The 57,058-nt window shown below is 57.0% G+C and carries 56 protein-coding genes (2 of these 56 running past the window's edge); 15 read left to right on the forward strand and 41 right to left on the reverse strand.

The window, feature by feature from the left end; genetic code table 11:
- The 3 genes in view from C1N64_RS16885 to C1N64_RS16895 are tightly spaced (at most 45 nt apart) and all read left to right on the forward strand, a layout consistent with a single transcriptional unit that may run on beyond the window.
- A protein-coding gene (locus C1N64_RS16885; protein ID WP_033740647.1) for an ABC transporter substrate-binding protein crosses the window boundary here: on the forward strand, positions 1-771 show its 3' portion. Its footprint begins 255 nt before the window's first position; the window shows 771 of its 1,026 coding nt (coding positions 256-1,026); its start codon lies beyond the left edge, outside the window; it ends in the stop codon at positions 769-771.
- Between the two features lie 45 nt (positions 772-816).
- Complete coding sequence (locus C1N64_RS16890; protein ID WP_394515016.1) at positions 817-2,082, forward strand: ABC transporter permease; 1,266 nt, start codon at positions 817-819, stop codon at positions 2,080-2,082.
- 10 nt (positions 2,083-2,092) lie between these two features.
- Complete coding sequence (locus tag C1N64_RS16895; protein WP_205955607.1) at positions 2,093-2,917, forward strand: ABC transporter permease; 825 nt, start codon at positions 2,093-2,095, stop codon at positions 2,915-2,917.
- A 317-nt stretch (positions 2,918-3,234) separates the two neighbouring features.
- Here C1N64_RS16895 and yfcD read toward each other — a convergent pair whose 3' ends face one another.
- Together yfcD and yfcF are read right to left on the reverse strand one after the other, a co-directional pair.
- Positions 3,235-3,759, reverse strand: coding sequence for an NUDIX hydrolase YfcD (yfcD, locus tag C1N64_RS16900; protein WP_033740653.1), 525 nt, complete (start codon positions 3,757-3,759; stop codon positions 3,235-3,237).
- A gap of 110 nt (positions 3,760-3,869) precedes the next feature.
- Entirely contained in the window at positions 3,870-4,511 is a 642-nt protein-coding gene (gene yfcF, locus C1N64_RS16905) for a glutathione transferase (protein WP_006120042.1), read from the reverse strand.
- A 183-nt stretch (positions 4,512-4,694) separates the two neighbouring features.
- Between yfcF and C1N64_RS16910 the strand changes: the two genes are divergently transcribed.
- Positions 4,695-5,594 carry a TIGR01777 family oxidoreductase gene (locus C1N64_RS16910; protein ID WP_033740657.1) on the forward strand — a complete coding sequence of 300 codons (900 nt, stop codon included), beginning with the start codon at positions 4,695-4,697 and terminating at the stop codon, positions 5,592-5,594.
- 29 nt (positions 5,595-5,623) lie between these two features.
- Here the strand turns inward: C1N64_RS16910 and C1N64_RS16915 are convergent, their stop codons facing one another.
- Genes C1N64_RS16915 through dalD form a run of 3 tightly spaced genes read right to left on the reverse strand, consistent with a single transcriptional unit; the run spans position 5,624 to position 9,803 of the window.
- On the reverse strand, positions 5,624-6,904 hold the full coding sequence (locus C1N64_RS16915) for an MFS transporter (RefSeq protein WP_033740658.1): 1,281 nt from the start codon (positions 6,902-6,904) through the stop codon (positions 5,624-5,626).
- Between the two features lie 34 nt (positions 6,905-6,938).
- Entirely contained in the window at positions 6,939-8,402 is a 1,464-nt protein-coding gene (xylB, locus tag C1N64_RS16920; RefSeq protein ID WP_133745382.1) for a xylulokinase, read from the reverse strand.
- Positions 8,403-8,411: 9 nt separating this feature from the next.
- Positions 8,412-9,803: a D-arabinitol 4-dehydrogenase gene (gene dalD / locus C1N64_RS16925; RefSeq protein WP_039339704.1), complete on the reverse strand. Its 1,392-nt coding sequence runs from the start codon at positions 9,801-9,803 to the stop codon at positions 8,412-8,414.
- Positions 9,804-9,995: 192 nt separating this feature from the next.
- On the opposite strand from dalD, the gene C1N64_RS16930 reads away from it, so the two are divergent.
- The gene (locus tag C1N64_RS16930; RefSeq protein ID WP_006120048.1) at positions 9,996-10,970 is read left to right on the forward strand and encodes a sugar-binding transcriptional regulator; all 975 of its coding nucleotides are present in this window, start codon (positions 9,996-9,998) and stop codon (positions 10,968-10,970) included.
- Here the strand turns inward: C1N64_RS16930 and hisP are convergent.
- The 14 genes from hisP to pdxB form a co-directional block, all read right to left on the reverse strand.
- Positions 10,963-11,736, reverse strand: a complete 774-nt coding sequence (hisP, locus tag C1N64_RS16935) for a histidine ABC transporter ATP-binding protein HisP (RefSeq protein WP_033740666.1) — start codon at positions 11,734-11,736, stop codon at positions 10,963-10,965. The genes C1N64_RS16930 and hisP overlap by 8 nt on opposite strands.
- Before the next feature lie 8 nt (positions 11,737-11,744).
- Positions 11,745-12,461: an ABC transporter permease gene (locus C1N64_RS16940; protein ID WP_033740667.1), complete on the reverse strand. Its 717-nt coding sequence runs from the start codon at positions 12,459-12,461 to the stop codon at positions 11,745-11,747.
- The gene (locus C1N64_RS16945; RefSeq protein ID WP_033740669.1) at positions 12,458-13,144 is read right to left on the reverse strand and encodes a histidine ABC transporter permease HisQ; all 687 of its coding nucleotides are present in this window, start codon (positions 13,142-13,144) and stop codon (positions 12,458-12,460) included. Before C1N64_RS16945 ends, C1N64_RS16940 begins: the two co-directional genes overlap by 4 nt.
- Positions 13,145-13,311: 167 nt before the next feature.
- Entirely contained in the window at positions 13,312-14,094 is a 783-nt protein-coding gene (gene argT, locus C1N64_RS16950) for a lysine/arginine/ornithine ABC transporter substrate-binding protein ArgT (RefSeq protein WP_394515017.1), read from the reverse strand.
- A 267-nt stretch (positions 14,095-14,361) separates the two neighbouring features.
- Positions 14,362-14,931, reverse strand: a complete 570-nt coding sequence (locus tag C1N64_RS16955) for a UbiX family flavin prenyltransferase (RefSeq protein WP_006120055.1) — start codon at positions 14,929-14,931, stop codon at positions 14,362-14,364.
- Positions 14,932-15,032: 101 nt separating this feature from the next.
- Positions 15,033-16,550 (reverse strand): amidophosphoribosyltransferase, encoded by a 1,518-nt coding sequence (gene purF, locus C1N64_RS16960; RefSeq protein WP_033740671.1) that lies wholly within the window; start codon positions 16,548-16,550, stop codon positions 15,033-15,035.
- 37 nt (positions 16,551-16,587) lie between these two features.
- Positions 16,588-17,073 (reverse strand): colicin V production protein, encoded by a 486-nt coding sequence (gene cvpA / locus C1N64_RS16965; protein ID WP_026021019.1) that lies wholly within the window; start codon positions 17,071-17,073, stop codon positions 16,588-16,590.
- A gap of 252 nt (positions 17,074-17,325) precedes the next feature.
- On the reverse strand, positions 17,326-18,105 hold the full coding sequence (gene dedD, locus C1N64_RS16970) for a cell division protein DedD (RefSeq protein ID WP_033740672.1): 780 nt from the start codon (positions 18,103-18,105) through the stop codon (positions 17,326-17,328).
- Complete coding sequence (gene folC / locus C1N64_RS16975) at positions 18,095-19,363, reverse strand: bifunctional tetrahydrofolate synthase/dihydrofolate synthase (protein WP_054687432.1); 1,269 nt, start codon at positions 19,361-19,363, stop codon at positions 18,095-18,097. Before folC ends, dedD begins: the two co-directional genes overlap by 11 nt.
- A 91-nt stretch (positions 19,364-19,454) precedes the next feature.
- Positions 19,455-20,369: an acetyl-CoA carboxylase, carboxyltransferase subunit beta gene (accD, locus tag C1N64_RS16980; protein WP_033740674.1), complete on the reverse strand. Its 915-nt coding sequence runs from the start codon at positions 20,367-20,369 to the stop codon at positions 19,455-19,457.
- A 155-nt stretch (positions 20,370-20,524) separates the two neighbouring features.
- Positions 20,525-21,181, reverse strand: coding sequence for a DedA family protein (locus C1N64_RS16985; RefSeq protein ID WP_033740676.1), 657 nt, complete (start codon positions 21,179-21,181; stop codon positions 20,525-20,527).
- Positions 21,182-21,205: 24 nt separating this feature from the next.
- Positions 21,206-22,009, reverse strand: coding sequence for a tRNA pseudouridine(38-40) synthase TruA (gene truA, locus C1N64_RS16990; protein ID WP_006120062.1), 804 nt, complete (start codon positions 22,007-22,009; stop codon positions 21,206-21,208).
- Positions 22,009-23,019 (reverse strand): aspartate-semialdehyde dehydrogenase, encoded by a 1,011-nt coding sequence (locus C1N64_RS16995; RefSeq protein ID WP_039339710.1) that lies wholly within the window; start codon positions 23,017-23,019, stop codon positions 22,009-22,011. Before C1N64_RS16995 ends, truA begins: the two co-directional genes overlap by 1 nt.
- 107 nt (positions 23,020-23,126) lie before the next feature.
- Positions 23,127-24,260 carry a 4-phosphoerythronate dehydrogenase PdxB gene (pdxB, locus tag C1N64_RS17000; RefSeq protein ID WP_039339712.1) on the reverse strand — a complete coding sequence of 378 codons (1,134 nt, stop codon included), beginning with the start codon at positions 24,258-24,260 and terminating at the stop codon, positions 23,127-23,129.
- Between the two features lie 148 nt (positions 24,261-24,408).
- Between pdxB and C1N64_RS17005 the strand changes: the two genes are divergently transcribed.
- Positions 24,409-25,308, forward strand: coding sequence for a DMT family transporter (locus C1N64_RS17005; RefSeq protein ID WP_394515018.1), 900 nt, complete (start codon positions 24,409-24,411; stop codon positions 25,306-25,308).
- Here the strand turns inward: C1N64_RS17005 and C1N64_RS17010 are convergent.
- A complete protein-coding gene (locus C1N64_RS17010; RefSeq protein WP_033740683.1) occupies positions 25,289-26,677 on the reverse strand; it encodes a sensor histidine kinase in 1,389 nt (462 codons plus the stop codon). The genes C1N64_RS17005 and C1N64_RS17010 overlap by 20 nt on opposite strands.
- Positions 26,668-27,339 (reverse strand): transcriptional regulator TctD, encoded by a 672-nt coding sequence (gene tctD, locus C1N64_RS17015; RefSeq protein WP_033740685.1) that lies wholly within the window; start codon positions 27,337-27,339, stop codon positions 26,668-26,670. Before tctD ends, C1N64_RS17010 begins: the two co-directional genes overlap by 10 nt.
- 119 nt (positions 27,340-27,458) lie before the next feature.
- Here tctD and C1N64_RS17020 point away from each other — a divergent pair, with 119 nt between their 5' ends.
- The 4 genes from C1N64_RS17020 to flk all read left to right on the forward strand — a co-directional run bounded on the left by C1N64_RS17020 (position 27,459) and on the right by flk (position 31,551).
- Positions 27,459-28,439, forward strand: a complete 981-nt coding sequence (locus tag C1N64_RS17020) for a Bug family tripartite tricarboxylate transporter substrate binding protein (protein WP_394515019.1) — start codon at positions 27,459-27,461, stop codon at positions 28,437-28,439.
- Positions 28,440-28,451: 12 nt separating this feature from the next.
- Entirely contained in the window at positions 28,452-28,883 is a 432-nt protein-coding gene (locus tag C1N64_RS17025) for a tripartite tricarboxylate transporter TctB family protein (protein WP_033740687.1), read from the forward strand.
- A gap of 10 nt (positions 28,884-28,893) precedes the next feature.
- Positions 28,894-30,396, forward strand: a complete 1,503-nt coding sequence (locus C1N64_RS17030) for a tripartite tricarboxylate transporter permease (RefSeq protein ID WP_033740688.1) — start codon at positions 28,894-28,896, stop codon at positions 30,394-30,396.
- A 114-nt stretch (positions 30,397-30,510) separates the two neighbouring features.
- Entirely contained in the window at positions 30,511-31,551 is a 1,041-nt protein-coding gene (gene flk / locus C1N64_RS17035; protein ID WP_033740689.1) for a flagella biosynthesis regulator Flk, read from the forward strand.
- A 1-nt stretch (position 31,552) separates the two neighbouring features.
- Here the strand turns inward: flk and C1N64_RS17040 are convergent, their stop codons facing one another.
- Positions 31,553-31,996 carry a rhodanese-like domain-containing protein gene (locus tag C1N64_RS17040; protein WP_006120072.1) on the reverse strand — a complete coding sequence of 148 codons (444 nt, stop codon included), beginning with the start codon at positions 31,994-31,996 and terminating at the stop codon, positions 31,553-31,555.
- 88 nt (positions 31,997-32,084) lie between these two features.
- On the opposite strand from C1N64_RS17040, the gene C1N64_RS17045 reads away from it, so the two are divergent.
- On the forward strand, positions 32,085-33,524 hold the full coding sequence (locus C1N64_RS17045; RefSeq protein WP_394515020.1) for a MocR-like pyridoxine biosynthesis transcription factor PdxR: 1,440 nt from the start codon (positions 32,085-32,087) through the stop codon (positions 33,522-33,524).
- 85 nt (positions 33,525-33,609) lie between these two features.
- Here C1N64_RS17045 and fabB read toward each other — a convergent pair whose 3' ends face one another.
- Complete coding sequence (fabB, locus tag C1N64_RS17050; RefSeq protein ID WP_033740697.1) at positions 33,610-34,830, reverse strand: beta-ketoacyl-ACP synthase I; 1,221 nt, start codon at positions 34,828-34,830, stop codon at positions 33,610-33,612.
- 151 nt (positions 34,831-34,981) lie between these two features.
- Here fabB and mnmC point away from each other — a divergent pair, with 151 nt between their 5' ends.
- The gene (mnmC, locus tag C1N64_RS17055; protein WP_394515021.1) at positions 34,982-36,994 is read left to right on the forward strand and encodes a bifunctional tRNA (5-methylaminomethyl-2-thiouridine)(34)-methyltransferase MnmD/FAD-dependent 5-carboxymethylaminomethyl-2-thiouridine(34) oxidoreductase MnmC; all 2,013 of its coding nucleotides are present in this window, start codon (positions 34,982-34,984) and stop codon (positions 36,992-36,994) included.
- Between the two features lie 28 nt (positions 36,995-37,022).
- On the opposite strand, the gene C1N64_RS17060 is transcribed toward mnmC, so the two are convergent.
- The 6 genes from C1N64_RS17060 to prmB are packed head-to-tail and all read right to left on the reverse strand — an operon-like array spanning position 37,023 to position 41,601.
- The gene (locus C1N64_RS17060; RefSeq protein WP_394515022.1) at positions 37,023-37,307 is read right to left on the reverse strand and encodes a YfcL family protein; all 285 of its coding nucleotides are present in this window, start codon (positions 37,305-37,307) and stop codon (positions 37,023-37,025) included.
- Between the two features lie 32 nt (positions 37,308-37,339).
- The gene (locus C1N64_RS17065) at positions 37,340-37,882 is read right to left on the reverse strand and encodes an elongation factor P hydroxylase (protein WP_039339723.1); all 543 of its coding nucleotides are present in this window, start codon (positions 37,880-37,882) and stop codon (positions 37,340-37,342) included.
- A gap of 19 nt (positions 37,883-37,901) precedes the next feature.
- Positions 37,902-38,705 (reverse strand): sulfite exporter TauE/SafE family protein, encoded by an 804-nt coding sequence (locus C1N64_RS17070; RefSeq protein WP_054687418.1) that lies wholly within the window; start codon positions 38,703-38,705, stop codon positions 37,902-37,904.
- Between the two features lie 8 nt (positions 38,706-38,713).
- Positions 38,714-39,532 (reverse strand): penicillin-insensitive murein endopeptidase, encoded by an 819-nt coding sequence (gene mepA, locus C1N64_RS17075; RefSeq protein WP_172677645.1) that lies wholly within the window; start codon positions 39,530-39,532, stop codon positions 38,714-38,716.
- 4 nt (positions 39,533-39,536) lie between these two features.
- Positions 39,537-40,622, reverse strand: a complete 1,086-nt coding sequence (gene aroC / locus C1N64_RS17080; RefSeq protein WP_033740703.1) for a chorismate synthase — start codon at positions 40,620-40,622, stop codon at positions 39,537-39,539.
- Between the two features lie 46 nt (positions 40,623-40,668).
- Positions 40,669-41,601 (reverse strand): 50S ribosomal protein L3 N(5)-glutamine methyltransferase, encoded by a 933-nt coding sequence (gene prmB, locus C1N64_RS17085; protein ID WP_006120083.1) that lies wholly within the window; start codon positions 41,599-41,601, stop codon positions 40,669-40,671.
- Between the two features lie 160 nt (positions 41,602-41,761).
- Between prmB and smrB the strand changes: the two genes are divergently transcribed.
- Together smrB and C1N64_RS17095 are read left to right on the forward strand one after the other, a co-directional pair.
- Positions 41,762-42,310 (forward strand): endonuclease SmrB, encoded by a 549-nt coding sequence (gene smrB / locus C1N64_RS17090; protein ID WP_039339724.1) that lies wholly within the window; start codon positions 41,762-41,764, stop codon positions 42,308-42,310.
- 274 nt (positions 42,311-42,584) lie between these two features.
- The gene (locus tag C1N64_RS17095; protein ID WP_394515023.1) at positions 42,585-44,405 is read left to right on the forward strand and encodes a methyl-accepting chemotaxis protein; all 1,821 of its coding nucleotides are present in this window, start codon (positions 42,585-42,587) and stop codon (positions 44,403-44,405) included.
- Between the two features lie 71 nt (positions 44,406-44,476).
- On the opposite strand, the gene sixA is transcribed toward C1N64_RS17095, so the two are convergent.
- The 4 genes from sixA to C1N64_RS17115 all read right to left on the reverse strand — a co-directional run bounded on the left by sixA (position 44,477) and on the right by C1N64_RS17115 (position 49,050).
- Positions 44,477-44,959, reverse strand: coding sequence for a phosphohistidine phosphatase SixA (gene sixA / locus C1N64_RS17100; protein ID WP_394515024.1), 483 nt, complete (start codon positions 44,957-44,959; stop codon positions 44,477-44,479).
- A 201-nt stretch (positions 44,960-45,160) separates the two neighbouring features.
- Positions 45,161-47,281, reverse strand: a complete 2,121-nt coding sequence (gene fadJ, locus C1N64_RS17105) for a fatty acid oxidation complex subunit alpha FadJ (protein ID WP_394515025.1) — start codon at positions 47,279-47,281, stop codon at positions 45,161-45,163.
- Positions 47,281-48,591, reverse strand: coding sequence for an acetyl-CoA C-acyltransferase FadI (fadI, locus tag C1N64_RS17110; protein ID WP_283786078.1), 1,311 nt, complete (start codon positions 48,589-48,591; stop codon positions 47,281-47,283). Before fadI ends, fadJ begins: the two co-directional genes overlap by 1 nt.
- A gap of 162 nt (positions 48,592-48,753) precedes the next feature.
- On the reverse strand, positions 48,754-49,050 hold the full coding sequence (locus C1N64_RS17115; RefSeq protein ID WP_006120091.1) for a YfcZ/YiiS family protein: 297 nt from the start codon (positions 49,048-49,050) through the stop codon (positions 48,754-48,756).
- A gap of 358 nt (positions 49,051-49,408) precedes the next feature.
- Here C1N64_RS17115 and fadL point away from each other — a divergent pair, with 358 nt between their 5' ends.
- Positions 49,409-50,683 (forward strand): long-chain fatty acid transporter FadL, encoded by a 1,275-nt coding sequence (gene fadL / locus C1N64_RS17120; RefSeq protein WP_033740714.1) that lies wholly within the window; start codon positions 49,409-49,411, stop codon positions 50,681-50,683.
- A gap of 124 nt (positions 50,684-50,807) precedes the next feature.
- On the opposite strand, the gene mlaA is transcribed toward fadL, so the two are convergent.
- From mlaA to C1N64_RS17160, 8 genes are all read right to left on the reverse strand, one after another.
- Positions 50,808-51,572 (reverse strand): phospholipid-binding lipoprotein MlaA, encoded by a 765-nt coding sequence (mlaA, locus tag C1N64_RS17125; protein ID WP_033740717.1) that lies wholly within the window; start codon positions 51,570-51,572, stop codon positions 50,808-50,810.
- Between the two features lie 129 nt (positions 51,573-51,701).
- Entirely contained in the window at positions 51,702-52,913 is a 1,212-nt protein-coding gene (gene ccmI / locus C1N64_RS17130) for a c-type cytochrome biogenesis protein CcmI (RefSeq protein ID WP_367143814.1), read from the reverse strand.
- A gap of 14 nt (positions 52,914-52,927) precedes the next feature.
- On the reverse strand, positions 52,928-53,368 hold the full coding sequence (locus C1N64_RS17135; protein WP_394515026.1) for a cytochrome c-type biogenesis protein: 441 nt from the start codon (positions 53,366-53,368) through the stop codon (positions 52,928-52,930).
- The gene (locus C1N64_RS17140) at positions 53,365-53,919 is read right to left on the reverse strand and encodes a DsbE family thiol:disulfide interchange protein (RefSeq protein WP_006120096.1); all 555 of its coding nucleotides are present in this window, start codon (positions 53,917-53,919) and stop codon (positions 53,365-53,367) included. Before C1N64_RS17140 ends, C1N64_RS17135 begins: the two co-directional genes overlap by 4 nt.
- Positions 53,916-55,874 carry a heme lyase CcmF/NrfE family subunit gene (locus tag C1N64_RS17145; protein ID WP_367143813.1) on the reverse strand — a complete coding sequence of 653 codons (1,959 nt, stop codon included), beginning with the start codon at positions 55,872-55,874 and terminating at the stop codon, positions 53,916-53,918. The genes C1N64_RS17140 and C1N64_RS17145 overlap by 4 nt, the downstream gene beginning before the upstream one ends.
- The gene (ccmE, locus tag C1N64_RS17150) at positions 55,871-56,356 is read right to left on the reverse strand and encodes a cytochrome c maturation protein CcmE (RefSeq protein ID WP_367143812.1); all 486 of its coding nucleotides are present in this window, start codon (positions 56,354-56,356) and stop codon (positions 55,871-55,873) included. Before ccmE ends, C1N64_RS17145 begins: the two co-directional genes overlap by 4 nt.
- Positions 56,353-56,586 (reverse strand): heme exporter protein CcmD, encoded by a 234-nt coding sequence (ccmD, locus tag C1N64_RS17155; RefSeq protein WP_006120099.1) that lies wholly within the window; start codon positions 56,584-56,586, stop codon positions 56,353-56,355. The genes ccmE and ccmD overlap by 4 nt, the downstream gene beginning before the upstream one ends.
- A protein-coding gene (locus C1N64_RS17160; protein WP_033740732.1) for a heme ABC transporter permease crosses the window boundary here: on the reverse strand, positions 56,583-57,058 show its 3' portion. The gene runs 265 nt beyond the window's last position; 476 of the gene's 741 nt are visible here — the last part of the coding sequence; the start codon falls outside the window, past its right edge — the gene reads right to left on this strand; it ends in the stop codon at positions 56,583-56,585. Before C1N64_RS17160 ends, ccmD begins: the two co-directional genes overlap by 4 nt.

Raw genomic sequence — 57,058 nt, forward strand, 5'->3', positions numbered from 1 at the left:
CGCGGTTGTGAAGAAGGTCTGTTTGAAACCCTGGACTGGAGCAAAATTGGCAATAAAGCGGACTTTGCCAAAGGCAGCGTCAGCGAATGTGGCGCCGGTTTCTTCGTCTGGTCAACGGTACTGACCTACGATGGCAACAAACTGAAAACCGCCCCTACGAGTTGGGCCGATTTTTGGGATGTAGAAAAATTCCCGGGCAAACGTGCGCTGCGTAAGAGCGCAAAATATACCCTGGAAATCGCGCTGATGGCGGATGGCGTGAAGCGTGAAGATGTTTATAAGGTGCTGGCCACACCTGCGGGCGTGGATCGCGCCTTTAAGAAGCTTGATGTACTCAAGCCCCATATTCAGTGGTGGGAATCCGGGGCACAGCCGCTGCAGTGGCTGGTATCAGGCGACGTGACGCTGGCCTCGGCCTATAACGGCCGTATCGGCACCGCCCAGGCAGAAGGCCATAACTTTAAAATCGTCTGGGATGGCAACCTGTATGACTTCGATAACTGGGCGATTGTGAAAGGCTCAAAACATAAAGCGCTGGCAGAGAAATTCATCGCCTTCTCGCTGCAGCCTGAGAACCAAAAGGTCTATGCCGAAAATATTCCTTATGGCCCCGCCAATATCAAAGCAGGCAAACTGCTGGCGGCGGATCGTCTGGCTCAACTGCCAACAGCGCCCGAAAACATGGCCAAAGCCGTACAGGTTAACGCCACGTTCTGGCTGGAGCATGGTGAAGAACTGGAACAGCGTTTTAACGCCTGGGCCGCGAAATAACCTGCTGCCGGACGCGATCCGGCAGCCCCTTTTCAGGAGGTCGGCATGAGTCAAAACCCCGTGATGGATTCAGCGCCCGTCAGCCGTACGGAACGCGCGTTCAGTCTGCGCCACTCGTTCAACCGGGCAGGTTGGTTAAAAACACAACGCTCTCTGTTTTTAGTGGCCCCGTTACTGATTTTCGTCGTGGTGTGCTTTTTATTCCCTATCGGCTCTATCCTCAGCATGAGCGTGAGCAATCCTGAGCTTAATGACGCCCTACCCCAAACCAGCCAGGCCCTGGCGAAATGGGACGGTAAAGCGCTACCGGATGAGAGCCTGTATGCACTGCTTGCAAAAGAAGTCAGCGCGGCACGCGAACAGAGCCAGATTTCGGGGATTGCGAAGCGGTTAAGTTATGAAGATAACGCGTTTCGCCGCCTGATCCTGGCCGTACCGCGCCAGGCGCCCGAGGATGGCCTTAACGTCAAAGCCACCCTTATCGACAAACAGCCCCTGTGGGGCGAGTTATCCACCTGGCAAACCCTGAAGCGCGTAGCAAAGCCTTATACCAGCTATTACCTGCTGTCGGTGTTTGACCATAAAGTCGATACCAGAACGGGTGAAATCACCGCGCAGTCGCCGGATCAGGCGCTGTATGTCAACGTCCTGCTGCGCACCTTATGGATGGCCACCGTCGTGACGTTATTGTGCGTGGGGCTGGGTTATCCGCTGGCCTACTGGCTGGCGAAACAGCCTTCTAACCGGGCCAATCTGTTGATGATTATGGTGCTGCTGCCCTTCTGGACCTCACTGATTGTGCGGACGGCCAGCTGGATTGTGCTGTTACAGTCCGGCGGATTAATCAACCGCACGCTGATGGGCACCGGGCTTATCGACAGCCCGCTCACCCTGGTGTTTAACCGGGTGGGGGTTTACATCTCCATGACACATATATTGCTGCCTTTTATCGTGCTGCCGCTGTATGCCGTAATGAAAGGCATATCCCCCAGCTACGTCCGCGCAGCGGTGTCGCTGGGCGCGCATCCGTTTGTCGCCTTCTGGCGCGTCTATGTGCCGCAGACCTTTGCCGGGATCACCGCAGGTGCGTTGCTGGTGTTTATGATGGCGATTGGCTACTACGTGACGCCAGCCCTGCTGGGCGGCCCGGACGACCAGATGGTCAGCTACTTTGTCGCCTTCTTTACTAACAGCACGATGAACTGGGGCATGGCCGCCGCCCTGGGCAGCCAGTTACTGATCATTGTCACGTTACTGTATGTGGTCTATTCGCGCGTTACCCGCACTTCTTCTGAAGCCGCGGTGCGTTAAGGAGCAAATGATGAGACAACAAGGTTCCACGCTGCTGCGGATCTGGCGTTATCTGTTTAATTTTTACGGTGCCGCCGCCCTGCTGTTTTTAATAGTGCCGGTGCTGGTGATCGTGCCGTTGTCGTTTAACGCCAGTTCGTTTTTAAGCTATCCCCTCAGTGGCTTTTCATTGCGCTGGTACGACGCGTTTTTCCATTCTAACGAATGGCTGGGCGCGCTGATGAACAGCCTGCTGGTGGCTCCGCTGGCCACCCTGCTGGCCACCGTGCTGGGCGTACTGGCCGCGATGGGCCTGGTACGGGGCGACTTTCGCGGTAAAGCGCTGGTGATGGCAGTCATCATTTCACCGATGGTGGCACCGGTGGTGATCATCGCGGTGGGCATGTTCTTCTTCTTTGCCAAACTGTCCCTGCTAAACAGCTATCTCGGGCTGGTTCTGGCTCATGCGCTGCTGGGCGTCCCGTTTGTGGTGATCACGGTTGTGGCCGTCCTGAAAAGTTACGACACCAACCTGACGCGCGCCGCCGTCAGTCTCGGCGCCTCACCACTGCTGGCGTTTTGTAAAGTCACCCTGCCGCTGATTGCACCGGGCGTGTTTTCCGGGGCGTTATTTGCCTTCGCGACCTCCTTTGATGAAGTGGTCGTCACGCTGTTTCTTGCCAGCCCTACGCAGCGGACGCTACCGATTCAGATGTTTGCCGGTATCCGCGAGAACCTCGATCCCACCATTGCAGCGGCGGCCACCATTATGATTGCGGCCTCTCTGTTGCTCCTGATCGTGATGGAAGTGCTGCGCCGCCGTGGCGAAAAAATGCGTCAGGCGCAGCCGGTCTGATCCTCGTGACTTGCTTTGCGCACGCACCACACCGCCCTTTCTACTGAGAGGGCGATTTTTTATTGATCCCGGGCACAGGCGCGTGATGTCAGCCACGATCCCCACAATGGGTTAACGATCAAACGTCTTAATGCAATACCCGACTGAGACATCGTCAAGACAGACTGGCGCGGTGGCGGAAAAGCGAAAGCCGACGCCCGAGGAAGAATGACGCTGCCCGCCAGGAAAAGGCTGCCGTCAATCATCTTGTGGAACGCGTTGCCGCAAAAGAAGGAAGGATGCTTTGCGAACGGCAAGGCGTTCGCAAAGCAGAAAACTCAGTTGCTGTTTTCGTTATTGCGGCTCAGCCACAACGACAGCGCTTTGAGTGAATCATCGGTAAACTCGTCGCAACGGGCGGTGATTTCATCCGGCGTCATCCAGAAGATTTCATCGACCTCTTCTTCCTGCATCGCAAACGGGCCGTGAGAGACGCAACTGAACAATCCGCCCCAGACGCGGCAGTGCTCATCTTCGAAATAGAACTTGCCATGCTCCGCAAAGGGCACGTCGGCAATACCCAGCTCTTCTTCCGCTTCACGTCGGGCAGATTCCAGCATATCCTCACCGCTCTGCACCACGCCGCCTGCCGTCGCATCCAGTTTACCCGGCATAAAATCTTTGATTTCAGTACGGCGCTGAACCAGTATTTTCCCCATACCATCGTGAACCACGATATAGGTCGCGCGGTGACGTAAGCATTGTGCACGCATCTGCGCGCGCGTAGCCTGCGCAACGACTTCATTCTCTTCGCTTACGATATCGACCCACTCGATCTCGCCACCAGCAGTTTGATCCACCATCCGTAACCCTTTCCTGTTTAGCGTGTCTTCATGCACGCGCTGTTTGCCACATCTATATCATAGTGTGTCGTAAGGTAATCACTTATGACAACTTGAGCAAGCGCCGATCGCTAGCGATGTTTCCCGCTCTCCGTCAACCACAACTGCACCGATGCGCGCTGCCACTGAAACTCAGCATAATGCTGTAAACGGGCTGGCAGGGGATCACCGTGAAGCGCCAGTCGATTAAGCATGACAGCCAAATCGGTATCTGCAATCGACCACTCACCAAAAAGGTTTTGCTGCCCTTCCGGTAACAGCCGCTGTACGGCACTTATCAGCTTATCGGCCGCCTGAAGCGCAGCGGGCGAAAGCGGCGCAAAGCGCTCTGCGGCGAACAGCACTTCTGTGGGACGCTCCTGTCTGATCGGCAGCAAATCACTGCGTAGCCAGGCCTGAATCTCCCGGGCGCGCGCGCGTTTCTCGCGATCTTTAGGATAGAGCCGTTCAAATTCTGGCGCGGCAAAGCGCTCTTCAAGGTATTCACAAATGGCTGAGGACTCACTCAGCATAAACTCATCAACCTGTAACGTTGGCACACGGCAGGTCAGTGACAGGCTACGGTAGGTGTCGTCAAGCTGCTGGTTTTGGGATAAATCAATGCGCCTGACGCTAAAAGGGATCCCCTTTTCCGTCAGCGCAACGTAAACCGACATCACATAAGGACTGAAAAACGATGAATCTGACCACAGGGTAATGGAGGGGTAATTCATCTGCTACCTCGATATCGCTGACAGGGGTGCATCATGTTTACCGATTTTTATTTCTGAAAACAACCCGGTGCTGGTCCGATGTTTGCCGCCACCGCACGAAATTACGAAGCGGCTCACGCCAGCCGGGAACGACTCTTCTATGATGAAGTAAGCAAAAAATAAAAAATCAGACGGAGCCGCACTATGCATATCTTAATGACCGGTGGAACCGGGCTTATTGGCCGCCATCTTATTCCGCAGTTACAGGCGCGTGGTCACACGATCAGCGTGGTGACCCGCGATGTCGTAGCCGCACGGGAAACGCTGGGCGAAAATATCGCCTTCTGGTCTGGCCTCGCACAGCAGCATTCGCTGGATGGGGTGGATGCCGTGATCAACCTGGCCGGTGAACCGATTGCCGATAAACGCTGGACCGAGCCGCATAAGCAGCAACTGTGCGAGAGCCGCTGGCAAATCACAGAACGTATTGCCTCACTCATCAATGCCAGCACCACGCCGCCGCGCGTGTTGATTTCGGGGTCGGCGACCGGCTTTTACGGCAACAGTGGTGAAGTGGTCCTGACCGAAGAGGATCCCGGCCAGAATGAATTTACGCATACGCTCTGTGCCCGTTGGGAACAGCTGGCACTGACGGCACAAAGTGACCGGACGCGCGTCTGCCTGCTGCGCACCGGCGTGGTGCTGGCGCGTGAGGGCGGCGCCCTGAGCAAAATGAAACTGCCGTTCAGGCTCGGCGTCGGTGGCCCGCTCGGCAGCGGTAAACAGTATATGCCGTGGATCCACATCGATGACATGGTCAACGGCATCCTGTGGCTTCTGGATCATGACGACTGCCAGGGCCCGTATAACATGGTCGCGCCCTATGCGGTGCGCAACGAGCAGTTTGCCGCCACGCTGGGCGAGGTCATGCACCGCCCGGCTTTCATGCGCACGCCCGCCAGCGCCATTAAGCTGATGATGGGCGAATCCTCGGTGCTGGTGCTCGGTGGACAACATGTGCTGCCTAAACGGCTGGAGGCCGCAGGGTTTCGCTTCCGCTGGTATGACCTGCATGATGCCTTAAAGGACGTGGTTAAGGGGTAATGCCGGGGGAGCCTGTGGCTCCCCTTCTTCTATTGCGATGTTACTGCGGATCCTGACTTGCGCGCTGTACGTTGCGCGCCATGATGAGGCTGCGGCACACGGATAATAAACGTCAGCACCCCGGCAAACAGATACAAGCCGGTATAAGCCCACACCACCCCGACGATATCAAAAAACGGCAACAGCATAGAGGCGATGGCCGGCGCGACAAAATTGCTCATCCCCGCTGACAGGTTATAAACCGAGACCGCCGCGCCCTGATGATGCGGCTCCAGCGTGGGAAAGACGGCCGTCATCGGCACAAACGCCGCGACGAAAATCCCCAACATGACGGCCGGAATAAGGGCGACCATGAAGTTATGACCGGCATAAACGGGCAGATAGTAGAATGCCAGACTGGAGAGCGCCATGCCCAGACAGCCAAACCAGCGCACCTGACGGATCCAGCCAATCCGCTCGCCCATGATGCCCCAGAAAATATTGGTAAAGATGGTGACAAAGAAAAACACCGCCCAGATTTGTAACCACTCCGACAAGGTGAAACCCAGCCGATCCACAAACAGCAGCGGCATGATGATGGCAAAACCAAACAGCGACAGCGTATTAATAATGCGGATCAGGCAGGCGTAAAACACATGCTGATTAGTAAACAGGATGGTCACCGCCCGGGACATTTCCGTCATTTTCTCGCGCATCGGTAAGTTCACGCGTGAGCGGTCGACCGGCACATGGCGCAGGCTAAAAAACGCCAGTACGCCACCGCAGGCCACCCAGGCAATCGCCAGCCATAATGTCCCGGTTTCACCAAGAGAGGGAATAATCAGGCTGGGCAGATAGCTCCCTACCACACCAATCCCTACCGAATACATTGCCCAGAACCAGCCCGTCGCCGCCGCGAGGCGTTCACGCGGTAACACCTGGACCAGCAGCATCATAAAAGAATAGATAAACAGCGGATAAGCCAGGCCGCGAATGCCGTAGAACAGCAGCATAAGGGGATAATTACGCAGTCCCAGCCCCAGACTCATGAACAGGGCATGCATGACAATCCACAAGACAAAACCGATTAACATGGCGCGCTGAGGCGTAATCAGTTCCGCCACCACGCCGGAGGCCCAGGCGGCCAGCGCGACCGCTAAACCGTAACAGGTAAACACCAGCGCCGACTGGCCCGGCGTGAAGCCCATATCGGTGATATGGCGTGACAGAAATGCCATTTCGAAACCGTCTCCTGCCATAAAAATCGCAATGGCGACGAATCCCCAGATCAGCTGTTTGGGCAAGCCAAACCAGTACGCAGTTGCATGCATAACGATGGTCCTTCTCTGTTCGGTTACAGGTTAATCAGGCCAGTGAACGGGTCTGAACTTGTTGGTGATATAGCGCGCGGAATCGTGCCAGACGTTGTTGCAGCACCGCGCGAACTTCAGGGTCCGGCAGATAGCGCGCCTGCACGGACGGTTTACGGCACACGGTCGCTTCATCCCCGCCCGTCGCCAGCCAGGCCAGTCGCGCCGCGCCTAGCGCGCCGGACGCGCTGGCCGGATGCGTCACCACCGGAGAGTCCAGCACATCGGCAATCAGCTGCGCCCACAGGCCGCTGCGCGCGCCGCCACCGGTCAGGCTGAACTGCGTGATGTCCTGCCGTCCGTCGCCCAGAACGGCCAGACCATCGGCCAGGCCAAACGCGACACCTTCCAGCACCGCGTACCCCAGGAGGGCGCGCTGAGTTTCGTGGCGCAGGTCATAAAACGCGCCCGTGGCATCAGGGTCGTTATGCGGCGTGCGCTCGCCAGAGAGATAGGGCAGGAAAAGTGGGGCCCGCTGTTTCTGTGTTGGGCTCAGCTCAGCCACGTCCTCAAGCAGTTGATTTTCACTGACCGACAGCAGCTGACATACCCAGCGCAGGCAGCTTGCAGCACTGAGCATGACGCTCATCTGGTGCCAGCGACCAGGCAGCGCATGGCAGAACGCATGCACACCGGACTGCGGATCGGCCCGTAGCCGATCGTTGACCACAAAAATCACGCCGGAGGTCCCAAGGGAAATAAACGCATCGCCAGGGTGGATGGCACCGACGCCGACCGCTGACGTAGCGTTATCGCCACCGCCGCCGGCAACGATCACCGCTGTCGACAGGCCCCATTCGCGGGCAAGGTCAGGTCGCAACGTGCCGCTGACCGCATTGCCCTCCACGATTTCAGGCAGCTGCTCGCGACGCAGCCCTGTCGCGGCCAGTAGCGCGTCTGACCAGTCGCGCGTCGCCACGTCCAGCCATAATGTCCCGGCGGCATCGGAGGGATCCGTCACCCATCGTCCGGTTAACCGCCAGCGCAGGTAATCTTTCGGCAACAACACTTTGCTGATGCGGCTAAAGCAGGCGGGCTCGTGCTGCGCAACCCAGCGCAGTTTGGGTGCCGTAAAGCCCGGCATGATCATGTTGCCGCTGATTTGCATCATCTCGGGATGGTGCTGATGTAGCCAGTTACATTCCGCCGCGCTGCGCGTGTCGTTCCACAAAATACAGGGCCGCAAAATGTCGCCCTGTTCATCCAGCAGCACCGCACCGTGCATCTGGCCGGACAGGCCTATCGCCGTGACAGCCGACCAGGCCTGAGGCGCCTGCTGACGCAGACGCGCCATCACCTGTTGGCAGGCGTGCCACCAGTCATGCGGATGCTGCTCTGCCCAGTGCGGATGCGGCCGCTGCACCTGCAAGGTGGCGTGTTCAGATGCCACAATGTCGCCCTGCGCATTCAGAATCAGCGCTTTCAGCTCGGATGTGCCAATATCGATACCCAGGTACATGTCGTTCCCCTATGCCACAGCCAGTTTCTGTTCCGGCTGGGCCAGCCATGTCGTGAGCCCGGCCACGGTAGCGGTGAGGCGTGCATGAAAATCGGCGGAAGTCGCCAGCGCCCCAAACAGGGAAGGCTGCGTCATATAGGTCCGCAACGGATCGGGCTGGGTGAACCACTGCTGAATCACGTCGGGTTGCAGAACACCATCCTGATAGTCGTAAGGCAGTTCGCCCAGCGCCCAGCGCTGCAAAAACAGATAAAACAGGGCCGGTAACACCACGCTGGCCGCAGGTGGCGTTCCGCGCTGATAGCACGCCTGCAAAGTGGGCGTGACCATCGCCGGGATTTTCGACAGGCCATCCGCCGCCACACGCTGGTTGGTGTCTTTGATCCAGGGGTTACTGAAGCGCGACAGTACGACATCGCGGTATTCAGCCAGATTTAAAGGGCTGGGGGACAACGACGGGATGACATCCTGCGAGACATACTCCCGGGCCATCTGATGAATCGCTTTCTGCCGGGTACTTTCGTCGATGTAGCGCAAGCCGATCAGCGTGCCCGCCCAGGCAATCGCGCTATGGGTGGCGTTGAGGATGCGGATCTTGGCTTCTTCCCAGGGCAACACCGACTCCACCAGCTCAACGCCGACCTGCTCCAGCGCCGGACGCCCGGCAATAAAGTCATCCTCAATCACCCACTGGATAAAGGATTCCGCCATCACCGGCACCGCGTCATCTTTACCCGTGGCCGCCAGCACACGTCCGGCAATATCCGCCGTAGGACGCGGTGTGATCCTGTCCACCATGGTATTCGGCGAGGTGGTGTGAGTCCGCACCCAGTCAGCCAGCGCCTCGTTCCCTTGTGCGTTAAGAAACGCCAGAAAGCCCTGGCGGAAACGCTCACCGTTATGGCGCAGATTATCGCAGTTCAGCAAGGTAACGGGGCCGCCGCCGTTCGCGACGCGCGCCGCCAGGATCCGCGCCAGCGCACCGTAAAGGGTGCGCGCCTCGCCCTGCAGATCCGCGCGAATATCGGGCTGCTGTAGATCCAGCGCATGTTCCGTCGTCAGGTAGTAACCGGCTTCCGTCACGGTAAAAGAAAGGATCCGGGTGGCGGGATCGGCGCCCTGATGCACCAGGGCGCGAAGCGCGTTATCCCAGGGCAGAATCTTGCGAATCGAGGTAATCGTTTCATAGTCGCGTTCGCCCTGCGGCGTGACCGTTTCCAGCACATACTCGCCGTGCTGCGCAGCCAACTGGGTCAACAGCGGTGACGCATCCTCACGGATGTTCCCCAGCGCAATGTGCCACCGACTGTCCCCTTGCTGCATCAGCCGGTGCAGATACCATGCCTGATGAGCGCGATGAAAAGAGCCTGCCCCAATATGCATCCACACGGATGTTGTCATAGTCACCTCAATAAGCATTTGTCATAACAGAGGGCAATTGCCCGAACGCTGTATGTTAATCAGAGGTTACGAGTATTATCTGTGACAGATCTCACGATAAAAGCAATTGCCCAATATCTGAGCTTTTGCCCTGATAGGTTTTTGCCGGCTATACGCGATAAACTAGCGATTCGCTGAGAAGGGAATGCCGTGATGAACAAAGAAGAGAAAAAGCAGGAACTGGCTGCACGCGCCGCCTGGATGTATTACGTGGCCGGGTTAACACAGCAAGAGATTGCCCGGGCGCTGGGACTCTCCAGGCAGGTTGCCCAGCGCCTGATTTCAGGCGCACGCGAAATGGGTATGGTCAGCGTCAAGATTGACCATCCTGTCACGCACTGCCTGCGCCTGGCACACGCGGTGCAGGAAGCCTTTGGCCTGCAGCACTGTCGTGTAGTCCCTTCTGCCGGGCTGGATGACCACGCTATTCAGCAAATGCTGGCGGTCGAAGGCGCAGAGGTTATGTCGCAGTTTATCAACGATGACCAGCCGCAGGTGTTTGGTATCGGTTCGGGTAAAACTCTGCGGGCGATTATTGATGCCCTGCCCTGGGTGGAGCGGCCCCAGCACCAGTGCGTTTCCATGATTGGTGCTATTGCGCGAGACGACTCCGGCACCCGCTATGACGTGCCGCTCAAGCTGTCTGAAAAAATGCAGGGCAAGTATTTCTTTATCCCTGCGCCGCTGTATGCCGACAGTCCGGAAGATAAACAGATGTGGTGCCAGCATCAAGTCTATCAACGCGTGGTCAGTCGGGCCTTACAGGCCAGTATGACCTTTCTCGGCATCGGCGAAGTCACACCCGGCTGTCCGCTCCATGCTGAAGGGTTTATCACCGACAGCCAGGTTCAGGCACTCAACGCACGCGGCGTCGTTGGCGAAATGCTTGGCCACTTTTTCAATCAACAGGGTGAACGTGTGATGGGCGAGACCGATGCGCTGCTCACCAGCGTCACGCTGGAAAGCCGGACAACGCGTCCGATCATCGGTTTTGCAGGCGGCGAGCGCAAATTTGCCGCCATTCGGGCGGCATTAACAGGCGGCTGGATCTCGGGTCTGGTCACGGACGAATCTACCGCCACGCGCCTGTTAAGCGATGGCTCAACAGGCGCGGATCGGCTTACTTAAGAGAACCTTTCAGGAACTGCTGAAGGCGCGGGCTTTTGGGATTGCCGAACAACTCTGTCGGCGGCCCCTGCTCTTCAATCTTACCCTGATGCAGGAAAATCACATGGCTGGAAACGTGACGGGCAAACTCCATTTCATGCGTCACCACCACCATGGTTTTGCCCTCTTCGGCCAGCTTCTGCATGATGCGCAGCACTTCCCCGACCAGTTCCGGGTCAAGGGCAGAAGTTGGCTCATCAAACAACAGCACCTCGGGCTCCATCGCCAGCGCGCGGGCAATCGACACACGTTGCTGCTGGCCGCCTGACAGGTGCACCGGATACTTTGACTGCGCCCGCTCATCAATGCCGACTTTATTCAGATAGGTGACAGCGCGTTCGCGCGCCTGGGCTTTGCTCAGGCCCAGCACCTGAATCGGCGCTTCCATGACATTCTCCAGCACCGTCATGTGGCTCCACAAATTAAAGTGCTGAAACACCATCGTCAGGCGGGTGCGCAGCAGGCGCAACTGCTCTTTGTCGGCCACCTTTAGCTGACCGTCGGTATCACGGACCAGCGAAATGGCGGTGTTATTGACCGTAATGGTGCCTTCGCTCGGTTTTTCGAGGAAGTTAATACAGCGCAAAAAGGTACTTTTCCCTGAACCGGACGATCCAATAATACTGATGACATCGCCCGCATTAGCATGTAAAGACACGCCTTTTAATACTTCATGTTCACCGTAACGTTTATGCAGTTCGGTGACGCTTAATTTGTTATCAGCCATAGTCTTACTCAATGCGATGAAGAAGGTTTCACATGGGCCAGCCAGCGACGCTCCGCCAGGCGGAACAGGCTAATCAGTGTGTAGGAAATAATCAGGTACAGGACGGCCGCAATGCCAAACGCGGTAAAGGGCTGATACGTTGCCGCGTTGATGTCCCGGGCGATTTTGAGCAAATCAGGCACGGTTGCCGTAAAGGCCAGCGCGGTCGAGTGCAGCATCAATATCACCTCATTGCTGTAAACCGGCAAGGCGGTGCGCAGCGCAGAAGGCAAAATAATGCAGCGATACAGTTTAAACGTTGAGAAACCATACGCGCGCGCGGCTTCAATTTCCCCGTGAGGCACAGCACGAATCGCACCGGCGAAAATCTCCGTCGTATAGGCGCAGGTATTAAGGGTAAACGCCAGTAAGGTACAGTTCAGTCCGCTACGGAAAAACGCATTCAGCAACTCGGTGCCTTTCACGATCTCCAGCGTATACATGCCGGAATAGAATACCAGCAGTTGAACATACAGCGGCGTACCGCGAAAAACATAGGTAAAGAGCCAGACCGGCAGGCTGATAAAGCGATTCGGCGACACGCGTGCAATCGCCAGCAGTACCGCCATACAGCCGCCCAGCACCACCGAAACAATCAGCAGCCATAGCGTAATCGCCACGCCGGTGAAGCGGTAACCGTCAGTCCAGAGCAGTGATTTCCAGTACTCGTGGATAATCTCAATCATAGCTCTGCCCTCTTCACGCCAACCGTGTAGCGGCGATTGAGCCACCACAGCACGCCGTTAGACAGCGTGGTAAACACCAGATAGATCACACCCGCGACGATGGCGAAATAAAACGGCTGCCAGGTGCTCTTGCCCGCCAGCTGCGTGGCTTTAACCACATCTTCCAGCCCCAGCAGCGAGACCAGCGCGGTCGCTTTCAGGATCACCTGCCAGTTATTACCAATCCCGGGCAGCGCATAACGCATCATCGCCGGAAAGAGGATGCGACGGAAAACCTGGGAACCGGTAAAACCAAATGCGGTCGCGGCTTCGATTTGCCCTTTGGGCACGGCCATGAAGGCCCCGCGAAACGTCTCGGTAAAATAGGCCCCGTAGATGAAGCCCAGGGTGATAATGCCCGCGACCATAGGATCGATATCGAACTGCGCCAGACCCAGCGCATCGGTGATGTGGTTCAGCACTATCTGCAGACCGTAGAAGATCAGGAGCATCAGGACGAGATCGGGCACGCCACGAATCAGCGTCGTGTAGCCCTCAAAAATAAGCGACAGCAGGCGATGACGTGACAGCTTCGCGCCTGCGCCAATCAGCCCGAGAATCACCGCCAGCAGCACGGAACTCAGTGCCAGCTCCAGCGTGACCAACGTGCCTTTTAAAATGACATCAGAATAGCCATACAACATGGAAAAGATCCTGTCGTGGGGTGGAAACGGCGCTGAACCCGCCACGTGGGCGGGCAGCGTTGCTTCTGGTAAGGCATCAACCACAACGCAGAGGTTGCCGGGGCCAGTGCGGCCAGGGCAACCAGGCATTATCCGGTCAGGCGATTACCAGAGGCAAAGTCGACAGGTTAGTCACCGTACACGTTGAAATTAAAGTATTTCTTCGCAATTTTGTCGTACGTACCGTCTTTGCGCATGGATTCAAACGCTTTATCAATGGCCGCTTTCAGCTCGGTGTCATCTTTACGTAATCCTATACCGGTACCGACGCCAAAAATCTTGTCATCTTTCACGGCCGGACCGGCAAAAGCGTAGTCTTTACCGACAGGCTGCTTCAGGAAGCCTTCAGCCGCCTGTACTTCATCCTGGAATGCGGCATCAATACGGCCCGCAGTCAGATCCTGGTACACCAGATCCTGGTTCGCATAAGGCGTGACGGTCACACCTTTTGGACGCCAGTACTGGTTAGCATAGGTTTCCTGCGTGGTGCCTTGCAGCACACCGACGTTTTTGCCTTTCAGCGATTCAACCGTCGGCAGAATTTTCGAACCTTTAGGCGCGACTAAACGGGCGTTGGCCGCATAGAGTTTGTCAGAGAAAGCAATCTCTTCCTGACGTTTCGCGGTGATAGAGAGCGAGGAAATAATAGCGTCAATTTTTTTAGCTTTCAGCGACGGAATCAGCGCATCAAAGTCGCTTTCCACATAGGTACATTTGGTCTGAATACGTTTACAGATTTCGCTAGCCAGATCGATATCAAAACCGACTAACTGTCCTTGCGCGTTTTTTGACTCAAACGGCGGGTATGTTGGGTCAGTGCCGACACGAATCGAGGCCGGTACGGCTGCAAATACGCTGGCCACACTGGACAGGCCCAACATTAAAGAAAGAGCCAGAACACGCTTCTTCATAGATTACCCTCAGCAAATTATTGTTATGTGATGCATGATGTGTGTTTGCAACGAACACTGCCAGTAACCTGTGCACGTTTCGTGCCAGTTATGCAGGTCTGCCGCGCACCCAGCCCGCCGTTTTTGCCACATAAAGGCTGGGTTTGTGAAAGGAATATATCAGTGAAGTCACAGAGAAAAAGCGATGTTGTGAACTTTTAGTTCATCAAATGCAGGAACAGTGATCGCTCCCGCGCTTTTGCACTAAATAAGTGCACAAGCTGAACCTTATGCACCTTGCCAGCGCACAAACAAATCCTGAGGCAGTTCAATGTCGAACTGATCGATAACCCGGTTAATTGTTTGATCGACCAGTTCGTCAATGGTTGTCGGACGATGATAAAACGCCGGTACCGGCGGCATGATAATCGCCCCTAATTCAGCGGCGGTCGTCATCATCCGCAAGTGGCCAATATGCAGCGGCGTTTCACGTACGCAGAGTACCAGCTTGCGCTGCTCTTTAAGCACCACGTCCGCCGCGCGCGTCAGCAGGGAATCGCTGTAGCTGTGCACAATGCCCGACAGGGTTTTCATTGAACACGGTAAAATCACCATGCCCAGGGTTTTAAACGACCCGGAGGAAATGCTGGCGGCAATGTCGCGCACATCATGAACCACATCGGCCAGCGCCTGAACATCGCGCAGACTGTAGTCACTTTCCAGGCTCAGCGTCTGACGCGCCGCGTGACTGATGACCAGATGGGTTTCCACGTCGCTGACCTGCTGCAAGACCTGCAGTAACCGCACGCCGTAAATCACACCGCTTGCGCCGGAAATACCAATAATGAGTCGTTTCATCGTTCAACCTTGCAGTGGCAAAGTGCACCATAATAGCGCAGCGCGACAAAAAACACAGAGGGCGGGATAAGTCCCGCCCTCTTTTTTTGCATCAGGCCTGATTAGCCTTCGTTATGCAGTTCAAGATTTTCGACTTCGTTCTGCCGCGCAATGGCTTTCGCGTCGTCGTTACGCAGGGATTCCAGATATTCAAGGTAGCCCTGATCCACATCTTTAGTAACGTAAACCCCGTTAAAAACGGAGCACTCGAACTGAACGATATCGGGATTCTCTTCGCGTACGGCTTCGATGAGGTCATTGAGATCCTGGAAAATCAGCGCATCTGCTTTGATAATCTGACGAATCTCTTCGACTTCGCGGCCATGGGCAATCAGCTCAGTGGCGCTCGGCATATCAATGCCGTAGACGTTAGGGAAGCGCACTTCCGGAGCCGCAGAGGCGAGATAAACCTTTTTTGCCCCTGCTTCGCGTGCCATTTCAATAATCTGCTCAGACGTGGTGCCACGCACGATAGAGTCATCGATCAGCAAGACGTTTTTATCGCGGAATTCGGCGCGGTTAGCATTGAGTTTGCGGCGCACGGCGCTGCGGCGCAGCTGCTGACCCGGCATGATAAAGGTACGACCGACATAGCGGTTTTTCACAAATCCCTGGCGGTAAGGCTTATCAAGGATGCGGGCGATTTCCAGTGCCGTATCCATGGAAGTTTCCGGAATCGGAATCACCACATCGATATCCAGATCTTCCCATTCACGGGCAATTTTCTGGCCCAGCTTGGTGCCCATGCGGACGCGCGCGCTGTAGACCGAAATTTTGTCCAGGAAGGAGTCCGGTCGGGCAAAATAGACGTATTCGAACAGGCACGGATTGTTTTTGGGGTTCTCGGCACACTGACGGGTCGAAAGCTGGCCCTGCTCCGTGATGTACACCGCTTCACCCGGCGCGACGTCACGGATGAATTCAAAACCCAGTGTATCCAGCGCGACGCTTTCTGAGGCCACCATATACTCGGTACGGCCATCCGCAATGACGCGTTTGCCCAGCACCAGCGGACGAATCCCGTTAGGATCGCGGAAGGCGACCATGCCGTGGCCGATAATCATCGAGACCACCGCATACGCGCCGCGAACCTGCTGATGCACGGCGGCGATAGCGGCAAAAATGTTGTCGGCTTCCAGCGGATAGTGCTGAAAACGATCCAGTTCCTGCGCAAAGATATTCAGCAGGATCTCTGAGTCTGACGTGGTGTTCACATGACGGCGGCCTTTTTCGAACAGCTGCTTACGCAGTTCATGTGCGTTGGTCAGGTTACCGTTGTGTGCAAGAGAAATCCCGTACGGCGAGTTGACGTAGAACGGTTGCGCTTCAGAAGCGCTGGAGCTGCCCGCTGTAGGATAGCGTGCATGACCAATCCCCATGTTGCCTTGTAAACGCTGCATATGACGGGCTTCGAAAACATCGCTGACCAGGCCGTTGGCCTTACGCAGGCGAAAGCAGTTGAGCGCATCAATCGTACAAATGCCTGCGGCATCCTGCCCACGATGCTGGAGCACCGTTAACGCGTCATAGATCGACTGGTTTACCGGCATGAAACCGGTGATACCGACAATACCGCACATGTTGTCATTTCCTCATTAAGCCGTACGCCCGATGGTCTCACCGGGGCAAAAAACTCGACGTGCTTTTCAGGTAGTCAAAAAACCACCTGATTATAGAACTGAACTCGGGAATAAGTTGAGACTGCTGCCAGTCCGGGCTTTTTGAAAAACCCGTGAATGTATCCAGGAAGAACAGCAAAGCGGCTACAATAAGCACACCACGCAAGGCCCCGAAACAAACGCCTAATACCCGATCGGTTCCCGACAGGCCGGTTTTTTCTACCAGCGAGCCGATAACGTAGTTCACTATCGCCCCCACAATCAGGGTCGCAATGAACAGCACCGCAATGGCGATTCCGTTCCGAACCAGTTCGTCGTCAAAACCTGTAAACCAGACAGCAAGGTAGGCATAGTAATGACTGGCGACAAAAAACGCGCATCCCCAGGTAACAAGAGATAAGGCTTCGCGGACAAACCCTCGAACCAGGCTGACCAAAGCCGAAAAACCAACTACCGCAATAATGACGTAATCAATCCAGATCATGAACTCTTCCAGCGCCAGTGCCATTGCACCCCTGCATCCAGTTCGGGGCGCATTCTAACAGAAAAAGAAAACGTTTGCGTAGGGGTTTTCAGGTTCTGCATCCATAAAAAAGGCGAAGAAAAAAACGAACTTCGCCTGTGAGATTGTTATCCGGTTAACCCGTTGAAAAGCCAGGCTAACCGTTGCCCGCCCCGCTTAGCCAGAGCTGATTGTCGCTGCCTGTTATTCTTATCGGCAGCGCCAATCGCGGGTTTAACGCGCGCTGTAGGGTTTAACCACGCCGCTTAGACCCGAGACGTTTTTCAGCTCGCCCACTGCCGCCTGCATTTTCGCTTTAGACGCATCCGGTCCCACATAAATGCGGGTGATTTGTCCCTGCACCGGCGTTGACGGCACCGTATAGGCCCGGTAACCCGACAGGCGCAGCTTCGCGACAATCTCGTTGACCTTGCTGGCGTTCTTCAATGCGCCCAACTGGACAACATACGCCTGTCCCGAGGGTTGCGTCTCTTTCGGTTGCTCTGCCGGGGCCGCTTCCTCGGTGCGCGCTGCCTGCTCGGCCGGCCTGGTTTTTTCAACGGGCTTCGCTTGCTCAACCGGTTTGGTTTTCTCGACCGGTTTGCTCTGCGTCTGTTCTACCGGCTTCGGTTTAGCCTGCTCGGTATGTTTCGGTTTTGTCGTCTCAGCTGGTTTTTCTTTCGCTGTCGTCGAATGTACAGGCGGCGGTGATACGACACTCGGCGCACTGTTTTGCTCGGGCTGCGTGCTGCCCTCTTGCGCCTGTGAGTTGCCCCCGTCAGGATGACTTACCGCACTGCCCGCGCCGGCAGGCGGATGGGCTGGCAGCGACTGGGTGACCGGCGGCACCATTTCGCTGTCCTGCTGGTCGTCCGGTTTCGGGACCAGTGGAATCGCCGCAAACTCTTCTTTATAGTGTTTTTTCTTACCATCCAGCAGCCCCGGCAACACAATCACGCCGATGGCCACCAGAATAACGGTACCGACTAAACGGTTTTGAAACTTACTCGCCACGTCCTCTCTCCGTTTCAATCGATTCCATCACCTGCGCGACGGTCAGGAAAGAGCCGCATACCAGGATGATGTCCTGCGGTTCAGCCTGCTGCCGCGCCTGTTGCCAGGCCTGTTCGACATCTGCGAATGCCCGGGCAGACGTTACGTGTGCCATGAGTTGTTCTGCACTGGCACCGCGCGGGCCGGACAGCGGCGCGCAGTACCAGAAGTCGACCTGCGGGGCCAGCGCGGACAGCGTCCCGGCGATATCTTTATCATGCAGCATCCCGACCACGGCGTGAACGTGCCCCCGCGTCGGCAAGGCAGCCAGGCGCGATGCCAGGTAGCCTGCTGCGTGCGGGTTATGCGCCACATCCAGAATCACGCGAGGCGACTCACTGACGGTCTGAAAGCGCCCGGGTAGCACCGCCAGCGGCAGGCTGGCACGGATATGTGCGTCGCTGACGTTGAGCCCCGAGGCACGCAGCGCCACCAGCGCCGTTGCCGCATTCGGCAGGGGCACCTGCGGCAGCGGTAGATCGCTCAGTTCACCGTGCGCATCGCGCAGAGACCAGCTTTCTGCCTGCGCATGATAGTGCCAGTCACGGCCAAGCTGAATGAGCTGAGCGCCCTTTTCCCTGGCGACATCGGCAATCGTCACCGGCATAGCAGGCTCACCCACCACCGCAGGTTTACCCTGACGGAATATGCCCGCTTTTTCCCGACCAATGCTGTCGCGATCCGGGCCAAGCCAGTCGGTATGGTCCAGCGCAATACTGGTCACCACCGCGACATCGGCATCCACAATATTCGTTGCGTCCAGCCGCCCACCCAGCCCGACTTCCAGAATGACCACGTCAAGCTTCGCCTGCTGAAACAGGTTAAGCGCCGACAGCGTGCCGAATTCAAAATAGGTCAGGGAGATAGTACCGCGTCCCGCTTCAATATCAGCGAAACTGGCGCTGTGTTGCGCTTCACTCAGCTCCTGTCCCTGCACCCGGACACGCTCCGTGTAACGCACCAGATGCGGCGAGCTGTAAACGCCCACGCGATAGCCCGCGGCCATCAACAGGGTTTCAAGCGTCCGACAGGTAGTGCCTTTACCATTGGTACCGGCAACGGTGAAAACAAAAGGGGCAGGCTTCAGCAGGTCCAGACGTTGCGCCACCTGGCGAATACGGTCCAGGCCCAGTTCAATTGCCTGAGTGTGGAGGTGCTCAAGATAATAAAGCCACGTGGCCAAAGGCGACGTGGCTTGAGGGAGGTGAAGATTGTCCATATGTCCCGTTTTGCAAATTTATACCTGGTGAAAGCAACAAGGTATAGGGTGCATGGGTGGAAGGCGCGACCGGCGCGCCTTCTGTCTCCTGTCAGGCCTCGTTACTCTCCGGGTGGGACGTCGCAGGTGCGAACTCTTCACCATCGTGCAACGGTGCCGGCAGGTTCATCATTTTTGCCAGCAGACTTGCCAGTTTAAAGCGCATTTCCGGACGACGAATGATCATGTCAATCGCGCCTTTTTCAATCAGAAATTCACTTCGCTGGAAGCCCGGTGGCAGTTTTTCACGCACGGTCTGCTCAATAACGCGTGGACCCGCAAAGCCAATCAGCGCTTTCGGTTCGGCCACGTTCAGATCGCCCAGCATCGCGAAGCTGGCGGAAACACCGCCCATGGTTGGGTCAGTCAGCACCGAAATATACGGCAGACCGCGTTCCTGCATTTTCGCCAGCGCCGCAGAAGTTTTCGCCATCTGCATCAGTGACATTAACGCTTCCTGCATACGGGCACCGCCGCTGGCGGAGAAGCAGATAAGCGGACAGTTGTCTTCCAGCGCCTGCTCGACCGCGCGAACAAAACGCGCCCCGACAACAGAGCCCATTGAACCGCCCATAAACGCGAACTCAAAGGCCGCCGCGACAACCGGCATACCGTGCAGTTGGCCTTTCATGACGATCAGCGCATCTTTTTCATCTGTCGCTTTTTGTGCCGCAACCAGACGATCTTTGTACTTTTTGGAATCCCTGAACTTCAGCAGATCTTTGGGTTCCAGCTCACTGCCCAGTTCAACCAGCGTGCCCTGATCGAGCAGGCTCGCCAGACGCTCACGGGCGTGCATGCGCATGTGGTGGTCGCACTTCGGGCAGACCTCAAGATTACGCTCCAGCTCGGCACGGTAAAGTACCTGGCCACAGCTGTCGCATTTCGTCCACACTCCTTCCGGAATGTTGGCACGACGTGCAGGCGTAATATTGCTTTTATTAAGAATGCGTTCAATCCAGCTCATTGATGACCTTTCTGTTAAAAACTGACCTGGTCCAGTCGTCTTGATGCTGCTGAAAACCGCTTCAGCAGACGGTAAATGTCGCTCATTAAACCACAACCAGTTAAGACTGTGGATAAAAATCTGGTCTTACCCCTGAGCGGTAAGCCTGCTCAGGGTTAATTTTGCTGCTTAGCCTGGCGGCGATGACGCCAGATTTCGATAATCCCCGGCAGAACCGATACCACGATAATGCCCAGGATGAGCAGCTTAAGATTTTCCTGCACCACTGGCAAATCGCCAAACAGATAGCCTGCATAGGAAAACAGCAGCACCCATGCCAGCGCACCGGTAACGTTAAACAGGGCAAAATGCCGATAGGACATGTGGCCCATGCCGGCGACAAAAGGGGCAAAGGTACGCACAATCGGCACGAAACGGGCAAGAATAATGGTTTTTCCACCATGACGGGCATAAAACGCATGGGTTTTATCCAGATAGCTGCGGCGGAAAATTTTCGAGTTCGGGTTGCTGAACAGGCGTTCACCGAACAGTTTACCGATGGTGTAGTTCACCGCATCACCCAGGATCGCCGCGATAACCAGCAGCGCGACCATCAGGTGGACGTTCAGATCGTTACCGGGCAATGCCGCCAGTGCCCCCGCGACAAACAGCAGCGAGTCGCCTGGCAAAAACGGCGTGACCACTAAGCCGGTTTCGCAGAATAAAATCAGGAACAAAATGGCGTAAATCCAGATGCCATACTGCGCGACTAATTCGGCCAGATGCACATCAATGTGCAAAATAAAATCGACCACAAAATGGATGAACTCCATAACGATCCCTTTAGCTAAGGTTGATTAATCCGCGAGGAACAACGGCCCCATCGGCGGCTGAGGTAAAGCAAAGTGCGCGGGATAATCCACCGCCACCAGGTAAAGCCCTTCGGCTTTTGCCGTGGCCGCCGCCAGCGTGCGATCTTTGGCGGCCAGCAGTTCTGCCATCCAGGATTCTGGCTGATTACCACAGCCAATTTCCATCAGACTACCGACAATGTTGCGCACCATATGGTGCACAAAAGCGTTGGCTTTAATGTCCACAATGACATAGGGCCCGTGACGACTGACGTTCAGGTGCATCACGTTGCGCCATGGCGTACGCGACTGGCACTGTACGGCGCGAAACGAGGTGAAATCGTTCTCGCCCAGCAGGCTCTGCCCGGCGCGCTGCATCTTTTCCACATCCAGCGGATAGTAAAAGTGCGTCACGCCCTTGCCCAGGATAGCCGGACGTAAGCGCTGGTTGTAAATCAGGTAACGGTAACGCCGGGCTGTGGCGCTGAACCGTGCATGAAACTCGTCCGGCACGGCTTTCACCCAACGTACAGCGATATCGTCCGGCAGATTGGCATTGACACCCAATGTCCAGGCGGCATCCGCTCGCTGCGCCACGGTCTCAAAATGCACCACCTGTCCGGTGCCGTGCACGCCAGCATCGGTACGCCCGGCGCAAAATACGCTCACCGGATGGTCCGCGACCTTCGACAGCGCCCGCTCCAGCTTTTCCTGCACGCTGCGCACTTCCTGCTGCCGTTGCCAGCCGTAGTATCGGCTGCCGTCGTACTCAATGCCCAGTGCCAGCTTTCTTGTCTGACCTTCCGACATCAGTACATATACTCCTGCACCAGCTTCTCTGCGGTTTTCACCGCCATCAGCGCGCCACCGAAACGAACGTTGTCCGCCACGGACCAGAACTGCAACAGCTCCGGAATACCGTAGTCATTACGTACACTGCCGATACTCAGCGCATCGCTACCTGAGGCATCCGTTACCGGCGTGGGAACGTCCTCTTCGTCGCTCAGGCGAATATCGGCGGCCAAGGCCAGCTCTGCTCTGGCTTCGTCTGCCGACAGCGGGCGCAGATTTTCAATGTGGACGATCTGGGCATTGCCATAAAACACCGGTGCCTGAACGCTGCTGACCGCCACGGGCAAACCGTCGTCCTGCAACACTTTACGCACCTGATCAACCAGGCGACGCTCGCTCTCCACGCTGCCCTCTGCATCGGCCTGTTGTGGCAGCAGGTTAAAAGCCAGCTGACGACCAAAATGGTGGTCATCCGCCGGTACGCCGTTCAGCAGGCGGGCGCTCTCCCCGGCCAGCGCATCCACAGCCACTTTGCCGTGCGTGGAGACGGAGATCAGATTGGTGACCTGCAAACGGCCTAAACCGGCGGCATCGACCAGCGGTTTGATAGCCGTCAGCAGCTGGCTCACCAGATTATCGGCCACGCTGATGATATTGCGATTACGGTAATCGGCCAGCACCTGCGGATTCACATCCGGCACCACCAGCGGCACGTCCGGCGACAGGGCAAACAGCTCACTGCTGTCGATAACCAGGCAACCCGCACTCGCCGCCTCTTCCGCGTAACGGGCCGAGGCGTCACGACCGGCAACAAAGAAGGCCAGCTGCGCCTGTGACCAGTCAAACTCCGCGGCGTTTTCAACCCGCAGAGAGCGCCCTTCAAAACGTTTACTTTCACCGGCGCTGTTATCGCTTGCCAGCAAATACAATTCACCAACCGGGAACTGGCGTTGAGCCAGCAGTTCCAGTACAGCGTTCCCTACTGCGCCTGTTGCGCCAAGAAGCGCAATATTCCAGCCGTCAGACATGTTGGTTTACCTCAGACAATGACATAAAAACAGAAGGCGGTGATGTCACCGCCCAGGGATTCAGATTTATCCCTGCACCTGTGCCCGCGTTTTACGCAGGCTGACAATCAGGTGGAGGATAATACGGCGTTAAAGCCCAACTGAGTGAGCATTTCTGCGGTCGCGGCCTCATCGCAGTTCACCTGCAATGATGACCACTCGCGACGCTCTTCATACTGCTTGCGCAGGCGGTCAAATTCACCCGGTTTTGCCGCCACTTTTCGCAGGGGCGCATCATCGCGGCGCACATCATACACCAGATGCACCAGACGTTTCAGCGTTGGCTGATCGAGCGGCCCATTCAGGCTGATCTGGCTGAACTCTGGCGTAGGCAACAGGCTGCTCAGGGGCACCTGCTGCGGCTGACCAATAAAGTCGCACCAGGCTTCGAACACCTGGGTGGTGCCGCGCGCCTTGCCCTCAAGGGTGTAACCGGCAATGTGCGCCGTGGCGATATCAACCCGATCCAGCAACGCGAGGGAGAGATCCGGCTCCGGTTCCCAGACGTCCAGCACCACGCTCAGATCGTGACGCAGGTTCAGCACCTCAAGCAGTGCGGCATTGTCGACCACCGGGCCACGGCAGGCGTTAATCAAAATCGTCTTCGGTTTCAGGGCCATCAGCAGCGCGGCATCGGCCAGATGCCAGCTTTTATAGGGGCCGGATTTAAACAGCGGCGTGTGAAAGGTCAGAATATCGGCCTGTTGCACCAGCGCATCAAGCGAGAGAAACTCGCCGTCGTCACCCCGATCGGCGCGCGGGGGATCGCATAACAGGGTTTTTACGCCCCAGGCTTCCAGCCGCTTCTGCAGGCGTCCGCCCACATTTCCCACCCCCACGATGCCAACAGTACGATCGCGCAACTGGAAACCGTCCCGCTCTGCCAGCAGCAGCAAGGCAGAAAACACGTATTCAACCACCGCAATCGCGTTACAGCCGGGGGCCGCAGAGAAGGCGATGCCCGCCTGCTGCAGCCACGCTTCGTCAATATGATCCGTGCCCGCCGTGGCGGTGCCGACAAACTTAACGGGTTTGTCCTGCAACAACGCGGCGTTGACCTGGGTGACGGAACGCACCATCAGACCATCGGCATCCGCCAGTTCGGCTTCAGGAAGCGGTCGGCCAGGTACGGCGACTACATCGCCCGTACGACTAAAGAGTTCACGGGCATACGGCATATTTTCATCGACGAGAATTTTCACCACGGCTTTCCTGTCTGTGTATTGAAGGCCGCTATTCTGGCACAAAAGCCTGACATTCGCCTAACCACGCAGTGCAGGGGCGGGTAAGGCTGGCAGAAAGGGGCATCACAGGCGTACACTGCCGCGGGTCTGAGACGGGAGCCTTGTTATGGTCTTTTTATTTCCGCTGTTTGCGGTGTTGATTTGGTCGGTTAACGCTATCGTGAATAAATTATCGGCAGGTGCCATTGAGCCTGCCGCAATTTCGTTCTATCGCTGGCTGCTGGCATTGCTGGTGCTGACGCCTTTTGTCCTGCCGGGCGTGCTGCGGCAATGGCAGACGATCCGGCCGCATCTGGGACGACTGATGATTCTGGGCCTGCTGGGCATGGCGCTGTATCAGAGTCTGGCCTATTACGCCGCCCATAGCGTGAGTGCCCTGTTTATGGGCATTATCGCCGCGCTCATCCCGCTACTCACCGTGCTGCTCAGTGTCCTTATTCTGCGGATTGCCCCGACCGTGGGGATTCTGGCCGGCAGTCTGATCTCCTTCTGTGGCTTAATCTGGCTGGTCAGTGAAGGCAAGCCTGACCAGCTGCTGCATCACGGCATCGGTACGGGCGAAGCCCTGATGCTGGCGGCCTCAGCCTGCTATGCGCTTTACGGCGTGATGACAAAACGCTGGTCGATTCCCCTGCCCGTCTGGCAGAGTCTGTATGTGCAAATTGCCGCTGGCGTGATGCTGTTGCTGCCCGGTTTTCTGATGACACCGGATGTCTCGCTCACGCCACGGAATCTTCCCCTGGTGGCCTTTACCGGCCTGTTCGCCTCCATTCTGGCCCCGTGGCTGTGGATTCATGGCGTACAAAAGTTGGGGGCCAGCATCACCAGTATTTTTATGAATCTGACACCGCTCTTTACCGCCCTGATTGCGGTGCTGTTTTTGCATGAACATCTGCACAGCTATCACTGGATTGGCGGCGGTCTGACGCTGGCAGGCGTTCTGCTGGCACAGCGTCTGCGCAGGCCGTTAACGCGACGGGAATCGCTTAAGGCCGATCCGCATTAAACCGGATAGTGACACGCAGCCCACCGAGTGACGGGCTGCTATCCAGCGTGACGGTTGCGCCATGCCAGGCGCAAATATCGTGCACCAGCGCCAGCCCGATACCTGCTCCCGTCTGCATCGCGGCGTTATCCAGCCGGATAAATGGCCGTAACGCGCTTTGCTGCTCTTCCGGGCGAATGCCCGGCCCTGAATCCTCAATGTATAATCTGCCGCTCTCCAGGCGCGCCGTCACCGTACCCTGCACCGGCGTATAGGTAATAGCGTTATCCAGCAGGTTGGCGCACAGCTCGCCCAGCAGCAGCGCATCGCCTTTGACGTCGCCGTGCGCATCACCTTCGTAACCCAGGTCAATCTGTTTCGCACGCGCAGCCGCATAGCGGCTCAGGCACGCCTCGCGCACCACCGTCGCCAGATCCACTTTCACCATGGGTTTATCTTCGCCGTGTCGGGCTTTGATACGCGCCAGTTGCAGCAGCCGGTCGGTAAGCAGGATGGTGTCATCCAGCGTGTAGCGCATGCTCTGCAGGCTTTCCCGCCACTGTTCGGGCTGATGGCTGTCCAGCGCCGTGCCGATCTGGGTTTTCAGAATAGTGAGCGGCGTGCGAAGCTGATGAGCGGCGTCGGCGCTGAACCGATCCTGACGCGCCAGCAATCCCCGCAGCCGTTCCAGATAGCGGTTAAATGCCACGATAAGCGGCTGTAGCTCCGACCACGGCAGGGACGGCAGCGGCGTCAGTTCAGCACCATCGCGGCGCAGCACAATGCGGGACAGACGGCGTAAAGGCCGCAACACCCGGCGTAGCATCAGGCTTGCCAGCAACACGGCAATTAACACCAGCGCGCTCTGGCTGAGCAAAGCCGTGCGCATCAGCCCTTTCGCGAAAGCCTCACGGGAATGGATGGTTTCCGCGACCAGCACCAGCGCCATACCTTCCGCGCCCGTCTCGCTGACGGGCTGCCACAAGGCCGCCACCCGGATGCGCTGCTTTTGATAATAGCCGTCATAGAAATGGACCAGCGCGGGATAGGTCTCTGACATCGCGCTGGTGACGGGGATCGGGGGAAGCCCGTCATAGCCGGACAGCGTTTTCCCCTGAGGCGAAATCACCTGATAAAACAGGCGATCATTCATGTTGCGCTCAAAGCTGTCGAGCACCACCCAGGGCACGTCGACCTCCAGGTGTTGGTTACGCACCACCAGCCGTTCAGCGACTGTGCGCGCAGAGGCCAGCAGAGAGCGATCGTAGGCCTGATTCGCCGCCGCCAGTCCGCTCTGATAGTGCGTGTAAACAGAAAGCACCCACAGCAGGGAAAGCGGCAGCCCCAGCCAGGCCAGTAACTCGCCCCGTAGCGAGGTGATCAGTCGCATGCCAGGGTTTCCAGGCTGTAGCCCAGTCCGCGCAGCGTCACAATGCCCACGTTACTGCCCGCCAGCTTTTTGCGTACCCGGTGTACATACAGCTCGATGCTTTCCGGGCTGGCGTCATCCGCCAGGGTGAAGGTTTGTTCATACAAATGCTGCCGCGAGACCGGGCGGCCCCGACGCTGCATCAGCGTGGTCAGTACGCTGGATTCACGCGGTGTCAGCGCCAGCGGTTTCTCTGCCAGCAAAAAGTAGCCTTCACCGTTCAGCACCAACTGGCCCAGGGTCTGGTGCCGGGCCGAGTGTCCCTGCGCACGACGCAGCAACGCACGCAGGCGCGCATCCAGCTCATCCAGTTCGAAGGGTTTGGTCAGATAGTCATCCGCGCCGGTATTCAGGCCGCGCACGCGGTCGTCCAGCGTTGTGCGTGCGGTCAGCAGCAACACCGGGACATTTTGTCCACGCCGACGTAACCGGGTTAACACCTCAATGCCGTCCAGACGCGGCAGGGAAACATCCAGTACGACCAGCGCATAATCTTCACTTTGCAGGCTGTGATCCGCCGAAACGCCGTCCGCGACCCAGTCCACAGCAAACCCTTTTTGCGTTAACGCCTTCTGTAACCATCGCGCCAGCTCGGCCGTGTCTTCCACCAGTAAGAGACGCATATCACATCCTTTCACTAAACCTGATGGCTGAAAGGTAAATGAAAGGTTACCGATTTAACAATTCAATAACGCCGAATTGTCGGTAGTAATCACACTCTGAAAGAAAGATGGAGCGCACGATGAAAAAAATAATCCACACCGCCCTCGCCTCTGCCCTGTTGGCTCTCATATTGCCGTCGCCAGGTAATGCCGCTGCCCCCGACAGGACCGAATGCATTGCCCCCGCCAAACCGGGTGGCGGTTTCGATCTGACCTGTAAGCTGATTCAGGTTTCACTCATGGAAACCAAACAGATCGAAAAACCGATGCGCATTACCTACATGCCTGGCGGCGTGGGTGCTGTGGCCTATAACGCTATTGTGGCTCAGCGCCCGGCTGAAGCAGGCACTGTGGTCGCCTTTTCGGGCGGCTCACTGCTGAATCTGTCGCAGGGAAAATTTGGTCGTTACTCGGTCGATGATGTGAAGTGGTTAGCGGCCATCGGCACAGATTACGGCATGATCGCCGTGCGGGAAGACGCGCCGTGGAAAAATCTGGGCGAATTAATGGCGGCCATGAAGGCAGATCCGACCAAAGTGGTGGTCGGTGCGGGTGCCTCCATCGGCAGTCAGGACTGGATGAAAACCGCGCTGGTGGCGAAAGAAGCCGGTATCGATCCGCGTAAAATGCGCTATGTCGCCTTTGAAGGCGGGGGCGAAGTCGTCACCGCGTTGTTGGGCAATCATATTCAGGTGATGTCGGGCGATCTCAGCGAAATGGTGCCGCACCTGCAAGGCAGTAAACTGCGCGTCCTGGCGGTGATGGCCGACAAGCGTCTGCCCGATCAGCTGGCGACGATTCCGACGGCGAAAGAGCAAGGGTTTAACGTGGAATGGCCCATTATTCGTGGTTTCTATCTGGGGCCGAAGGTCAGCGACGCGGATTACCAGTGGTGGCAGAACGCGTTCGAAAAAATGGTGCAAACGCCCGAATTCAGGCAACAGCGCGAACTGCGTGGCCTGTTTGAGTTCAATCTCTTTGGCGCAGAACTGGATAAATACGTGAAGAATCAGGTGGCCGCTTACCGTGAGCAGGCGAAATCCTTTGGTCTGGCTAAGTAACCGGAGCGCATCATGAGCGATCGTATTTTTGCCACGCTGTGGCTGGTGTTATGTCTGGCAGGGTTAGTTGTCGCCTGGCAAATCCAGAGTGAATACAGTTATGAACCCGTCGGCCCGCGGCCTTTTCCGCTGGCGCTGCTCACCCTGATGGCGCTGTGTGCCGTCATGCTGCTACTGAGAAAGCCCGATGCCATCCAGTGGCCCGCACCGCAGACGATGAAACGTCTGGTGGCGCTGGCCGTCATGCTGTTCGTGTATGGCTGGCTGTTTGAACGTCTGGGGTTCCCGCTATCCACCGCGCTCCTGACCTTCGGCATCGGCATGCTGTTTGGCGCGCGCTGGTGGGCCGCCGTCCTGTCCGGCGCGGTTATGGGGTGGGCGCTGTTTTACGCCTTTGACCATCTGCTGGATGTCACCCTGCCGGCTGGCAGCCTGATGAGCTAAGGAGAAAAAAATGGATATCTGGTCTTTTCTCATGCAGGGTTTTGCCGTTGCCATGACACCGCAAAACCTGCTGATTGCCTTAACTGGCTGCTTTATCGGAACGATTGTTGGCCTGCTGCCCGGTCTGGGTCCGATCAACGGCGTGGCCATTCTGATGCCGCTGGCCTTTGCGCTGCACCTGCCTGCGGAGTCTGCCCTGATTTTACTGGCAACGGTGTATCTGGGCTGTGAATACGGCGGACGCATCTCGTCGATACTGCTCAATGTGCCGGGCGACGCTGGCGCGATTATGACCGCGCTGGATGGCTACCCCATGGCACAGCAGGGAAAAGCGGGCGTAGCGCTGTCTGTCTCTGCCGTGAGTTCGTTTGTCGGCTCCACCATTGCGATTATCGGCATCATCCTGTTCGCCCCGCTGCTGGCGCGCTGGTCGCTGGCGTTTGGCCCGGCGGAGTATTTTGCGCTGATGGTGTTTGCCATTGCCTGCCTGGGCAGCATGATGAGCCAGAATCCGCTCAAGTCATTTCTGTCCGCCCTGATTGGCTTAAGCATGGCGACCGTTGGCGTGGATGCCAACACCGGCGTTTACCGCTTTACCTTTGACAGCGTTCACCTCTCCGACGGCATTCAGTTTGTCGTGGTGGTCATTGGCCTGTTCTCGGTGAGCGAAATTTTGCTGATGCTGGAATCCACCCATACGGGACAAAAGGTGGTGCGCGCCAGTGGCCGCATGATGTTCAACATGAAAGAAGCTGCCCAGTCGACCGGGGCGACGCTGCGATCATCGTTTATTGGTTTCTTTGTCGGTGTCTTGCCCGGAGCCGGTGCCACCATCGCCAGCGCAATCGCCTACATGACAGAGAAAAAAATCAGCGGCAGCGACCAGTTTGGTAAGGGCGATATTCGTGGTGTTGCTGCGCCGGAAGCCGCCAACAACGCTTCGGCGTGCGGATCGTTTATTCCGATGCTGACGCTGGGCATTCCGGGCTCTGGCACCACCGCGGTGATGGTCGGCGCGTTGACGTTATATAACATCACGCCCGGTCCGGCGATGTTTACCGAACAGCCGGATATCGTCTGGGGGCTCATTGCGGCGCTGTTAATTGGCAACGTGATGCTGCTGATTATGAACATCCCGATGATCAACGTGTTCGCGCGTATGCTGACCATTCCGCTGTGGTTTCTGGTACCGGCCATTGCCGCCATTTCTGCGGTTGGCGTTTACGCCGTACACAGCACCACCTTTGACCTGCTGTTGATGGTCGGGCTTGGTGTTTTTGGCTATATCCTGCGAAAAATGGACTTTCCGATGTCACCGCTGATCTTAGGTTTCGTGTTGGGCGAAATGCTGGAGCAGAACCTGCGCCGTGCGCTGTCTATCAGCAATGGTGAAATGGCGATTTTGTGGGAGAGCCCGATTGCCAAAGTGCTGCTGATCCTGGCCGTGGCGGTATTGATTGTTCCGTTTGTATGGAAACGTCTGCGCCGTAAAGCCACGCCTGCGCATCAGTAAGTAAATCTTTGGTTGAAACACATCAGCCCCGTGGATTTCCAGGGGGCTTTTGTTATCATAGTGTATTCTGTTTCCGGCGCACCCCACGCTAGTCTGTTTTCCAAGGAATCCGCCATGCAACCTGTCAGCGGCCCCGGTGTGCCGGTCGGCGATCGTTCATCTGTTAATCCCCAAACTGACACTTCACGTCCGGGCAGCGTTGCCGGTGAACAACCGCTGTCGCCTGCCCAGCGTACGACGCTTGAGCGTTTGATTGTGCGCATCATGTCCCTCAGCACGTTAAAAGCGCCGGAGCTCTGGGCTGGGCTGCGCCATGAAGTGGGTGTGAAGAGTGAAGCGGAACTGCAGTCGCGCCACTTCCCGGCTGCCGAGCAGTTTCTCAACGCCCGCCTGGCGCAGGTGCAAAATGGTCATGCCACACGTCAGCTGATGACGCAACTGACCGAATTGCTGCCGAAAGGAAACAATCGTCAGGCTGTCAGTGATTTTATCCGTCAGCAGTTTGGTCAGACGGTGCTGAGTGCCCTGACGCAGGACCAGCTGCGTCAGGTGTTAACCATGCTGCAAAATGGTCAGATGGCAATCCCCCAGCCGCAACAGAGTCGCACCAGCGATCGCTCTCTGCTGCCCGCCGAACACCAGGCGCTGAATCAGCAGATCGTCCGCCTGGCGGCCGCCACCGGCGAATCCAGCGGCAAAATCTGGACGGCGGCGCTGAAGCTGGTGAACCTGACCAGTGGCGATCCGATTCCTTCACGCCATTACCCGTTACTGACTCAGTATCTCCAGGTGCGTCAGACGCTGAGCCAGCACAGCGCGCCAACGCTGCAGCTGATTGAAAGCTCACTGAAACATCCTCTGGACAAGCGTGAGCAGCAGATGCTGGAGGATTACAGCCAGCAACGGTTCCAGGCTACCCCGCAGACGGTGTTGACGCCGACCCAGACGCAGGACCTGCTTAACTTCCTGTTTTCACGGCGCGCAGAGCGAGCCCATGAGCAGGCGCTGGCCGACAGTGAGTTGAATCCGCACCCCATCTGGGCACCGATTTCCGCCTCGCTGCCGCCCGCGCTGAAACCGCTGGCTGAGCGCCCCTTACTGGCCGCGGTCGTCGGGCTGATCGTACTGGCCTTTCTGCTCTGGCTGGTGCTGTAAGTCAGCAACCACAGGATGCCGCAGCCGTTGTCTGCGGCCATTCGCCCGCCTCATCGCCCCATGCCATGGGGTGACCATCCCGCTTCCAGAAATCCAGCCCGCCAGTCAGCTCTTTTACCTGAAAGCCCAACAAGGCTAACTGATGCGCCGCTTTGGTTGAGCCATTGCAGCCAATCCCATCGCAGTAGGTGACGTACACTTTATTACGATCCAGGCGGGCCGTGCTGGCTTCGTTCATTTCCCGGTGCGGGAAAGAGATCGCGCCACAGATATGACCGCCGCGATATGCCTCTGCCTGGCGCGCATCCACGACCACAATCCCCTGAACCTGACGGGAAAGATCCTCAGCCAGATCCCAGGCATCGGTGTAATACGCCAGTTTAGCCTGCAGATACGCCACGCTTTGCGACGGTGAGGCGGGAGGGAAACGTAAAACGGATGACATCGGCATTTCTCCTGTTGTGTGATGACGGCAGTGTACGGCAAAGTGGATGCCTGACTAAGACCCATCTGAACCTGTTGATAAGACCATTATGTCGTCACCGCTTCTGCAACTGTTTCATCATCAGACCACGGGCGGTCTGCGTGACCGCCTGTGCGCCACGCTGCGTCAGTGGATAGAAACCGCGCACCTTCAGGCCGGACAGAAACTGCCCTCTACACGTCAGCTGGCCACGGATTTAACGCTGTCACGCGTGACGGTGGAAGCGGCTTACGCCCAGCTCGAAAGCGAGGGTTATCTGCGGCGGGAAACAGGCCGGGGCAGTTTTGTTGCCATCACTCTCCCTGACAAAGCTCCCCGCATTCGCGCCAGCCGCATGGCCCGGTTGTCACGACGCGGCCAGCAGGTCCTGGCGACAGGCGGCTGCCAGGACGCGCCGTTTCCCTGTGCGTTTGCAGCGGGTTCTCCGGAGTTGCGGGCGTTTCCTCATGCGGTCTGGCGGCGGTTAACCGCACGTATCCAGCACAGCGAAGGCCAGAGCGTGATGGGCTATGGCGATCCGTCAGGCTATATGCCACTGCGCCACGCGCTGGCTGATTACCTTGCGTTGTCGCGCGGCATTCACTGCCAGCCTGAGCAGTTCGTGATTCTGACCAGCTCGCAGCAGGCCCTTCAGCTACTGGCGCTGATGCTGGTCGACCCTGGCGATAACGTGTGGATGGAGGAGCCGGGTTATGCGGGCGCACGCAACGCCTTTCTGGCTGCGGGTGCCCGCGTGAGAGGAATAAGTGTGGATGGCCAGGGCGCCGTCCCTCAGCCTGGTGCGGCAAAGCTGATGTACCTGACGCCCTCCCATCAGTATCCGACAGGTGTTGCCTTGAGTCTGCCACGTCGTCTCGCCTGGCTCGACTGGGCACGCCGCAACGGTAGCTGGCTCATCGAAGACGATTATGACAGTGAGTTTCACTATGATGAGCGCCCCGCTCCCGCGCTGCACGCACTCGACAGGGATCAGCGGGTAATAACCTTAGGCACGTTTTCAAAATCCCTGTTCCCGTCCCTGCGCCTGGCATGGATGGTCGTGCCCGAGGCGCTGGTGGAACCCTCGGGTCGCGTACGCAGCATTCTGGATGGTCACAGCGCCCTGCTTCCCCAGGCGGTGACCGCCGCGTTTATGCAGCAGGGGCACTTCGCCAGTCATCTGCGCCTGATGCGTCAGCTTTACAAGAGCCGTCGCGATAGCTTACTGGAACAGATTGAACAGCGTCTGACGCCGTGGCTCACCCCCTTTCCCTGTCCGGGCGGACTGCAGCTGGCTGTTAACCTGTTACAGGGGGATGAAGGCGCTTTGACCGTACAGGCGGCAAACGCGGGCTTACTGTTACCCCGGCTCAGCCCGCTGTATAGCGAAAAAACAAACCGGCAAGGCTGGATATTAGGTTTTGCGGCGCTCACGCCGGATGAAATTGTGGCGGGATGTGACAGTCTGGTCAGGCTGCTGTCACGCAGCGCATCCCGTCAACGTGACTAATGGACCAAAACAAAAAAGGCCGGCAATCGCCGACCTTTTGGATGTGTGTGCGTCATGCTGCGCGCAACATGACGCTTCGCCACACTTATGCCTGGTATTTACGCAGGGTCAGGGTGGCGTTGGTGCCGCCGAAACCAAAGCTGTTAGACATCACGGTGGTAAGGGCTTTTTCCGTCGGCTCTGTCACGATGTTCATGCCTTCTGCCGCGGCGTCCAGCGAGCTGATGTTAATGCTTGGGGCGATAAAGCCGTGCTCCAGCATCAGCAGTGAGTAAATCGCTTCCTGCACACCCGCCGCCCCCAAGGAGTGGCCGGTCATGGCTTTGGTCGCAGAGATGTACGGTGTGTTTTCGCCAAACACTTCACGAATAGCACCCAGCTCTTTGACATCGCCCACTGGCGTAGAGGTACCATGGCTGTTCAGATAGTCGATTGGCGTGTCCACGCCCTGCATCGCCATCTTCATGCAGCGTACAGCGCCTTCACCTGACGGTGCGACCATATCAGCACCATCAGAGGTGGCACCGTAGCCCACGATTTCAGCATAGATGTGCGCGCCACGAGCCAGCGCATGTTCCAGCTCTTCCACCACGACCATACCGCCGCCGCCTGCGATAACGAAGCCGTCGCGCTCGTTGTCATAGGTACGTGACGCTTTTTCTGGCGTGTCGTTGTAACGGGTCGACAGGGCGCCCATCGCATCGAACTCACAGGCCATTTCCCAGCACAGCTCTTCGCCGCCGCCGGCAAAAACGATATCCTGCTTGCCCAGTTGAATCTGCTCAACCGCGTTACCAATACAGTGTGCAGAGGTCGCACAGGCTGAACTGATAGAGTAGTTTACGCCGTGGATTTTAAACGGTGTGGCCAGGCAGGCAGAAACACCGGATGCCATCGCCTTGGTCACCACATAAGGGCCAACGGCTTTCAGGCCGCGTGGGCTGCGCATCGCATCCGCGCCAAAAACCTGAAAACGTGGAGAACCGCCGCCGGAACCTGCAATCAAACCTACGCGAGGGTTGTTCTGGTAGGCTTCGTTGCTCAGGCCAGAATCTTTGATAGCTTCTTCCATTGACAGGTAAGCATAGATGGACGCATCACTCATGAACCGCACAATTTTGCGATCAATGAGGCCGGTGGTATCGAGTTTAACGTTACCCCAGACGTGACTACGCATGCCGGAATCTTTCATCTCCTGGGAAAAAGTGATGCCTGAGCGGCCTTCACGCAGAGATGCCAGCACCTCTTGCTGGTTATTACCAATACTGGAAACGATCCCTAAGCCAGTAATCACAGCACGTTTCATTCAATCTTCCTCAACACTTCTGTTATTTGACGAGCACTCTAGCTTACACTTGTACGCCGAACAAGTCCGATCAGCCAATTCCTTTGTAAATTTGCGTCATCTTCCCCCGGCCGATAAACTCCTGCCATTCCCTGAAAAATGAGCCTTTACTGTGAAACTGTCTCCGGTTGAACATGCCCAACTGAGCTGGAATGAACAGGGTACACCTGTTTCCCGAGCCTTCGGCGACGTCTACTTTTCCAACGACAATGGCCTGGAAGAGACGCGCTACGTGTTTCTGGGTGGCAATGATTTCCCCCAACGATTTCACCACCACCCACGCGACCTGCTGATTGTGGCCGAGAGCGGCTTCGGCACCGGCCTTAACTTTCTTACGCTCTGGCAGGCGTTTGACCAGTTCCAGCGTCATCATCCCGATGCGGCGCTGAAGCGCCTGCATTTCATCAGCTTTGAAAAATTTCCGTTGACCCAGGCCGATCTGATGGCGGCCCATCAGCACTGGCCTGAACTTGCGCCCTGGGCCGACCAACTCCAGCGTCAGTGGCCACAGGCCCTGCCCGGCTGCCAGCGGCTGTTATTCGATGCCGGCCGCATCACGCTGGATCTGTGGTTAGGCGATATTAATGCGCTAATTAATAATTTTGATGACAGTCTGCATCGTCAGGTCGACGCGTGGTTTTTAGATGGCTTTGCGCCGTCGAAAAATCCCGATATGTGGACGCCGGAACTGTTTCAGTCGATGGCGGCGCTGGCCCGGCCTGGGGGCACATTTGCCACCTTTACGGCCGCCGGTTTCGTGCGTCGTGGCTTGCAGGAAGCGGGCTTTGCGGTCACGCGCCGTAAAGGATTTGGTCCAAAACGGGAAATGCTGTGCGGCTCGCTTGAACGGGCACCAGCACAGTGCCCGCGCCAACCCTGGTATGCCCGGCCTGCGCCGTCTGAAAAAGAGGTTGCTCTGGTGGGCGGCGGTATCGCCAGTGCGACGCTGGCCCTGGCTTTACTGCGCCGCGGCTGGCGCGTTACGCTGTATTGCGCCGACGAAGCCCCCGCGCTGGGCGCATCCAGCAATCGTCAGGGCGCACTGTACCCTTTGCTTAATCAGCACGATCCGGCGCTTGCCACCTTTTTCCCCGCCGCCTTCACGTTTGCCCGTCGCCTGTATGACGCGCTGGATCTGCCGTTCGAACACGACTGGAGCGGCGTCCTGCAGCTCGGCTGGGACGATAAAAGTGCCAGCAAGATTGAACAGATGCTGGCGATGGGATTACCTGAAGAGATTGCCCATGGCGTGACGCAACAGGAAGCCGAGGCGCTGGCGAAGGTTGCGCTGCACTGCGGCGGCATCTATTACCCGATGGGCGGCTGGTTAGCCCCGGCCGAACTGACCTCTTCCCTGCTGTCCAGGGGCGAGCAACTGGGATTGCGTGTACACTGGCTGCATCGCGTCACCGCGCTCGGTCAGAATGCGCAGGGCTGGACGTTAACCTTTAGCGAGCAGCCCGATGTGCATCACGCTGCCGTGGTGTTGGCGAACGGGCATCACCTCACCGACCTGCCCCAGACCGACGCGCTGCCCGTGTATCCGGTGGCCGGTCAGGTCAGCCATGTTCCCGTATCGCCTGCGCTGTCGGCGCTCAGGACAGTGCTCTGCTACGATGGCTATCTCACGCCCGCCAGTCCCCAGTTTGCGACGCACTGTATCGGGGCCAGCTATCACCGGGGCGAGACCTCCACCGCCTTTCGTGAAGCGGATCAGCAGGAGAATCACCGCCGCCTGCAGCATTGCCTGCCGCACAGCGACTGGGTTAATGCGGTGGATGTCAGTCAGAACGCAGCGCGCAGCGGCGTACGTTGTGCCACACGGGATCACTTACCGATGGTGGGCTGTGCGCCGGATTACGCAGCGACGCTTGCGCTTTATGGCGATCTGGCGCAGCAGAATGCCCGCGGAGCGGCGATCCCAGCGGCGCCGTACTTTCCCGGCCTTTATCTGTTCGGCGCACTTGGCTCGCGCGGGCTGTGCAGCGCACCGCTGGCGGCAGAAGTCCTGGCGGCACAGCTGAGCGGCGAACCTCAGCCGCTGGATGCCAGCACGCTGGCGGCGCTGAATCCTAATCGTTACTGGGTCAGAAAGCTGCTGAAGGGCAAAAAAGCGGGGAAATAGCACCAGGGCGGCATGCCGCCCTGCTCACTCAGGCAGTCTGCTGACTCGCCTGTAAAAACAGATTATCCCACATGCCAATGACCAGCGCCTGATCCCGTGGCGATAACTCTCCGGCGGCAATGGCATTTTGCAGGCTGCGGGTAACCTGAATCTGCAGCGCCTGCGGCGTGTGGTCATCCAGTTGCTCCACTTCCGCGACTGCCAGGGTTAAATGGCCACGCAGATAACCGCTGGCAAACAGCTCATCGTCACTGGCGTGCTCAACCATATCGTCAATCAGGGCCAGAATACGCGCTTCAAATTCTGCGATCATCTCAATTCCTCTGTTAAATAATCCCTTCTGCATTACACATCTTCCGGCCATGGAAACTGTGATGCGGTCAGAGAAGGCCTGCCATAAAATTCAGCCAGGGCTGAAATAAAGCGTGCGGGTCGGGCAGGAATGCCCGACGCCAGGTAGCTCATGACCTGGGCATGAACTTTACGCTGAAAAGCAATGCGATCGGGCTCACAATCGCCATCGAGATTGTCACAACTGACATTGAAGGGAAAGCCTGCGGCAACGCAAAACATCCACTCCAGGGCCTGCGGCTTCACCTCAACCGATTCAAACTGGCTTTGCGTTTGCGCATCCCGCCCGTCCGGGCAATACCAGTAGCCAAAATCGACTAACTTGCGCCGGGCTTCACCGGCAATGCACCAGTGCGAAATTTCATGCAGCGCACTCGCGTAAAAACCATGGGCGAACACCACCCGGTTCCATGGTGATTCGCTGTCTGCAGGAAGATAAATCGGTTCATCATCGCCTTTAATTAGACGGGTCTGAAAGTCTTCGCTAAAGCAGCGGTCAAACAGCGTAATGAGCTGCGGGTAGTCATGTGTTGTCATTCAATGTTCACGTAAAGTATTACAGATTCAGCGCCGTCAGCCAGGCCAGAACCTCACTGCCGTGGCTGTCCCAGAGCAATTTCATGCTCATGACCGCCGAAACGATCACCACCATCGGACGAATCAGCTTTTGCCCACGCGCCAGAACCAGCCTTGCGCCCAGTCGTGCGCCACAGACCGCGCCCAGCATCATGATCAGGCCGGTGCCCCACACCACTTTCCCGCCAAAGATAAAGAACAGCAGGCTACCAAAATTTGAGGTGAAGTTAAGCAGTTTGGCATGCGCAGTCGCTTTCGCCAGGTTAAAGCCACACAGCGTCACAAAGCCCAGCGCATAAAACGAGCCAGCTCCCGGGCCAAAAAAACCATCATAAAAACCGATACAGCCACCGCCGATAAGGGCAAAAGGCAGCCCCCTGAGACGATGCACCCGGTCTTCCTCGCCAATGCGCGGCATTAACAAAAACCACATACCGATGGCGATCAGCAGCAGCGGCAGGATTTGCCGCAGGAAATCGGCCTGAAGATGCTGAATCAGCACCGCGCCGCCTACCGCGCCCAGAAAGGTCATGGCGATATTCAGCCGTTGCTCACGCAACGTAATGGCTCCCCGCCGTACAAAATACAGGCTGGCAGAGAAAGAGCCGCCGACCGACTGGAGTTTGTTGGTCGCCAGCGCCTGCGCCGGCGACAGCCCTGCCGCCAGAAGAGAAGGAAGCGTGAGCAGGCCACCGCCGCCCGCAATCGAATCAATAAATCCAGCCAGTAGCGCAATAAAAAACAGCAGGACAACCGCCAGCGGGCTGGCAATGAACCACTCCATGGGAACCCTTACAGTAAATGTTTATCCAGCAGCGCCTGACAGGCAGGCGGCAGCGGCGGGGGTTCACGCTTCACAGGCGCAGAACCCGGCTGCTTTGGCAGGAACCAGCTCTGCAACTCTGCCCCGCAGCCATCCCCGGGAGGCGGGGGAGCCTGCTCCTCACAATCCGGGCTGCCCTGTGGACAGCGCAAACGGACGTGCATATGGGCGCGGTGCGCGAACCAGGGCCGTACTTTATGTAACCAGCTTCGATCTGTACCCGCTTCCGCGCAAAGCTGCTTTTTAATCGCCGGATTGACGAAGATGCGCGTGACATCTTCATCTTTCGCCGCCAGTTTAATCAGACTGGCGATTTCAGGCTGCCAGTGACGCGCAACGACGTTCCTGCCATCGGCGGCCACCAGATCCAGCGGCTGAGGTTTCAGTAACTGCTGTGCGCTCCAGCGGGTTTTCGGCAGTTGTAGCCAGATATCCACGTCGAGTCCGGTCTGGTGGCTGGCATGGCCGCTGCTGAAGCGTCCGCCGGCAGCCATGCCCATATCGCCAATCAGCACATTGCCCAGTTGCAGATTGTGCGCCTGCATGGCCAGGCGCTGGATAAACAGAATCAGGTCGGGATGACCGAAATAGCGGCGCTGATCCTGACGCATGACCTGATAATCCGGTGAGTTAAGCGGCAGAGCCTGCGCGCCGACAATACAGCCGTTGGCAAAGCCGCCAATCGCATTCGGTGCACCCGCGACAGGGTGCTGAATACGCTGCCACGGCGTCGCCGCCAGGCTTGCCGCGCTGAGTAACAGCGCGCTGAGCATCAGCATCACTTTCATCAGGTTACCAACGTGGGACGGTGGAATTGACATCGCCACACTGCGCACGCTGGCGCAGCAGATGGTCCATCAGCACAATTGCCATCATGGCTTCGGCAATCGGCACCGCACGAATGCCCACGCAGGGATCGTGACGGCCTTTCGTGATCATCTCCACTTCTTCCCCGTCGCGGGTGATGGTTTTGCCTGGCACGGTAATGCTGGAGGTCGGCTTCATCGCCAGATTGGCGCTGATAGTCTGACCGCTGCTGATACCGCCGAGAATGCCGCCTGCGTGGTTACTCTGAAAACCGTTAGCCCGAATTTCATCGCGATGCTGACTGCCGCGCTGATTCACCACGGCAAAGCCGTCGCCAATTTCAACGCCCTTCACGGCGTTAATGCTCATCAGCGCATGCGCGAGATCCGCATCCAGGCGATCAAAGACCGGTTCGCCCAGGCCCGGCGGAACATTTTCCGCCATGACCGTGACTTTGGCACCGACAGAATCGCCCTCTTTTTTCAGCGCGCGCATCAGTTCATCCAGCGCCTCAAGCTTATCGGCGTCCGGGCAGAAGAACGGATTCTCTTCAACGATGGTCCAGTCTTTAAGTTCACAGGCCACGTCGCCGATCTGCGCCAGATAGCCCCGCACCACGATCCCGTGCTGCATGTGCAGGTATTTTTTGGCGATGGCGCCCGCCGCCACGCGCATCGCCGTCTCACGTGCCGATGAACGGCCACCGCCGCGATAGTCGCGCGTACCGTATTTTTGTTCGTAGGTGTAATCCGCATGGCCGGGTCGGAACAGATCTTTAATGGCGCCGTAATCCTGCGAACGTTGATCGGTGTTCTCAATCAGCAAGCCAATCGAGGTCCCTGTGGTGACACCTTCAAACACACCTGACAGAATTTTGACCTGATCCGGTTCACGGCGCTGCGTCGTATAACGCGAAGTGCCCGGACGGCGGCGGTCCAGATCGTGCTGGATATCGGCTTCGGTCAACGGAATGCCGGGCGGCACGCCATCAACAATACATCCCAGAGCAATGCCGTGAGATTCGCCAAAGGTGGTGACGCGAAAGAACTGTCCGATGCTGTTTCCGGCCATTGAGATTCCTTGTTACGGTTTGACGGGCGAACGCTCGCCCCTCTTTTTAGTCTTTATAGAATGAGAAATGGTGCTGTGCATCAACGATTTGCTGACGGGTGAGCATAAAGACACCGTCACCACCGTTGTTAAATTCCAGCCAGGTGAAAGGCACATCGGGATACTGCTCCATCATGTGCACCATACTGTTGCCGACTTCGCAAATCAGCACGCCGTTTTCGCTCAGGTAACCCGGCGCACAGGCCAGAATACGGCGGACCAGCTTCAGGCCATCGCTTCCGGCCGCCAGACCCAGCTCAGGCTCATGGTGGTATTCGCCCGGCAGATCGTCCATATCTTCGGCATCCACATAGGGCGGATTGGTCACGATCAGATCGTATTGCACAGGCGGCAATTCGCGGAACAGATCGGCGCGAATCGGCGTGACATGGTGGATCAAACCATGCTCTTCGATATTTTGTTCCGCCACTGCCAGCGCATCGTGGGAGATATCCACCGCGTCAACTTCGGCGTCCGGGAAGGCGTAAGCACAGGCGATGGCAATACAGCCGCTTCCGGTGCACATGTCCAGAATATGACGCGGCTTTTCAGGAATTAAGCCGGCAAAACGGTTTTCAATCAGCTCCCCAATCGGCGAACGGGGAACCAGAACGCGTTCATCGACATAGAATTCATGGCCGCAGAACCAGGCTTTATTAGTCAGATAGGCAACCGGGATGCGTTCGTTAACGCGACGAATGACGCGTTCGACAATGCGATGACGTTCACTGGCGGTCAGGCGGGCATTGCGCATGTCTTCCGGAATATCAAGCGGTAACCAAAGCGTGGGCAGAACCAGCTGGACGGCTTCGTCCCAGGGATTATCTGTGCCGTGTCCGTACCAGATGCCAGCCGCGGTAAAGCGGCTGACCGACCAGCGCAGCATATCCTGAATGGTGTGCAGTTCGTTCACTGCCTCATCAACGAAAATTTTGTCCACATAGCCCTCCGCAGGCCTTTAACTAAATCGGCCGATAGTTTGCCACGAAGCCGAGCAGAATTCAGCGCAGCAAGGTGAAAAAGCTGACAATTAATGACAGTAAACGGTAAGGTAATGGCTTCTGCTGTTAATCAGCCACCTCAGACATGATTCACGACCCATGCGTAAAAAACCGACCCTGAGCCAGGATGATCAAGCGCTGTTCCGTCAGTTAATGACCGGCACGCGAGAACTGAAACAAGATACTATCGTGCATAAGCCGGTGGTCAAAACCCGCGACGTGCCGGTTAAACGCCTGCTGTCTGAGCAAGCGGACAACAGCCATTATTTTTCCGATGAGTTCCAGCCGCTGCTGTCCACAGAAGGGGCGACGCGCTATGTCCGTGCGGACGTGAGCCATTTCGAGCTGAAAAAGCTGCGTCGGGGCGATTACACGCCAGAAATTTTTCTCGATCTGCATGGACTCACACAAATGCAGGCTAAACAGGAACTGGGCGCGTTGATTGCCGCCTGCCGTCGCGAACACCTTTTTTGTGCCAGCGTGATGACCGGACATGGTAAACATATTTTAAAGCAACAAACGCCGCTGTGGCTGGCTCAGCATCCCTGGGTAATGGCGTTTCATCAGGCACCCAAAATGTTTGGTGGCGACGCCGCGCTGCTGGTCCTGATTGAAGTCGAAGAGTGGCAACCGCCAGAGCTGCCTTGATATTCCTGCCCTGAGACGTCTTTTCCACCCCGCCGTTTCGCCCCGTTTCTTCCCCCCTTTGCCGGGGGAAACCGGTTTAACCGACACCCGCTTTCTTTCACTTTTGCGCCTGTTTTTGGTCCTCTGTTCTGCCCGTTTTTGTTCAGACTGACGCAGACTATTTGCTTATGTAATTATTTATACTGAATACAATTTACTCGCTGCCGATAACGTCTAAGCATTTAGGCACATTACGTTTGATTATTTCGGCACATTGACCAAGGGAACTTTTTGAATGAGCAGGTTAAGTCATTTTTTTGAGAATTTGAAAGTGGGCAAAAAGCTGATGCTCGGTTTTGGACTGATTTTACTTTTGAGTCTGGCCGTAGCGATATGCGGGATTAAAAATCTGAACGACATCAGCGTCCGGGCCGAAAAGCTCAGGGAGCTGAAAAGCGTTAATGACCGGTTTTCACAGGCCAAAGATGCCCGACTGCAGTTCGTGAAAACGCATGATGAAAAATTCATCGACGTTAACGAAAATCTGCTGAAAGAGGTGGATCAGAATCTGAAAAACCTGGGCGTTTTTCACTGGGATGACAGTCAGCAGGCGATGATTACGGCGATGCCGTCCGCTATTGCCACTTACCGGCAGAAACGCGCCGATACGGTACAGGCTGTCCGTAACGGGGCACAGGCGCTTCAGAACCTGTCCGTGGCAGACGAGATGCGGGCTATCAGCCAACTGGCAGCAAGCAACAGCAGTGACCCGCAGACGAGCGCGGCGTTACAGGAAATCAATAAACACCTGGGCGGCGTGGCGGTACGTGTCAAACTCTTTGGCCTTGAGCACAAAGAAGAAGATCGCAACGCCCTGAGCAACTTCCTGTCGGAAACCGTGCAGCTGATGGCTCAGGTCAAACCGCGCCTTAACGCCGCAGACAGTGCTGCGCTTGAAAAAGTCAGCGCACAGCTTGAGACCAAACAGGGCGATATCAATGCGCTGATGGCGTCGGTGGCGGCTGGTGACGCAGCCACTGTGCAACTGGCGGCTGCGGGCAAAATCCTGACCGACATGAGCAACGCCTTGTTTACCCAACAGTTAGATGCGACCAATCACGACGCGAATCAGGCCGTCTGGCTGATGACGGTGATTATCATCGCCGCTATCGTAGCAGGCATTCTTATCGCCCTGTTTATTACCCGCCAGTTGACGCGTCCTCTCGCTGAACTGCTGCACGTCGCTAATCAGATGGCGCGTGGCAACCTCAGCACCGTGCTGAAATCGTCCCGTCGGGATGAGCTGGGCGAACTGATGCATGCAGTCGGTGAAATGAGCGATGAGCTGCGTCGCATTATCAGCGGTATCCGCAGTGGCGTGACCAGCGTCAGTCAGGCTTCAGCGGAGATTGCCTCCGGCAATAATGATCTGTCAGCCCGCACAGAAAGCCAGGCCGCCGCCCTTGCGCAGACCGCAGCCAGCATGGAGCAACTGACCGCAACGGTTAAGCAGAACGCAGACAACATTCATCATTCCAGTCGACTGGCGCAGCAAACCTTCGACACCGCCAGCCGCGGTGGGCAGCTGGTTACGGATGTGGTCAGCACCATGAATGAGATCACCACCAGCTCTGGCAAAATCTCAGAAATCACCTCCGTGATAAACAGTATCGCGTTTCAGACTAATATCCTGGCACTCAATGCCGCCGTAGAAGCGGCACGGGCCGGAGAACAAGGTCGGGGCTTTGCCGTGGTAGCCAGCGAAGTGCGTAATCTGGCACAACGCAGTGCGCAGGCGGCGAAGGAGATTGAAGCGCTGATTCATGATTCTGTGGCGCGTATTAATGCCGGTTCGCAACTGGTGAGTCAGACGGGGAACACCATGGGGGAGATCGTCAACTCGGTCAGTAACGTGACGGATCTGTTGAACGAAATTTCTCATGCGTCGGAAGAGCAGAATCGCGGCATTGCGCAGGTAGGCGTCGCGATTGTTGAGATGGATAACGTGACGCAGCAGAACGCCGCGCTGGTGGAGCAGTCGTCCGCTGCCGCCAGTGCGCTGCACGATCAGGCGCAAACGCTGGCAGGATCGGTGTCGCGTTTTGTGATTGCGTAACGTATGGAAAGAAAACGGGTGAAGTGAGTCAAACGTTTTCAGTGTCGGGCCAGAGGATGGCCCGACAGCGTTTACATCGCTTTTGCCAGTTTTTTAGGACTGGCCTGCCAGAGCAGCTTGCCCTGGCTTTCCGCCGGGTCAAAATCCACGCAGGCAATGGCCGAAGTAGCGAACATCGGTGGCGTTTCCTGAGGGCACAGCTCCGACACCAGATAACCGACCAGCGGCAGGTGAGAGATCACCAGCACCGATTTCACTCCTTCGTTTGCCAGCGTCTGCAAATAGCAGCCCACCAGCCCCGGATCGCCACCAGGCGTTAACTCCGGCAGGATATCCGCCCCGTCTGGTAAGGGCAGCGCCTCACGAACTGTCGCGAGCGTTTGTTGCGCACGCAGATAAGGGCTGACCAGGACACGTTCAATGTCAACAGCCTGATCTTTTAACCAGTTCGCCATCTGGCGTGATTCATCACATCCACAAAGCGTTAAGGGCCGGACTGAATCACTGGCAGCGTCGAGCGCCGCATCGCCGTGACGCATGATAAAAACTTGCATAAAGCACCGCTGTTGTTTGTCGACATCGCCTGACACCTTCGCGTCAGGCGCTTCATTCTGCGAATGAACGTCGTGTTTTACCCTAATGGCTTCAGTATAGTCAACCGGTTGTTTATTAAATAAGCACCTGCCCGATTACGGCGTCGCATCATGATGGTGCGACACACGACTAACCCCCTGAATCAGGATGGATATTCATATTTATGAAGAAGTGTAAAACTTTGTCTGCTGTTGCGCTGCCCGCTGCAATCTTTCACAGGGTGCAAAGCGGTCACCATATTGCTGCTCAAGCCGCGTTAATCTGTTGACGATTTCCCCAGCACCAAGGCGATCAATATAGTGAAATGGCCCGCCCAGAAACGGGGGAAAGCCAATACCAAACACCGCACCAATATCACCGTCACGGGGCGAGCGGATAACCTGCTCATCCAGACAGCGCACCGCCTCATTTAACATCATCATCACGCAGCGCTCTGCGATGTGTGCCCCACTCTGCACGCTTGCGGGTTTAATCTGCAATACGTCGTACACGGTGGGATCCGGCTTTTTACGTTGCAAACGTGACGATCCATACAGATAGAACCCCTTATGATTTTTTCGCCCTTTGCGTCCGTCGTTGATCACGGCCGCCAGAGCAGGCGGTGCCGCAAACCGTTCACCGTAAGCCTGCTGCAACCCGGGCGAGATTTTACTGCCGACATCGATGCCCACCTCATCCAGCAGTTGAACCGGCCCAACCGGAAAGCCAAACGTCACCAGTGCGCGGTCAATATGTTCAACAGGTTCGCCCTCCAGCAGACAGCGCATCGCTTCGTTGATGTAGGGCGTCAGAATACGGTTGACGTAAAAGCCCGGTCTGTCAGCGACCACAATCGGCGTTTTGCCCTGTTTACGTGCCAGCGTGACGGTGCTGGCGAGCGTTTCAGGCGAGGTCGCCGCATGCGGGATAACTTCAACCAGCGGCATTTTCTCCACCGGACTGAAGTAGTGCAGGCCAATAATATTCTCAGGACGCGCGGCCTTCGCCGCAATGTCGGCAATCGGGAGGGAAGAGGTATTGGACGCAAAAATCGTCTGGGGCTGACAGTGCGTTTCCACCTCTGCCACCATTTGCTGTTTCAGCGCCAGATCTTCAAACACCGCCTCGATGACGATGTCACGTTGGGTAAACCCCTGATAGTCGGTACCGCCGCTGATGCGCGCCATCTGCTGCTGGCGCTGCGCCGGGGTGAGCTGACGACGCTGCACTTTTTTACTCAGCAGCGCCCAACTGGTCTGCAGCGCATGATTAATGCCGTTCAGGCTGATGTCTTTGATGCGCACGGGCAGACCGGCATGAATGGCGCTGACGCAGGCAATGCCGCCGCCCATCAACCCGCCGCCCAGCACACCAACACGTTCGACTGGCCGGGGCTGCGCCTCAGTTCCGTTCTCTTTTTTCAGCGCGGTGGAGGCAAAAAACAGGCTGCGTAGCGCCGCCGATTCCGGCGTCATGGCCAGCTCGCCAAAGGCGCGCGCCTCGGCGGCATAACCTGCCTGACTGCTTTGCTCAAGCCCAATGCGCACCACATCGATGATACGTTGCGCGGCCGGATAGTTCCCCTGGGTTTTGCGTTCCGTTTCCCGCCTGACCAGCGCAAACAAGGCCTGGCGGGCGATCGGCCCCTGCAGCAGACGGTCGCGCAGCGGAAGCGGTGCGCGGCGGCGTTTGCCTTTTTTAACGCTTTCGATAGCGGTATCCAGCAGGATCGCCTGCGGCACCGCGTCATCGACAATCCCCAGTTTTTTCGCCTGTTTCGCGCGCAGGCTTTTCCCCGTCAGGATGAGAGGTAAAGCCTTTTGCACGCCAATCAGATGCGGCAGACGCTGCGTGCCACCCGAACCGGGCAGTAATCCCAGTTGCACTTCCGGCAGTCCCAGACGGGTTTTATCATCCAGCGTACAGATGCGTGAATGACAGGCCAGCGCCAGCTCAAGACCGCCGCCTAAGCAGGCCCCGTGAATGGCGGCCACCACGGGAAACGGCAAGGCGGCAATCGCGGCCATTACCTCCTGCCCTTGCCTTGCCAGAGCTTCGGCTTCATCCGCACGCTGACAGCGATCAATCATGCTGATATCGGCACCTGCTACAAAGTTGTCAGGCTTGCCGGAAATCAGTACCAGCCCGAGCAGCTGCGGATGCTGGCGTGCCTCGCTAATCAGGCTGGCAATCTGGACCGCAAATTCCGCCTTCAGCGTATTCATTTTTTCATTGGGCACATCAATGGTGATCACGCCAACATGATCGTCCCGCATCTGCAAAGTAAACGCGCGCTGTTCCATTATTCGGCCTCCAGAACCATGGCTGCACCTAATCCTCCGGCGGCACAGGCCGTGACCAGTCCCAGCCCGCCTCCGCGCCGACGCAATTCATTTAAGGTCTGCGTGATCATGCGCGCGCCGGTCGCCGCAAAAGGATGACCATAGGCGATGGAGCCGCCCAGGACGTTAAAACGTGCATCGTCGATTTCACCCAGCGCGTGCGAGCGGTTTAATACCTCGCGGGCAAAACGTTCGTCACGAAACAGCTTGATATTACTCAAGGTCTGCGCCGCGAACGCTTCATGCATATCAATAAGCGTCAGATCAGCCAGCGTGATGCCAGCACGATCAAGCGCCAGCGGCGAGGCGTAAGCGGGCCCAAGCAGCATGTCCTGCCAGACATCAATGGCGGTAAAGGCGTAGCTGCGCAGATAGCCCAGCGGCTGTAATCCCAGCGCTTTGGCCTGGCCTTCACGCATCAATATCACCGCCGCCGCCCCGTCCGTTAACGGCGTGCTGTTGGCTGCCGTTACCGTGCCGTGCTGGCGATCAAACGCCGGACGTAAACGGGCATAGTCAGCCGCTTTCGCATCCATTCGCACGTTATTATCCTGGTCTATGGGGGCCTTGAAGGGCGGGACGAAGGCGGCCATGACTTCCTGATTCAGCACGCCCGACTGCCAGGCCTGCGCTGCGCGCAGATGCGAACGCAGAGCCAGCGCATCCTGTTCTTCCCGGCTGATGCCGTGCGTTTTCGCCATCTGTTCTGCGGTATCGCCCATGCGTAATCCTGTGGAGTATTCGGCCACGGCAGGCGGCACCGGTAACAGATCGCCGGGACGCAGGCGGCGCAGAATCTGAAACTTTTGGGAAAGGCTTTTTGCTTTGTTCATATCCACCAGCGCACGAGCCAGCGTTTTACTGACGCCAATCGGCAGGACGGAAGAGGAATCCGCGCCGCCCGCAATACCGACCGAAATCGTGCCTGCCAGCAGGCTTTCCGTGACGTTAGCCACCGCCTGGAAGCTGGTCGCACAGGCTCGGCTGACGCTGTACGCATCGGTACTGACGCTGAGGCCACTGCTCAGCACAATTTCCCGCGCGATGTTGGGAGCCTCTGGCATCTGCACCACCTGACCAAACACCAGTTGCTCAATCATCCCGACCGGTAACTCACTCCGGGCCACCATTTCACTGACCACCATCCGGCCCAACTCTACGGCGGGAATGCCATGAAATCCTGCCGCCTGACGGAGAAAAGGCGTACGTAATCCATGAGTGATAGCGATGCGCTCGCCCGTACGCGTCAACAGTGACTGCGCTTTGCTCATTGTATCCACCTGTGCATCGTGACCGGGGCATCATTGCCAAAAGAGGTCTGACCTGATCCACAGTGTTAACCACAAGCGGCTACGCCGCCAACATCAGGAAGAGAAAAGTGAGATGAGAAACACGAAAATGACAAACGCCGCCGGGCAGCGGCGTTAAGCGGTTCAGCGTAAACCTAACTGAAAAATCAGGGTTTCTGCCTGACAGCTAAAAGTAAAAGCAACATCAAGCCGCACGCCGCCCGTCTCTTCTGTGAATCGCGCATCTATGACACAGGGATCGGACTCGACCTGACGCGCCCTTTCGCTCAGTTCAGCCAGTTTGCTGTCGGCTTCCGCGCGCTGGCCAAACCACGCTGACCAACTGGCGGTACAATCGGTGTTGTCCATTACGGTACCGACATCCACACAACAGCATGCCGCCGTTTCGGTCGCGCGACATTTTTTCAGAGCATCCGTCATGGTAATCTCCTGGTTTCACAACTAAAGGGAAAAGCCTTCGCTGCGAAAAATTCTACGCTGTGGATTTCTCCCCCGCTATGCACGCGACGCTAAGTGACGAATATCACAATATAATTTGATCTGAATCAGTTTTGCGCCTGCTGCCTGCCTCGTTTCCCGCAGAGAAGTGTTAAGCAGATCGAATTTTCATCTATCAAATTGGAAATAATTTAAAAACAATATTGCAACATGTGTACAGGTCGGACCTATACTCTCCGCACTGGTCTGATATGTCCGACCGTCATCAGTCCATACAATCCGCCGTTCCTTGTTACACGACGTCACAACGTTAAATAATAATTCACATGAGGTTGTGGTCATGAACCATAAAAACCTGTTCGCAAAGTCAGCCGTGGCAGCTGCGGTAGCGCTTATTTCCTCTAACGTTTACGCAGCCGGATTTCAGTTAAATGAATTTTCTTCCATTGGTTTAGGTCGTGCTTATTCAGGCGAAGGCGCAATGGGTGATACGGCGGCCTCAGCCAGCCGTAACCCGGCGACCATGGCGCTGATGGATCGCCCTGAATTTTCACTCGGTGCGGTTTATATCGATCCTCAAGTGGATATCAGCGGCCAGAGTCCAACAGGACGTAGCCTGGATGCGAAAAACATCGCGCCTAATCAGTGGGTCCCTGATCTGCACTATGTCCAGCCGATTAATGACCAATGGTGGGTAGGGGCCTCTGCCACCTCAAACTACGGTCTGGCGACAGAATTTAATAACGGTTATACCGCAGGCGGATTCGGCGGTAAAACAGACCTGACGACCGTGAATCTTAACCTCAGCACCGCCTACCGCCTGAATGAACACTTCAGCTTTGGTGTGGGTTTTGATGCCGTTTATGCTAAAGCGAAAATTGAGCGTTATGCCGGAGAGTCGTTCTCCGCGCTGGGCATTCCTGCGGATACCCAAATTACCCGACTAAAGGGGAATGAATGGGGTTACGGCTGGAACGCCGGTGTACTTTATGAAGTTGATGATAATAACCGTTTTGGTTTTACCTACCGCTCTGAAGTGAAAGTTGACTTTGATGGGGATTACAAAAGTAATCTTCCTGCGGCCATCAACGCATTTAACATCCCCGGCGCACCTTTTGGCACAAGCGGAAACACGATTCCGGGTTCATTAACCCTGAATCTGCCAGAAATGTGGGAAGTTTCAGGCTGGCATAAAGTCGCGCCACAATGGGCCGTTCACTATAGCCTGGCCTATACCAGCTGGAGCCAGTTCCAGGAGCTGAAAGCGACCGGTTCGAATGGTCAGACGCTGTTCTATAAAGATGAAGGCTTCCATGATGCCTACCGTATCGCCCTGGGTACCACTTACCAGTACGATAAAAACTGGACCTTCCGCAGCGGTATCGCCTTTGATGACAGCCCGGTTCCGGCTGACAAGCGTTCCATCTCCATCCCGGATCAGGATCGCTTGTGGCTGAGTGCGGGTGCCTCCTATGCATTTAATGACGATGCCTCCGTCGATGTCGGCGTCTCTTATATGCATGGTCAGAAAGTTACCATTCAGGAAGGCAATTACACCTTTAATTCCAGTGGTAAAGCCTGGCTGTACGGCGCGAGCTTCAACTACAAATTCTGATATGTTGACCGCAAAAAAAAGCGACACACTGTGTCGCTTTTTTTTGCTCCGCCTGGCGAGCCCTGACAGAACATTCGTATAAATCACTTCAGCCTGAAGCCGCCCTTTTCCGGGCGGCCTCACATTACTGAGAATCGATATCTTTGAGATCGTCCTGAATTGCCGCTGCGTTCGGATTATCTTCGGGCTTCAGCTTGCCACCACGCGCCAGGAAGTCATAGCGCTCAAAATAGGCGTTACGCATAAAGGCGTAAGGATCGCGCTGCTGTTTCAGGATGGCATCGGAGTCCAGCAGTTGCGCACGTGTTTCCACCCCTTCAAGTGCCCATTTACCCACGGACATCGGCCAGGTCAACCAGCCCAGCACCGGATAAAGCGTATCCACATAATCGCCGCCGTCCTGACGCACCGTAAAGCTGCCATAGCCAGGCAACTGCACGTAAGGACCGTAGCCCACGCCATAGTGCCCCAGCGTGGTACCGAAGCGTTGCGGCCCCTGGCGCGCCAGCTCAGGGTTCGCTTTGCCTGCAACGTCGATAAAGCCGCCCAGGCCCAGCACGGTATTCAGGAAGAAACGCGTGAAGTGAATACCGGCATTGCGCGGTTCACCGACCAGAATAGCGTTCACCATACTGGCGGGTTCGCTCAGGTTGCCCAGGAAGTTGCTCAGGCCAGCACGTGCCGGGACGGGCACATAGTCGCGCCAGGCCACAGCCACCGGACGCACCACATACGGGTCCAGCACATTGTAGTTAAAGTTAAACATTGTGCGGTTAAAGCCTTCAAACGGATCGCTACGCCCGGCTGGCGCATCGGTCTCCGGCTTTGAACTGGCACAACCCACCAGAAGCACACTGGCCAAGGCCAGGCTGGTCAGGCGGTGATCCATTTTTTTCTCCCTGTGCATATAAGTGATGTATACCCTGCCGCCTTTCTCGGGTAGATCAGCGCGTTAAGCAAGCATAGCTGATATCCACGGTGCGGTTTACAGATTCAGACAGAGCCAGAGAATATCGGTCTAAGGCTGCTGCGCATTAATCTCAACGGTCACATGCTGATGACCGTCCCAGGGCACGACGGCGCTGACACCGAACCAGTCACCCGGCTCAGGGTTCGCGCGGCCATTACGTGAAATCCTGACGCGAACCTGGATCTGTTTCTGCGCCGAAAGACGGCGCCCCTGCATCATGGCATTACTGTCATCCAGCGTCAGCGACACGGGAAAATGCCCGGCAGCAAGACGCTTCACGGCCACCGGCACGGGCGACATACCGTCAGTAACCGAAATATACATGACTCCGCCCGGCGGTAACATGTTTTCTGCCTGGGGAGAAAGCGTCACATCTACCGTCAACTGGCTCGCTTGTTGTCCGGCGTCCGTTCTGGCTTGCTCAATACTGCGCGCAATGTTGTCGCGCCGGGGATCGTCCGCCGGCAGCGCGTTCAGTAAGGTTTGCCAGGCCGCAATCGCCTGAGCATAGTGTTGCTGTTCAAAGGCAGCGTAAGCCAGCAGGCTCAGCGTCCGGGCATTGTGCGGATCCTGTTTACGCAGATCCTGCAACACAAGTTCTGCCTGACGGTTTTCCTGTGGATCGCCCGACCGGGCCAGAACCTCGGCGTAATCCTGTTTTAATACCTGATTATTCGGTGCCAACTGCAGCGCGTGCTCGAACGCCTGACGGGCGGTCGTCGCGTTATTCAGCACCATACCAAGACGGCCAAGCATTGCCCAGTCGCTAAGGTTATCAGGCTCGGTTTGCAGATGGCTGCGCAAACCGAGCTGTAAGCGTGAAAGCTGTTCCGGCGTCAGCGGCTTCGCGTGAGGATCCAGCACCTGCGCACGCAGCGCAGGGTACGCTTTCTGCACCTGCAGCCAGCCGCTGAACGGCACAAAACCGCCGGTGTTGAGATAGCACACCAGCGGCACGACCAGTAAGACAATAATGCCCGGTAACAATACCCAACGGCGACTGCTGCGCGACTGTGCATCCGGTGCGGGCGGAATATCACTCAACAGTGACTGCTGTAGCTCGCGCGCCATCACGTCCCGCTCGGCGATCACGCCCTGATCCTCATCCTGCGTCAGTTCGGCCAGCCGTTGGTGATAAAAATCTTTATTAAGGCTGTCACGCGTGACTATGTGGGACGCGCGCGGACGCCAGCCTGCGGCCAGGAACAGCACACAGGCCGCGAACAGCAGTACCACTATCGCGATTAAAAAGGCTGCCATTATGCTTCCCTGTCCTATTTCAAAATGGCTTCAAGCCGCTGTTGCTCTTCATCACTCAGTTCGCTACAGGTCTTACGCTGGCGACTGCGCCAGACGATTACGCCCGCGCCGCCTGCGACAAACAGCGCAGGTCCCAGCCACAGAATCACGGTGGATGGCGTTACGGGCGGTTGGTAGCTGACGAAATTGCCGTAGCGCGCCACCATATAGTCGAGGATCTGCTGACGCGTTTGTCCCTGTTTCATCAGCTGATAAACTTTCAACCGCATATCCGCCGCAATCATGGCGTTGGAATCCGCAATGCTGTTGTTCTGACATTTGGGGCAGCGCAGGGAGGCGGTGATATCACGGTACTGTTCTTCCTGCGCGACGGAGTCAAATGCATAGGTATCGATGGCCGCCCACAGGCTGGCGCTAAACAGCAAGCCGCAAAGCATCATCACCAGCGCTTTCATGAGCCGCTCTCCGTGTTGTATTTATCCCATAAAGGCTTTACTTCCTGCTGCCAGACACGTGGATTCAGATCTCCGGCATGGCGATAGCGAATAATGCCGTTGCCATCGATCAGAAAGGTTTCCGGTGCGCCATATACGCCAAGATCCAGGCCCAGCATACCGTCGCCATCATACAGGCTGAGCGCATAAGGATTACCCAGCGTGTTTAACCAGGTCACCGCCTTTTGCCGATCGTCTTTATAATTGAGCCCGACTACCCGCACGCCCTGCTCTGCCAGCGTATTCAGATAATGATGTTCTGCCCGACAGGTCGGGCACCATGTTGCCCAGACGTTGAGTAAAAGCGGTTTGCCGGTGATAAGCGTTTGCTGGTTGTAGGTTTTACCGGGCGTTTCCAGGGCTTCGAGCCGGAACACCGGCAACGGTTTACCAATTAACGCCGACTCCAGCCGCGTAGGATCGTCGCCCGCCGCATTGCGTGACAGTTGCCAAAGCAGCGCGGCGGCCAGCAGTAAAAACAGGATCAGGGGAATAAACAGAATCTTTTTCATGCCCGCACCTCGCGCTCGCCTTTTTTACGCGCACGATAACGCGGATCCAGTAAACAGAGCAGACCGCCCGCAGCCATAAACAGTCCACCGAACCAAATCCAGCGCACAAAGGGTTTATAGTAAATGCGCACCGCCCAACTGCCGTCATCGAGTTCCTCACCCAGCGCCGCATAGAGATCGCGGGTAAAGCCACCATCAATTGCCGCCTCGGTCATCATGGTGCGCGCCGCTGAATAAAAGCGTTTTTCCGCATACAACATCGCTTCAGGCTGCCCGTCCCGCGTCACATCAATCACCGCCACGCCGCCGCTGTAGTTGGGCCCTTGCAGATCCTGAACATCGCGGAAGACAAAGTGGTAGTGATGGATATCAACACTGTCGCCCGCTTTCATGCGCACATCCCGTTCAACGCTGTATTGCGTGCTAAACGCTATCCCAATCACGGTGACGCCGACACCTAAATGGCCGAGCACCATGCCCCAGTGGCTGCGTGACAAGTGGCGCAGTCCGGTGAAAAAAGAATGACGATGCGTCGCACGTTCATGCAGTTCCATCAGGGTTAACACGATGATCCATACCGCCATCAGCAGGCCCACTACCGTCATTGCCTCTACCCGATCCTGTAGCCACCAGGGCAACAGCACGGAGGCCAGCAGCGTGACGACCAGTGCTAACAGCAAACGCCGTACCAGCTTCTGGGGTTCATCACGGCGCCAGCGCACTAACGGCCCAGTCCCCAACATTAAGGCCAGCGGTGCCATCAGCCAGCTGAACAGCATATTAAAAAAGGGCTGGCCCACGGAGATGCTGCCCAGACCGAGTTGTTTATGGACCAGCGGTAACAGCGTACCGAGCAGCACCACCAGCATGGCCGCAATCAACAGGACGTTATTGCCCAGCAGAAAGGATTCGCGCGACCACAAGGCGTTTTGTACCCTGCTGCGGACCTGCCCTCCTTTGAGGGCATAGAGCAGCAGCGAGCTGCCAATAACAATCACCAAAAAGGCCAGAATAAACATGCCCCGCGCCGGATCGGAGGCAAACGCGTGCACCGAGACCAGCACGCCGGATCGCACCAGGAAGGTCCCGAGCAGACTCAGGGAGAACGCGGTAATCGCCAGCAATACGGTCCAGGCTTTAAAGGTGCCGCGCTTTTCGGTCACCGCCAGTGAGTGCATTAACGCCGTGCCAGCCAGCCAGGGCATAAAGGACGCATTTTCAACCGGATCCCAGAACCACCAGCCGCCCCAGCCCAGCTCGTAATAGGCCCACGCAGAGCCCAGCACAATACCTATGGTCAGGAACAGCCAGGCTGCGGTGGTCCAGGGACGCGACCAGCGCGCCCAGGCGGTATCCAGCCTTCCGGCCATCAAGGAGGCAATGGCAAAAGCAAAGGCCACCGAGAAACCGACATAGCCCATGTATAACAAAGGCGGATGGAAGATCAGGCCAATATCCTGCAGCATGGGATTGAGGTCGCGGCCATCGACGGGAAAGTCCGGCAGGGTACGGCTGAACGGATTAGAGGTGAGGATGATAAATAGCAGGAAGCCCAGCGTAATCATGCCCATCACCGCCAGCACGCGCGCCAGTGCGTCCTGCGGCATGCCGCGGCTGAAGATCGCCACGGCCAGCGTCCAGCCACTCAACAGCAGCACCCACAGCAGCAGGGAGCCTTCGTGCGCCCCCCAGGTGGCCGCAATGCGGTAATAGACCGGCAGCAGGGAATTCGAGTTGTTAACGACATAGCTTACGGTAAAGTCGTTAACGATAAACGCCCAGACCAGCAACCCGAAAGCCCCCGCCACACAGCCGAACAGGCCAACGGCCAGGGGACGCGCCATGCCCATCAGGCGCGCATCCTGGCGCCAGGCCCCCCAGAGCGGATACACGCTGAGCAGCAGCGCCAACGCGACGCCGAGACAGAGTAAAAAACTGCCCAGTTCTGGCATCATGGTGTCTGTCCTGCCGGGTGAGTCGCGGCCTGTTGCACGGGTGGTGCGGGCTTCATCGCGGCGGTGATTTCAGGTGGCGTATAGTTTTCATCATGTTTCGCCAGCACTTCTTTGGCGTTGATCAGGTTGCCGGGTTCAAGGACGCCCTGTGCAACGACGCCCTGTCCCTCGCGAAACAGATCGGGCAAAATGCCCACAAAGTTTACACTGACCACACCACGGCCATCGTAAAGCTGAAAAGAGACGGCCAGCGTTCGGGGATCTCGCGTGACGCTGCCGGGCATCACCACGCCGCCCACGCGCAGACGCTGTCCGGGTTCCGGCCTGATGTGTGCATCACCTTTCCCCTCCAGGATTTCACCTGGCGTATAAAACAGATCGATATTGGACCGCAGCGCATACATTACCAGCGCGGTAGCCAGTCCAAGTCCGGTAAATATCGCCACGACGACATACAGGCGATTACGACGGCGGATATTCACTTCGCTTCTCCTGCCGTTTTAGTCCCGGCACGTTTAACACTGGCCGCGCGCAGACGGCGCTCCCGGGCATCACGCTGGCGAATGTCCGCCAGCAAACGTCTGTGTGACCACCAGCTGTGTACAATCAGGCCACAAAGAGGCACCAGCGCCCCTGCCACCGCCAGCCAGACGTAAAAAGCGTAACCGCCCATGGCAATGAAGTCATGCCATGAGGCAAAAGCGGGCGTCATTCTTTGCTCCTTGTCTTTGCCAGGGCAATCGCCCAAGGACGTTTACGTTCCGTCAGCAGAATCAGGTTGCGTAAGCGCATCAGCGTTAACGTGATAAACAACAGCAGGTCACCCAGGATGGCCCAGCGCAGCGGCGTGCGCATCGGCGGCGCGATAGCCTGTTGCAGTAAGCCGGACGATCCCTGATGCAAGGTATTCCACCACTGCACAGAGAAATGAATGATGGGCAGATTGATCACGCCGACCAGAATGAGCACCCCTGCGGCGCGCCCGGCCATGCGACGGTCCTCGAACGCCTGATACAGCGCAATGACGCCCAGATATAAAAACAGCAGCACCAGTTCTGATGTGAGCCTGGCGTCCCATATCCACCAGGTTCCCCACATCGGCTTGCCCCAGGCAGAACCGGTAACCAGCGCAATAAAGGTAAACACCGCACCGATCGGTGCCATCGCCGCTGAGACTAAATCGG

The sequence above is a fragment of the Pantoea sp. SGAir0215 genome, assembly GCF_043543215.1.

Coding starts and splice junctions, on each gene's coding strand:
- C1N64_RS16890 (WP_394515016.1), top strand. CDS start 817: ATGAGTCAAAACCCCGTGATGGATTCAGCGCCCGTCAGCCGTACGGAA.
- C1N64_RS16895 (WP_205955607.1), top strand. CDS start 2,093: ATGAGACAACAAGGTTCCACGCTGCTGCGGATCTGGCGTTATCTGTTT.
- yfcD (WP_033740653.1), bottom strand. CDS start 3,759: ATGGTGGATCAAACTGCTGGTGGCGAGATCGAGTGGGTCGATATCGTA.
- yfcF (WP_006120042.1), bottom strand. CDS start 4,511: ATGAATTACCCCTCCATTACCCTGTGGTCAGATTCATCGTTTTTCAGT.
- C1N64_RS16910 (WP_033740657.1), top strand. CDS start 4,695: ATGCATATCTTAATGACCGGTGGAACCGGGCTTATTGGCCGCCATCTT.
- C1N64_RS16915 (WP_033740658.1), bottom strand. CDS start 6,904: ATGCATGCAACTGCGTACTGGTTTGGCTTGCCCAAACAGCTGATCTGG.
- xylB (WP_133745382.1), bottom strand. CDS start 8,402: ATGTACCTGGGTATCGATATTGGCACATCCGAGCTGAAAGCGCTGATT.
- dalD (WP_039339704.1), bottom strand. CDS start 9,803: ATGACAACATCCGTGTGGATGCATATTGGGGCAGGCTCTTTTCATCGC.
- C1N64_RS16930 (WP_006120048.1), top strand. CDS start 9,996: ATGAACAAAGAAGAGAAAAAGCAGGAACTGGCTGCACGCGCCGCCTGG.
- hisP (WP_033740666.1), bottom strand. CDS start 11,736: ATGGCTGATAACAAATTAAGCGTCACCGAACTGCATAAACGTTACGGT.
- C1N64_RS16940 (WP_033740667.1), bottom strand. CDS start 12,461: ATGATTGAGATTATCCACGAGTACTGGAAATCACTGCTCTGGACTGAC.
- C1N64_RS16945 (WP_033740669.1), bottom strand. CDS start 13,144: ATGTTGTATGGCTATTCTGATGTCATTTTAAAAGGCACGTTGGTCACG.
- argT (WP_394515017.1), bottom strand. CDS start 14,094: ATGAAGAAGCGTGTTCTGGCTCTTTCTTTAATGTTGGGCCTGTCCAGT.
- C1N64_RS16955 (WP_006120055.1), bottom strand. CDS start 14,931: ATGAAACGACTCATTATTGGTATTTCCGGCGCAAGCGGTGTGATTTAC.
- purF (WP_033740671.1), bottom strand. CDS start 16,550: ATGTGCGGTATTGTCGGTATCACCGGTTTCATGCCGGTAAACCAGTCG.
- cvpA (WP_026021019.1), bottom strand. CDS start 17,073: ATGATCTGGATTGATTACGTCATTATTGCGGTAGTTGGTTTTTCGGCT.
- folC (WP_054687432.1), bottom strand. CDS start 19,363: ATGGACAATCTTCACCTCCCTCAAGCCACGTCGCCTTTGGCCACGTGG.
- accD (WP_033740674.1), bottom strand. CDS start 20,369: ATGAGCTGGATTGAACGCATTCTTAATAAAAGCAATATTACGCCTGCA.
- C1N64_RS16985 (WP_033740676.1), bottom strand. CDS start 21,181: ATGGAGTTCATCCATTTTGTGGTCGATTTTATTTTGCACATTGATGTG.
- truA (WP_006120062.1), bottom strand. CDS start 22,009: ATGTCGGAAGGTCAGACAAGAAAGCTGGCACTGGGCATTGAGTACGAC.
- C1N64_RS16995 (WP_039339710.1), bottom strand. CDS start 23,019: ATGTCTGACGGCTGGAATATTGCGCTTCTTGGCGCAACAGGCGCAGTA.
- C1N64_RS17005 (WP_394515018.1), top strand. CDS start 24,409: ATGGTCTTTTTATTTCCGCTGTTTGCGGTGTTGATTTGGTCGGTTAAC.
- C1N64_RS17010 (WP_033740683.1), bottom strand. CDS start 26,677: ATGCGACTGATCACCTCGCTACGGGGCGAGTTACTGGCCTGGCTGGGG.
- tctD (WP_033740685.1), bottom strand. CDS start 27,339: ATGCGTCTCTTACTGGTGGAAGACACGGCCGAGCTGGCGCGATGGTTA.
- C1N64_RS17020 (WP_394515019.1), top strand. CDS start 27,459: ATGAAAAAAATAATCCACACCGCCCTCGCCTCTGCCCTGTTGGCTCTC.
- C1N64_RS17025 (WP_033740687.1), top strand. CDS start 28,452: ATGAGCGATCGTATTTTTGCCACGCTGTGGCTGGTGTTATGTCTGGCA.
- C1N64_RS17030 (WP_033740688.1), top strand. CDS start 28,894: ATGGATATCTGGTCTTTTCTCATGCAGGGTTTTGCCGTTGCCATGACA.
- flk (WP_033740689.1), top strand. CDS start 30,511: ATGCAACCTGTCAGCGGCCCCGGTGTGCCGGTCGGCGATCGTTCATCT.
- C1N64_RS17040 (WP_006120072.1), bottom strand. CDS start 31,996: ATGTCATCCGTTTTACGTTTCCCTCCCGCCTCACCGTCGCAAAGCGTG.
- C1N64_RS17045 (WP_394515020.1), top strand. CDS start 32,085: ATGTCGTCACCGCTTCTGCAACTGTTTCATCATCAGACCACGGGCGGT.
- fabB (WP_033740697.1), bottom strand. CDS start 34,830: ATGAAACGTGCTGTGATTACTGGCTTAGGGATCGTTTCCAGTATTGGT.
- C1N64_RS17060 (WP_394515022.1), bottom strand. CDS start 37,307: ATGATCGCAGAATTTGAAGCGCGTATTCTGGCCCTGATTGACGATATG.
- C1N64_RS17065 (WP_039339723.1), bottom strand. CDS start 37,882: ATGACAACACATGACTACCCGCAGCTCATTACGCTGTTTGACCGCTGC.
- C1N64_RS17070 (WP_054687418.1), bottom strand. CDS start 38,705: ATGGAGTGGTTCATTGCCAGCCCGCTGGCGGTTGTCCTGCTGTTTTTT.
- mepA (WP_172677645.1), bottom strand. CDS start 39,532: ATGAAAGTGATGCTGATGCTCAGCGCGCTGTTACTCAGCGCGGCAAGC.
- aroC (WP_033740703.1), bottom strand. CDS start 40,622: ATGGCCGGAAACAGCATCGGACAGTTCTTTCGCGTCACCACCTTTGGC.
- smrB (WP_039339724.1), top strand. CDS start 41,762: ATGCGTAAAAAACCGACCCTGAGCCAGGATGATCAAGCGCTGTTCCGT.
- C1N64_RS17095 (WP_394515023.1), top strand. CDS start 42,585: ATGAGCAGGTTAAGTCATTTTTTTGAGAATTTGAAAGTGGGCAAAAAG.
- sixA (WP_394515024.1), bottom strand. CDS start 44,959: ATGCAAGTTTTTATCATGCGTCACGGCGATGCGGCGCTCGACGCTGCC.
- fadJ (WP_394515025.1), bottom strand. CDS start 47,281: ATGGAACAGCGCGCGTTTACTTTGCAGATGCGGGACGATCATGTTGGC.
- fadI (WP_283786078.1), bottom strand. CDS start 48,591: ATGAGCAAAGCGCAGTCACTGTTGACGCGTACGGGCGAGCGCATCGCT.
- C1N64_RS17115 (WP_006120091.1), bottom strand. CDS start 49,050: ATGACGGATGCTCTGAAAAAATGTCGCGCGACCGAAACGGCGGCATGC.
- fadL (WP_033740714.1), top strand. CDS start 49,409: ATGAACCATAAAAACCTGTTCGCAAAGTCAGCCGTGGCAGCTGCGGTA.
- mlaA (WP_033740717.1), bottom strand. CDS start 51,572: ATGGATCACCGCCTGACCAGCCTGGCCTTGGCCAGTGTGCTTCTGGTG.
- ccmI (WP_367143814.1), bottom strand. CDS start 52,913: ATGGCAGCCTTTTTAATCGCGATAGTGGTACTGCTGTTCGCGGCCTGT.
- C1N64_RS17135 (WP_394515026.1), bottom strand. CDS start 53,368: ATGAAAGCGCTGGTGATGATGCTTTGCGGCTTGCTGTTTAGCGCCAGC.
- C1N64_RS17140 (WP_006120096.1), bottom strand. CDS start 53,919: ATGAAAAAGATTCTGTTTATTCCCCTGATCCTGTTTTTACTGCTGGCC.
- C1N64_RS17145 (WP_367143813.1), bottom strand. CDS start 55,874: ATGATGCCAGAACTGGGCAGTTTTTTACTCTGTCTCGGCGTCGCGTTG.
- ccmD (WP_006120099.1), bottom strand. CDS start 56,586: ATGACGCCCGCTTTTGCCTCATGGCATGACTTCATTGCCATGGGCGGT.